Source organism: Photobacterium sp. 1_MG-2023 (genome assembly GCF_030547945.1).
Taxonomy (GTDB): Bacteria; Pseudomonadota; Gammaproteobacteria; order Enterobacterales; family Vibrionaceae; genus Photobacterium.
Window position 1 is genome coordinate 230,686 of record NZ_JAUORR010000003.1, and the last position, 57,035, is coordinate 287,720.

A 57,035-nucleotide genomic window follows, 5' to 3' on the forward strand; every position below is an offset into this window, starting at 1 on the left:
GGTTCTGGCAGACACACCTGTCATCCTGAACGCGACACTGTGCCAGAAAAAAATGCCGCTGGACGATGTGCTCAAACTCCGTCCGGATGATGTACTGAACATTGATCTGCTGACCAATGTGCCTGTTCGCATCGGACAGGAACACCTATTTAACGGATGCGTGGCCGACAAAGATGGCCAGCTCGTTCTGATTCTAAATGACAAATAAACAATTACAGGACCCAACAATGACTGATGTGAATGAGATGACTGACGTAAACGCATTCAGCGAGGACGATCTGAACTTTGATGATCTGGATCTGGACCAACTGGACAGCGATGCAGAGCTTCAGCAGGAATCTGACGCTTCTCCTTTCATTCCTTACGATGAAGTGCCTTCACGCGACATTAACTTCTTCAAGAAAATTCCGGTCACGGTCACGCTGGAAGTTTCCAGTACAGAAGTCTCGCTCGGCGAACTGATGAAAGCCGGTGAAGGCAGTGTGATTGAGCTGGACAAACTGAATGGCGAACCATTAGATGTGAAAGTGAACGGTTCTCTGATGGGTCATGCCGAAGTGGTCGTGGTGAATGATAAATACGGCCTGCGTTTAATCGATATTGTGGACTCACCGCTGAACTCCGTGGAATCCTGATGATGCTCCGCAATTTTTGTCGTGTTCTAGCCCGCGCCGGCGGGCTATGCTTGGCCGGCTTTCTGTTATTTACATTTTCCTCTCAGACCGTCTGGGCTGCTGATACCGTTGGTTTAACGCTGATGACCGTCTCCGACGGTGCGGCCAATCAGGAATACAGCGTGAAGCTTCAGGTACTGCTGTTGATGACAGCGCTCAGCTTTCTTCCCGCTTTGTTGCTGATGGCCACCAGCTTTACCCGAATTATCATTGTACTGGCGATTCTGCGTCAGGCGCTGGGTTTGCAACAAAGCCCGCCGAACCGTGTTCTGGTCGGGATTGCGTTGTCATTAACGCTGCTGATCATGCGTCCGGTGTGGACAGATATTTATGAGCATGCGTTCAAACCCTATGACGGCGGCGAAATCACGCTGATGGAAGCGTTTTCCATTGCAGAAAAGCCTGTCAAAGATTTCATGCTGAAGCAGACACAGCAGAGTTCTCTGGAACAAATGCTGCACATTGCCAATGAACCGCTGGATCAGAAAGCGGAAGACATGTCTTTTGCGGTTGTGTTACCGGCCTTTGTGATCAGTGAACTGAAAACAGCCTTCCAGATTGGCTTCATGCTCTTCATTCCTTTCCTGATCATCGATCTGGTTGTTGCCAGTGTGCTGATGGCAATGGGCATGATGATGCTGTCGCCGCTGATTATTTCGTTGCCGTTCAAACTGGTTGTGTTTGTTCTGGCAGATGGCTGGACCATGACGGTCGGCACACTATCGGCCAGTTTCGGTTAGGAGGTTTCAGGATGACACCGGAACTCGCGGTCACACTGTTTTCCAACGCCGTCTGGATGATCATTACCATTGTCATGGTGCTGGTGATTCCGGGCTTGCTGGTTGGTTTACTGATTGCTGTCTTTCAGGCGGCAACCCAGATCAATGAACAGACCCTCAGTTTCCTGCCCCGTTTGCTGGTCACCCTGTTGATGGTGATTTTTGCCGGGCACTGGATGCTGAGGAAACTGATTGATCTGTTTACCTATTTATTCCATAACATTCCGGGAATGATTGGCTGATGGATCTGACCTTCGCGCAAATCACAGCCTGGCTGGGGCAAGTCTGGTGGCCCTTCTTCCGCTTAGGTGCGGCGCTGCTTGCCATGCCATTTTTTGGTGATGGTGCTATTCCGGTTTGGGTTCGTATTTTATTCGCGCTCTCAATCAGTATTCTGATTGCACCGCTGATGCCCGCCATGCCTGCGGTGGACCCATTGTCGGTCAAAGCCATCATGCTGGCTTTTGAGCAAGCCATCTGGGGCGTATTTTTTGGCTTCCTACTCCATTTGCTGTTCACCACCATGACCATGCTGGGCCAGATCGTTTCGATGCAGATGGGCCTGAGCATGGCCATCATGAATGACCCGGTCAACGGCATGTCTGTTGCGTTACTGGGCAGAATGTTCCTGATGTTCAGCACCCTGCTGTTTCTGGCCCTTGAGGGGCACCTACTGGTGATCGATATTCTGGTTCAGAGTTTTTATATCTGGCCGGTCGGCTCCGGAATCAGTGAAGCCACGCTTCATCAGGTACTGTCGATGGTGAGCTGGATGTTTGCCTCAGCACTGGCGCTGGCCATGCCAGCCATTATCTCGATGCTGCTGGCAAACATTAGCTTCGGTGTGATGAACCGCGCAGCCCCCAGCCTGAACGTTTATGCGCTGGGTTTCCCCATGACCATGTTACTCGGCCTCTTCAGCATGCTGATTGCGATCAGTGGCGTGCCGAGTCGTTATACCCAGTTTGTCCATACCACTTTGCAAGCACTGACAAGTTACGTCGCAGGAACCGGCATATGAGTGATCAGAGTACAACGCAGGACAAAACAGAAAAGGCCACGCCCCAGAAAATCCGGAAGGCGCGTGAGCAGGGACAGATTCCCCGGGCGAAAGATCTGACCGGTGCGGTCATCTTTCTGGTGGTCGTGTATTTCTTTTCAGTGCAGTTAGATGCCATCTGGAATGCGATCAGCGGGATCTTCCGGTTCAATATGCAACTGACGCGTGCGGATCTGGAATCTCCCTGGCAAGGCATAGAGCACGTCGGCCAAAGCCTGGCCATTGTCATTGAACTGTTGCTGCCTTTATTTGGCGTGATTTTTCTGGCTGCCATGGGTGGCAGTCTGTTACTGGGTGGCTGGCTGTTTTACCCGGCGGGCGTTCTGCCGAAGCTATCTAAAATCAGTCCGATTTCCGGTATCAAGCGGATGTTTTCAACCCGCTCGCTGGTCGAACTGCTGAAATCGACGCTCAAAGTGACAGTCATTTTTTCGCTGCTTTATTTCTATCTGGACGCACACCTTGCCGAATTGCTCGCCATGCAAAACCAGCCGCTGCGTCAGGGCATTGTCGCGATCATGAGTATTCTGTTCCACGGCGTATTGCTGATGGGGGTGGCGCTGCTGATTTTCGGCTTGCTGGATGTGCCTTATCAGCGCTGGGAGCACATGAAGCAGCTCAAAATGACCAAGCAGGAAATTAAAGAAGAATTCAAAAACAGCGAGGGTCGCCCGGAAGTCAAACAACGCATCCGGCAAATCCAGCAGCAGTTCGCGCGACGGAAAGTGGAGAAAATGGTGCCTCAGGCAGATGTCGTCATTACCAACCCGACTCACTATGCCGTGGCGATTAAATATGATCCAACCATGTACGACGCCCCTTTTGTTGTCGCTAAAGGTGTCGATGAAATGGCGCAGCATATCCAGCGGATTGCCCGCGAGAATCAGGTGGAAGTGCTCAACTCTCCCCCATTAACCCGAGCGATTTATCACACGACTCAGCTGGAACAGGCCGTGCCCAACCAGCTGTACATTGCCGTGGCACATATTCTGACTTATGTGATGCAGCTGAAAGCCTTCCGTTCTGGAAAAGGCGGCCAGCCTCAGGCTCTACCGACTTTTGTTATCCCACGCCATTTACAGTATTAAGGCAGGAGAGAGATCAAACCCATGCTAAACCGGCTACCCCAACTCAACCATTTAAAGCGCAGTACGATCAGTATTCCTGCTGCGTTGCTCATGATACTGGCTATGGTGATGTTGCCTTTGCCGCCCATGCTGCTCGATGCGATGTTTACCTTCAACATCGTCCTGGCGATCATGGTGCTGCTGGTCAGTACAACCGCAAAACGGCCGCTGGATTTCTCGATTTTCCCGACCATTCTTCTGGTTGCTACGTTGCTCCGACTGACGCTGAACGTGGCTTCAACCCGGGTGGTTCTGCTTGAAGGCCATAACGGTGGTGACGCTGCAGGTAAAGTGATTCAGGCCTTCGGTGAAGTCGTCATCGGCGGTAACTATGTCGTGGGTATGGTGGTCTTCGTGATTCTGATGATCATCAACTTCGTCGTCATTACCAAAGGTGGTGAACGAATTTCCGAAGTTGCAGCCCGATTCACGCTGGATGCCCTGCCCGGCAAACAAATGGCGATTGATGCCGACCTGAACGCAGGTCTGATCGATCAGGAACGCGCAAAGCAACGCCGAAAAGAAGTCGCCAATGAGGCCGATTTCTATGGTTCGATGGACGGTGCGTCCAAATTTGTTCGTGGTGATGCGATCGCCGGTCTGCTGATTCTGTTTATCAACATTATCGGCGGTATCAGCATTGGCGTCTTCGAATATGGCATGACAGGTGCCGAAGCGTTCAAAACCTTCGCACTGCTGACCATTGGTGATGGTCTGGTTGCGCAAATCCCATCTCTATTGCTGGCGACCTCGGCGGCCATTATTGTCACGCGTATTAACGACAGCGATGACGACATGGCTGAATCGATGCGCAATCAGCTGCTGGCGACACCGTCGACCCTGTTTACCGCCGCCGCCATTATGGCGATTGTCGGCAGTGTTCCGGGTATGCCACATCTGGCATTCTATGCCTTTGCCGGGGTGCTTGCTTACGCGGGCTGGCGACAGTCGAAGTCTCCCACGCAGGATCATCAGTTGGATCAGGTTGAACAACTGGGTCATGCCATGCGCCGTGAAAGTGAGCAGACACTTGCCTGGGAAGACATTCCGCACATTCACAGCCTGTCGCTGCAGCTGGGTTTCCGTCTGGTCCATCTGGTCAATAAAGATCAAGGCGCCCCACTCTCTCAGCGCATCCGCGGGATCCGCAAAACATTGTCTGAGCAGGTGGGCTACTTGTTGCCTGAAGTCAGTATTCAGGACAACCTGAGCCTTCGTCCGAACCAATACACCATTGCCGTCCATGGCGAGATCGTCGAACAGGGTGAAATTGAACCGGATCGCCTGATGGCCATTGCGGTCGGCGAAACTTACGGGGATATTGATGGCATTCTGGGGACAGACCCGGCCTATCAGCTGCCTGCCGTATGGATCGAACCCCGGGATAAAGCGAAAGCCCTGAACATGGGTTATCAGGTGATTGATGATGCAACCGTGATTGCAACGCACCTGAGCAAGATCATGAAAAACAATCTGGCCGAGCTGTTCACACACGATGACGTGGAAAACATGATGCAGCGTCTGTCAGCACAGGCACCGAAACTGGCAGAAGCGCTGGGGAACGTGATGGCACCGGCGCAACAACTGAAAGTATTCCGTCAGTTGCTGCAGGATCAGGTGCCGCTGAAAGATATCCGCACCATCGCCAATACGATGCTCGACAGCACGGAGAACACCAAAGACCCGATTCTGCTGGCAGCCGATGTGCGTTGCAGCCTGCGCCGGACGCTGGTGAATCTGATCAATGGCGATCGCAAGGATTTGAATGTCTATACGCTGGCCGATGATCTGGAGCAGATTCTGCTGCAATCACTCCAGCAAGCACAGTCGAATGGTCAGGTGATGCTCGACAGTTTCCCGGTGGAGCCGAACATCCTGCAGCAGTTCCAGCAAAACCTGCCGCTGGTGAAACAGCAGCTGAAGCAACAGAACATGCCACCCGTTCTGCTGGTGATGCCGCAACTTCGTCCACTGCTGTCACGTTATGCACGTACATTTGCGCAGGGTCTGGCGGTCTTGTCATATAATGAGATTCCAGAGCATAAGCAAATTAACGTGGTAGGAAACCTTGGCTAAGCTGTTTACCGATGCCGCCCTGGGCGAGCATGCAAAAGGGCTGCTGATTCAGGCAGCCCAGACTCCGGATGACTTCATCCTCCTTGAAGCTATGCGGTACAATGACATTCGACATGCCTGTCAGCCCATCCGGCATACGGAAACCAATGCCGTTTCCTTTCAACACCTGACGTTACGATTCGGCAGCAACAGTGAGCAAAGTGTTTACCGCTTCAATTTATCAGATGAAATGCGCTATGCACTGGATCTGTTTGGTTTACTGCTGGCCATCCGGCATATTCAATTCCAGCAGGAAACCATTCACGCCAGTCTGATTAACCCTTTGGTGGTTCCTTTGCAGGCCGAAACCCTGCTGAACTGGGAGCCGGGGCATACGTTTTTATCGGCACTTTATGAACACCACGGCAAGGCGATGCGGGAAATTGTTCCCTGTATTCAACTGTTCCAGCCCGATTTAGATCAGCCGAAGCTGAAACAATTACTCAGCTGGCTCAGTGATGTCTGTCCGATGTTCTGGTTAGATATCCGGCTGCCAACGCCTTATCTGCCTTTGCTCGAAGTTTATCCGCCCATGGCGATCAAAATCGCTCAGGTCAACGAAGACACCACCTTCAAGCAAGGCTTGTTGCCTGTAATTCGCTTTCTCAAACAGCATGAAGTGGATTTTGTGGCGGGGCGCATCGCAACGCAACACGATTTAATCCGATTTCGCCGCCTGGGTGCAGGCTATTATTTTGGCTACATCAGCGACATCCCCACCTCCTTTGCTGCCCCGCGTAAGCTGAAAGTCGTCAAGTAAGCGTGCTACTTTTTATCCTCCCTCTTCCAGACATGTGTTCGGGAGGGGGGATGAGAAACCTGATTTATCCTCACATTCAATCTCTCTGGGTGACTTGCTTTATATACCCATTCATAGACAAAGTTTCATCCATTGCAGCACCCATCACTTTTTTTGCCTCATCATTATTTCATTCCCTCATTGCTTAAATAAAAAACGAAATAAACATGAAAAATCAAAAAAACAGACCTCTGACCAGTCGACATAATTGAAAGGTTTTTTATTTATTTTTCCATACGCTTGATCCAACCATCGCCTGAACTCTCCCATAAAGTGGAGATTCCCGATTTTTTTAGGAATTATTTTAGCATTCAATATAAACCTTAAATTGATGTTTTTAAAAGAAAAAACAAGACACTTTTAATTTCCCCCTCAAAAAACCTACGCAAAAAGGCATTTTTTTTCGCATCACCGATTAATGATTTGAAAAGCTCTTCCGCCTCATATTAGCGAGTAGGAATGACAGCCACACGGAACAACATACAAGCTTGTGTGGCAGTTTTAACGATATAAAAGATGTAAAACAAAGGAGAACTTTCATGGCTCTATCAATGCACACCAACTACGCATCTCTGGTTACCCAAAACACCCTGAACGGTACAGGTAACATGCTGAACACAGCCATGGAGCGTCTGGCGACTGGCTACCGCATCAACTCTGCTGCTGACGATGCAGCAGGTCTGCAAATCTCTAGCCGCCTGGAAGCACAAACGCGTGGCATGTCAGTTGCAATGCGCAACTCACAAGACGGCATCTCCATGATGCAAACTGTTGAAGGTGCACTGGACGAAACTGCAAACATCCTGTACCGCATGAACGACCTGGCAACTCAGGCTGCGAACGGTACGAACTCTGTAAACGACCAGGAAGCACTGTACGCAGAATTCACTGAGCTGACCAGCGAGTTGGGCAGCGTGATGGCGAACACCAAATACGCTGGCGAAACTGTGTTTGACGCAGCTGGTGTGAAGGGCGGCGGTATCGTTCTGCAAATCGGTGGTTCTTCTGCTGAGCAGCTGGACTTCGCAACTTCTATCGACGGTAAAGTTGGCGCAGCAGTGACTGCTCTGGAAGCTGGCGGTACTATCGCTTCTCTGGCAACTTTCGGTGACACTGGTGCAACTGTTGCAGCGAACCAAACCAATGCTCGTGCAGCAATGGATGCAATCACAGCTTCTCTGGACACGATTGGTGGCGCTCGTGCAGCACTGGGTGCGAACATCAACCGTCTGGAACACACCATCACTAACCTGGGTAACATGGTTGAGAACACCACTGCTGCGAAAGGCCGTATCACTGATACCGACTTCGCTGTAGAAACTTCAAACATGACGAAGAACCAGATGCTGATGCAAGCCGGTACAAACGTACTGTCTCAAACGAACCAGCTGTCTGGCATGGCAATGTCACTGCTGCGCTAATCCACGGATTAGTACAGATAGACACTCCATTGGAAAGCCCCGTTTACGGGGCTTTTTTTCATTCTCCAGATGACAAACAACACGACAATATCAGATCCCCGTGATCGCTCACGAAAATGAATCAGTCATCACGAAAGCATCCTCTTTGATTCACCCCTTCGTCACTCAAAAATACCCCCGATTAATTCGCAGTCACTCGCAAAAATGAAACTCAGGATCATTTTCTTCATCCCATTTTTTACACTAACCTGTCGCAACTTATCTTTATATCAATCTGAATTTTCGCACTGATTAAGCATTTCATCATTATGATTGAGGTATTTCTTCGGCCCCTGCTGACTATTGATAGATTTATGACAACATTACGTTACACATTGATGTCAAAGGAAAAATTCGCTTTTTCTCTGTTCTGACTTAAGTTTTGTTGATTTAACAAAAACACAACAGGGAGAAACAAATGAAAAACACAACAACGGCATTGGCACTGATCATCTCGGCAGTCTGTTCACAGGCTTATGCCAATGAAGAGCAGAAAGTGTGGATCTCTATCGGTTCTGATGCGACGCATACGCTGAAATCTGTGATGCAATCCAATGCCCGTTCCGTGCTGCCGGAATCACTTGCCAGCGCCGGGCAAGCCTGGGTGGGTCAGGTCAATTACAAGCAACTGGCAGAATTATCTCACCATATGCATGAAGATCATCACCGTTGTGGCGGCTATATGGTGCACAACTCGGCTGAAAGCGCGATCGCAGCCAGCACCATGCCACAATCGCTGGCCGCCTTTCCGATTCCGGATATTTCGCAACAGGATACCGTGAACGCCTGGCTGCCACAGATTAGTTCATCTGCCATTACCGGCACCATCACCTCGCTGACCAGTTTCATCAACCGTTTTTATACAACCACTTCTGGTGCACAGGCATCTGACTGGCTCGCAAACGAATGGCGCTCACTCACAGCCTCCCTGCCCAATGCCAGCGTTCAGCAGGTTTCTCATTACGGTTACAATCAGAAATCTGTCGTACTGACGATCACAGGCTCAGAAAAACCCGACGAATGGATTGTCCTTGGCGGGCATCTGGATTCCACCATTGGCTCTCACACCGGCGAAAATAGTGTTGCACCCGGGGCAGATGATGATGCGTCCGGGATTGCCAGCGTCACGGAAATTATCCGGGTATTATCAGAAAACAACTTCCAGCCGAAACGCAGTATTGCCTTTATGGCGTATGCAGCTGAGGAAGTCGGCCTGCGCGGCTCGCAGGATCTGGCAAATCAATACAAGTCTGAAGGGAAAAATGTGGTTTCCGCACTGCAACTGGATATGACGAACTATCAGGGTTCTGCGGAAGATATCGTCTTTATTACGGATTATACCGACAGTAACCTGACGACTTTCCTGACACGACTTGTCGATGAATACCTGCCAAGCCTGACGTATGGTTTCGATCGCTGCGGTTATGCCTGTTCTGACCATGCTTCCTGGCATAAAGCCGGTTTCTCTGCCGCCATGCCTTTTGAGGCGAAGTTCAATGATTACAATCCGATGATCCATACCCCGCATGACACACTGGCCAATTCCGATCCAACCGGAGCTCATGCCACAAAATTCACCAAACTTGGCCTGGCCTATGCCATTGAAATGGCCAATGCAACCGGCGGAACGCCACCACCTCCGGGTGGAAATGTGCTGAAAGATGGCGTGCCTGTCAGCGGATTATCCGGGGCAGCAGGCAGCGAAGTACGCTACAGCTTCGAGCTGCCAGCGCAGAAAACCCTGCAAATCAGCACCAGTGGCGGAACCGGCGATGTTGATCTTTATGTATCTTTTGGCTCAGAGGCCACCCAACAAAACTGGGACTGTCGGCCTTACCGATACGGGAACAATGAAGTCTGTACCTTCTCAGGGGCAACACCTGGAACTTATTCCATCCTGCTCAACGGCTATTCTCAATTCAATGGTGTAACACTAAAAGCTTCCACACAGTAACGGGTGAATGCCAGACAATAGCCCCATGGCTTGAACAACAGAAAGACCAACCGGAGACCTCAGGGTTTCCGGTTTTTTTATTTCACCCCCCCCGACAATACAGCCTGCATACCTTTTACCAATCAAAGTAAGTCAATGATCAGAAATAGCGCAGGAAAAATGTTTGAGAACAAGGCGGATTTTTTAGATAAGTAGTTATTCTGCAATCAAAAAATCTAACGTAGTGATCGAACATTTTAGCAAGCTAGGATGACCAGTTATTTACTGCGATTGGTATTAATGCCCTTTCCCAATATGCCGCCCTAACACTATGGAAGTTGCATCACTGCTATCGCGATGACGAACAACCTCCAGGGATATCTATCAACGCGACCGGTGCAGAGACTTTCCCCCAAGGAAGTCTTTGCCGATAACCGGAAGAATAAGCGGAAACCTGATCGGAAACCCCGTTTCCGCCAGTCGGAGTTAATACAGATAAATTCCCATAATTTCAGTAATTTAAACCAATGGCACGCTACTTGCTTTAGTAGCAATAAATAAAGGAGTTTTCCATGAGTTCCATTGATCCGATCAGTATGGCGCAAAATCTGGCGACCTATGAGGTTCAGCCATTCCAGAAACGTTATCAGGCACAAACAGATAAGTTTCAGGGCCAGATTTCTGCTTACGGCAAGATTGAGTCCGCACTGCGTACATTCCGTACCGCAGTCGAAGATATGAATGGCCTGAATGATAGTGTTGTCAAAAATGGCGCAACCTTTTCGCAGGAAGGCAATATTTCAGCCAATGTAAACGCCAAAGCGTTGGCTGGCGAATATCAGGTGTTTGTTGAGCAAGTGGCCACTTCGCATCAGATGGGGATTGACCTGGGCGCTGGCACCACAGCAGATACAGCGATTCCGGCTGTCGGTACCATGATGATCACCATGGACGGCAAAACGCTGAATCTGGATCTGGCCACCATCGACACCGACAGTGATGGCACCACCACACTGCAGGAGCTGACCAATGCCATCAACAATGATGAAAACAACCCTGGCGTGAATGCAACACTGGTTCGCGCTAACGGTGAAACGCATTTTATGTTGGCTGGTAAAGAAACCGGCGTTGCCAATACCGTTTCGGTGAACGTCTCCGGGACTGGTGATGCCGCTTTTGAGACGGCCTTTGCCAGTGGTACTGACATCAGCACCCCAAAAGATGCGGTGATCTGGCTGGGTGCGGAAGGGACTGGCATGAAGTTGACCAACGCTTCCAACACCTTTGAAGGTGTGATTGATGGCGTTGATCTGACCGTCACTAAAGCTCAGACAAGTGGTGACCAGCCTATCGGTATCTCGGTCGGTGCGGATAAAGAAGCCACCAAAGAACAGCTGAATAAGCTGGTGGAATCTTACAATGCCCTGATGTCTGAAATCGACAAGTACACCAAAGTCGGTTCTGAAGATGAGAAACGTGGCGTGCTTGCCGGTGACGGAACCATCCGCTCGCTGGAAAACCAAATCAGCACCCTGTTCCGCAAAACCTACGGCGACAAGAGCCTTTACTCTGTTGGTGTCAGCATTGACCGCACCGGTAAGTTATCCATTGATAACAAAAAGTTTGAGGAAGCACAGGCAGCCGATCCAGCCGCGCTAAACGAGATGTTTAACGGTGCAGATCAGTTATTTGACTCGCTGGAAGCGACGGTAAAACCGTATCTGTCTTTCTCTGACGGTGTCTTCAAAAGCCGTAAAGACAGCCTGCAGCAAAACATTAGCCGTGTTGACGACAAACTGGCTTCGCTGGACCGTAAATACCAAATGTCTTATGACCGCTATCTGGCTCAGTTCACTCAAATGAATCAGTTAATGACCCAAATGAACCAGACAAACGGTCTGTTCTCAATTTAAGGAGTTCCCCATGCTAATGCAAAACTCGGGCTTTGATTCTTATCAAAGCGTTGATCTGGATGCTCAGGCTGCTTCTGCAAACCCCCATCAGCTGGTGCTGATGTTGATTGATGGCCTGCTGGATGAACTCGTCCGGGTCAAAGGTCACATTGAAGCCAAGCGTCTCGAAGCCAAAGGAAAAAGCATCAGTAAATGCATGAACATTCTGATTGGTCTCGACAGTGCACTGGATATCGAAGCAGGTGGTGAGCTGGCTGCCAATCTGCACGACCTGTACGAGTTTTGCATTGGCGAACTCTTTAAAGCGAGTTCGCAAAATAAAACAGAGCATCTCGAAACGGTCGAAAACGTGATGATCAACATCCGCGAAGGTTGGGAAGGGTTTGGTCAGCATGGCTGAGATCACGGTGACGCAATTGCAGAACCTAATGCAAAACATTGATCGCGCTGTTGCGGGTCAGGACTGGGAACGCCTGCAGCAGCTTGATCAAACCTTGCAGAAGGTCTTGCGGAATCTTCAGCAACTCACGCTGAGTGAAGCGCAGATTCAGGCGCTCACTCACCTGAAACGCAGCCACCTTGCTGCGGTCAGTGCCGTGAAAGCACAAAGAGATAAATTACAACAAGATATGAATGCCGTCAGTGAAGGCAAAGAAGGACTTCTGGCCTATCAGATGGCCATGAACATGGAGCTTTAATGAATACTATCGTCTCGCACTCCAAACTCACTCAAAGCAGCAGTGAACAAAGCGACATGAAGAGTGGTGCAGTGAAGCCGGCAAATGGTGACAAAGCTTCCAGCTTCACAGACACCTTGCAATCAAACACCACTGCCTCTGAGCAAGGTCAGGCGCTGACGAAACACGCCACCGAAAAAGAAGCCACAACTGAGGCCTCTTTCAGCGGAGAAAGTACGGAACAGGCCACGACTGCAGAATCTCTGACTCCTGCCGTCGCCGCCGACATTATCGCGAATCTGCTTGCTCAGGCTGAAAGGCAGCTCGGGACCGTGTCGGCTCAGGCAGCCAGCACGCAGACTCAGTCCGTCAGTGGTATGGCTGCAGGCGCATCATCTGTTGCAGCCATGGGGAATCTTGGTGCTCAGCAAAGCCAAACGGGCACTCAGGCATCGGCCTCTGACAATCTAGCAACAACGGCTGCAGCGAATGAGCGTCTTTCATCCATCGCTCAGCGCAGCCAGTCAGCTTCAGTGCAGGACAGTGCTTTCCCGGGTATGCAGGAAAACCGGGCTGCCAACAGCTCGCCCGCTCTGCAGACCCTGATGAACAATCTGGCCGCTGATATCCCAGCAAGCGCATCGCATTCACAGGCAGCCCCTGCACAGGCAGCTTCAGCAGCAAACCCAGTTGAATGGGCCAGTGTCAAACTGCCACAGGGCCAGCAGAGCAAATGGGGCGAGCAAATGATGCAGGTGCTTCAGGACAGAGTACAACTTCAGGCCAGCCAGAATCTGCAGGAAGCACGTATTCGTCTGGATCCGCCTGAACTGGGCAAACTGGATCTTACCGTTCGTTTGGATGGTGATCGCCTCAGCGTTCAGATTCATGCCAACCAGACGGCTGTCCGTGATGCACTGGTGCAGGTCTCAGAGCGCCTTCGCGCTGAATTGCAGGATCAAAATTTTGTTCATGTGGATGTCAACGTCGGCGACGGTCGTCAGGGGCAGCAACAGGAACATGCAGATCAAGACTCACAACCCGTCATCTTTGCGAATCAAACATCCGATGACAACCAGATAACAACAACAGATTCAGGCCATTGGCTGTCAACCAGAGCCTGATGAGGAGCTATTTTCATGACTCAGCAAAAAACCCATCGTAACCTCGTCTTGATCATTATCATCATGCTCATCACCAGCATTCTGGTGGCTGCGGCCAGCGTTGGCGGCACACTTTGGTACGTCAAAAGTTACCATGGCGAAGGCGGTGGGAATTTAAGACTTCCCTTTTCTCAGCCACAAAACATCGATCCTATTTTCCATCCGCTGGAGAAACTGGTGCTCTCTGTGAAAGGTGAACGTCAAACGCACTTCATCATGATGGAGCTGGCCCTGGAAACCCGTCGTCCGGAAGCAATTGAAGGGATTGATAATTACATGCCGGTTGTCCGCAATTCTCTGCTGAAGCTGTTCAGCAACAAAACTTACGAACAGCTGCAAAACGATCGCACGATTGATGAGCTTCAGGATGAAGTCAAAAGCACGCTGTTAGAAGCTTTTGACAAAACCCGTTACGCCCACGCTATCGACAACGTATTGCTGACCAAATATGTGATTCAGTGAGGCGACTATGCTTGATATCAACCCGACTGAACAATACGAGAAAGAGCAGGATACCGGGCGTAACAGCCCGGTCATCAACGAAGATAAGCTCATTCGTGACCACCTGATCCTTGTGAAGCGTGTCGTGAACCAGCTCCGCAGCCATGTCAGTACCCATTGCAGTCTGGAAGATATGCAGCAAATCGGGCTGATGGGTCTGCTGGAAGCCGGTCGTCGTTATGGCAATGTTGAAGATCCAAACTTCCCTTCTTTCGCAGTCTGCCGGATTCGTGGCTCGATTCTCGATGAATTGCGCCGCCTTGACTGGCGCTCACGTCAGACACGCCAGCAGGCGCACGAGCTCAATGACGTCACCCGGGATTTAATGAAAAAACTCGGCCGACAACCCAGCGAAGCGGAAATCATCGAAGCGCTTGGCACGGATCAGGCCGACTATCTGCAACGCCTGAATGCCTCAATGGCCAGCGAAATGCAGAGCCTGGATCAACTGCTTGAGAGCGGTAACGACTTCTCCATGACCAACGATGGCGGTGAATCTGTCCGTCATGAACATATTCGTCGCACGCTCACCGTCGCGCTGGCAAAGCTCAAGCCACGGGAGCAACTCTTACTGACGCTGTTCTATCAACATGATATGAACCTGCACGAAATTGCACTGGTGCTCAACCTGACACCGCCACGCGTGTGCCAGCTTCACAAGCAGGCCCTGAAACAACTGAACCAATATCTTTGCTGACAGGAGCAAATTCAAATGCAAAAATTTACCGGCGCAATCGTCATTCTTCTCTGCGTATTCGGCGGTTATCTCTGGGCCGGTGGTACGCTGATGGCCATCTGGCAGCCTGCTGAGATTCTCATTATTACCGGTGCAGCACTGGGCTCAATCATCATCGGTAACCCACCCCACGTGATTCGTGAGATGCGGATTCAGTTACGCCAGATTATGAAGCCCCGAAAAAATGAGCAGGAATATTACATGCAGCTAATGGGGCTGATGCAACTGCTGCTGGAAACGATCCGCAACGGTGGTTTCAAATCACTCGATAGCCATATCGAAGATCCGCAGAACAGTGAACTCTTCGAGCGTTATCCGCTAATCAAAGAAGACCATCATCTGATTGCTTTTATTACCGATAACCTGCGCCTGATGGCCATGGGCCAGATGTCTCCCCATGAACTGGAAGCCCTGCTGGAGCAGGAAATTATGGCGATTGAAGACGATCTGCTGCTGCCTTCCCGTTCGCTGCACCGCACCGCAGAAGCCCTGCCCGGTTTCGGGATTCTGGCTGCCGTGATGGGCATCATCATCACCATGCAGTTCATTGATGGCTCAATCGCTGAAATTGGATACAAAGTTGCCGCCGCACTGGTGGGTACTTTCCTGGGTATTTTTGGTTGTTACTGTGTGCTGGACCCGGCCAGTAATGCAATTTCTCAGCGTGTAAAACGTGATATGACAGCATTCGAGTGTGTTCGTGCAACTTTGGTTGCTTACATCGCGAAAAAACCAACTTTGCTGGCGATTGACGCAGGCCGTAAACATATTCAGCTGGACATCAAACCAAGTTTTAATGACATGGAAAAATGGCTGTCTGAGCAGGAGGTATAATGCAACGGCACGATCAGATCATCATTAAACGCGCACGGCGCAATGAGCATGATGTCGGCCATGGGGGTGCGTGGAAAGTGGCTTTTGCCGACTTTATGATCGCCCTGATGGCTCTGTTTCTGGTGCTCTGGATTCTAGCCATTGTCGATCAGTCAGAGCGTAAGGCGATTGTGGCTTACATGAACAGTGCAAGCCTGTTTGACCAAGGCGTCGGCAACCCGTTTGACAGTTCCAGCAGCATGTCCCCGATTGATTTCGGGGGTGAGGCGTCTGATTTAAGCTCACACGACGCAGCCATGACCGTCACCTCTTTCTATGATGGCAACGGCGACGGCCAGTACACTGAATCACTGGTTCAGGGGACGTATGACACACAGGAACAGCTGAAAGTGTTAGCGAAAGTGGTTGAAGAGCTGGCAAAACAGGCGTCTGCCGAAGGCAATGTGCATGTGGATGTCACGCCACAGGGTCTGCGAATTGTCCTGCAAGATGATTATCGGCAGAACATGTTTCATCGTGGCAGCAGCGAACTGACGCCCTTCTTTGAGGACTTGCTGCTTGAACTGGCACCGATTTTTCACAAAATCCAAAACCCGCTGATCATCAGCGGACATACGGATGCGGTTCGCTTTAACCGCAATCGCAGTGAAAAATCCAACTGGGAATTGTCTGCGTCACGAGCCAATGTTGCCCGCCAGACCCTGATTGCCGGGGGAGCCCCTGAAAATCATGTGTTGCAGGTTGCCGGCATGGCGGATCGGGCCCCACTGAATCCGAATGAACCGGATGCCAGTGAGAACCGTCGGATTGAACTCTTTGTTCTGACCACCTCTGCCGCCCGTATGGTGGAAACCCTGTTCAAAGGACCATCAAAAGCAGAGGATGGCCCAGCCGTCCAGCAAGCCCGTGAGCATGCGGAATTTAACCAGCCTGTGATTCGACAGGATTTCGTCAAAAACTCTTAAGCCTGATGCCGGCAAAGACTTTCTTTGCCGGCTGTTCACGATGAGCGAAGTTTACCGATGAAAAAAGCTGCATCTTCTTCTGCCGCGATTCCGCGCGAACGCCGACCAGATGGACTGCAAAAGTTATTCCTGTGGCTGATTGTTCTGGATTATTTCCTGCTCAGTCATTTTCTGCTGCGCATGGACAGTATGACGTTAAATGCAGGGACCACCATCAGTTTTCTGTTGTTTGGATACAACGGGCTGTTGGCTTACCTGTGCTTTAAACGGGCAAGACGCAGCGGGGATTTCTACATCATTTATCCGACGCTGGCCGCCATTCTTCTGGCTTTTATTCTGTTTCTGTATTTTTTCTTTTTGATCGCTTAAAGGGGCAAAGATTGCATGATGCATGGCAGGGAGCACAAATTTACATCACCCTTTCCTGATATAGGTTAATCCTGCCACCAGCTTGTCGCCTAAGCATTAGAGAAAGCGAATGAGCTTAGCGAAATGAAAGATCAACTCACAATCTCGATATCAACGATAAATGGTTCTTACCATTTTCAGTTAGGAAAATATTTAAGACGAAACCTGCTGGCAACGTTTCTGGTGTTCATGGTTTCTGTGGTCGTGATGGCGTTTTCCATCAAATACCTGTGGAGTGCTGTTGATCAGTCACAGCAGGAAAAGACTCAGATTAGCCGTCACGCCAATGAGCTCAAGGAGGAAATCCAGAGTCTGGAGAGCGACCGACAGTCTCTCGAGCAGAATCTGGCAGACCGGCGCTACGAACTGGAACAAATTTCTGGTCGGGTGAATGAGCTGGAAAACGTACTGGGCATTGAAAGTGAAGGTGAACAGCCGCTGGATACACGGCTGGATACTGCTGCACTCAACTCTGCCGTACGTGTCGCCATGCTCAAAGTGATACCCAATGGTGCGCCGATAGATTATCGCCGGATTTCCTCCAGCTATGGCTCAAGGAACCACCCGGTATATGGCAATAAGCGACGCCACTTAGGCATCGATCTGAGCAGCCGATCCGGCACACCCGTTTATGCACCGGCAGATGGTGTGATTGAACTGGTTCGTCCAAGTAAAAAAGGCTATGGCAACTTGCTGAAAGTTGACCACGGCTATGGCTTCATGACTTTGTACGCGCATTTGCAAAAGTTCAAGGTCAAAACCGGGGATTTCGTCCGGAAGGGCGATTTAATTGCGCTGTCCGGCAACAGTGGTACCTCAACTGGCCCCCATCTCCACTATGAGGTTCGTTTTCTGGGTCGGGCGTTAAATCCTCAATACTTTATGAAATGGGGGCCCGATAACTTTGACTATCTGTTTAACCATGAGAGGAGCATCCAATGGGACTCTTTAGTAAAAGTGCTGGAAGCACAGGCAAGCACTCAACTGCAACTATCATTGCACAAGGCTGTTCCTTCAAAGGGGATATCGAATTAAGCGGCAACATCCAGGTGGATGGTTATGTTGAAGGTCGTATCCGGACTGAAATGACGTTGTCCATCAGTGCAACCGGACGTGTTTCTGGCGAGATCTATGCCAACAAAGTAGTCATCAACGGTCTGCACGAAGGTGCCTGTCATGCCGACAGCATCGAAATTCTGGAGAAAGGTAAAGCCAAAGGTGTCATTTACACCAACGACATCTGTATTGAGCGTGGTGGCTGCTTCCTGGGTCAAACCCACCCGGCAGATGAAGAAAAAGTCGTGACCATTGACAAAGAAGCTGCAGCGAAAGGCGAATCTGCACCCACAGAAAACCAGAAGTCTGCCGCGCCTGCACCAACGCCTTTGAAAGCCGCCGAAGCTGCTAATACGGATAAAGCAACACCGAGCGGTACTGTCAGCGCTGCAGGTCATAAATCAGGCACTGCGTCAGCCACAACCCCGGTGACAGATGCAAAAAAACAAGCAAATGCCCGGAAATAAATCCTGCGCCTGATCTTCTGCTCCTCACATTCTCAACCGGAACCTCAGGTTCCGGTTTTCTTTGGTCCCCCCCCCTTTCCTGTACGCCTTACATGAAAATTGTTAACTGCTTCCCAAAAGTCAGGTTTGCAATAGACGCCATGTCAAAAGGCCACATTCCGATACGATAATAGATTCATAAGGAAATCAGACCCTCACAAGGAGCAGCGATGAAAGCAAACCTCTCGTTCACCACAGTTATCTTTGCCACACTGAGTTTAACGGCCTGTACATCGACGATGGAAAGCACCAACACTCAAGCAAGTGCTGCACAGGCAACACAAACCATTCTGAATACCAGCCAGTGCATCGGGACCACACAGCCCCCTGCTGCATGGGCCAGCAAATTAGTTGCCGTTGATGATCCAGCGCTACTGACCAACGCTATCGGCGAGCCAAACAAAGGAAAATTGTGTCAGGGGCAAGTGTATGAAGTGAAAGCCGGCGAAGCGCTGACCATTTACCGTGCCTGGAACAGCACCAACCCAAACAGTCAGTTTGGTGCCTGGTGGGCAACCAGCCAGCCAAACGGTAAAGTTGCTCAATATCGGGAAGGCTACGAAATCTGCTATCAATGGTCACCGCTGGACAAAATGACCCGCTGTGAATTAAGTCCTGGCAGTAAACTGGTGATTGGCAATGGTCAGAGCGCGCAGTGTTCTGAATGGCTGACTTATCCTGTCTCTGCCGAACAGCAACTCTATCTTGAAGGTACGGAAACGCTGGTCAGTAACTGTCAGACCTTCGATGCCGTGTTTGGCTGGGAATAATCATTCTGCCTGAGCCATCTGGCAAGTGATGCCAACGGCACGGATGGCCTCAGCGATAGAACGGAAACCAACTTTTGCAGCGCAAAATGCCCCCTGACTGGACTGGTGAGACTGAATCATCTCACACAGTTCCGCCAGAGGAACCTCAACAACTGCTTTCACCAACGCAACAGGCTGGCCCTTTTTCCAGTGCAACGTAAAGATCTGCCCGGCCGAATCAATCAATCGGTCTTCCGGCTGAAACCCCAGTAAGTGTAAATCTTCATCTTCCTGCCAGCTTTGCAGATCCGGCAGATAAAACAATTCCGGGTCACCGTCGTATTTTAAGATTGCAGGCCAAACGACCATTGGGGGTTGCTCCAACACTGAAAAGAAGCATCATGCCTGCACCGACCCGCGCTTTCAAGCGAGTCGAAAACCGTGCTCGCTCTCTGCTAGCCGTCTGACTGAGAAACCAAGTGAATGATGTTGGCTGGATTAGCAATCCAGAAGGCTGCAAATCCTTCAGGCAAGGCTTCGATTTCATCTCGCCGGATAACTTGATTGTTTTGCAGATAATCTGCGGCGGCATGCAGATCCTGTGTCACGATTTCAAGCCAGATTTCAGCCTGACTGATGCCCGGAACATTATCCAGCCAGAGCACTTTATCCCCGAACTGAAACCGTGGTGTATCGCCTTCCTGCGCCCTTTCAATTTCGGGCAAAGCCAGAACATCCCGGTAAAACGATACGGTTTGGGCGTATTCGTGAGCTGGAATTTTCATGGCAATATTATGCCCGGCACGAAAAAGAGAGTTCATCGCAACACTCCTAAACAAGATTCAATGACAGTTTTCACATTCAAAAACCACCTGACTGACTTCAGTAAAGTCGCTTTCTCAATCCTTGCCAGTGTACCGGGCAGTCACAATGTCAATTTACTGCATAGCGCACACAATCATTACCAAGGGTGCTCTTTCCCTTCCCAGGTGTAAAACTGACCGCTCATGTCCAGCGTGAGTTTATCCACCAGCGCAATGATGCCAGCCACACTGGCTTGGGGCGTGATTTCCGCATTGGCACCGCCCATGTCTGTTTGCACCCAACCGGGATGAATCGGGCACACCGTAATCCCGTCCTCGCGTAATTCCAGTGACAGCACCTGCATCACTTTGTTGACCGCAGCTTTTGAACTCCGGTAAGCATACATGCCTGTCCCTTCGTCGCTGAGCGATCCCATCATGCTGGAAATGGTCACAATCCGCGGGCGTTCAGAACGTTTCAGATGCGGTAAGAATGCGCGGCTGATGCTGAGCGGTGCAATGGTATTCACCGCAAAAGTTTCCAGCCAGTCTTTCTCTGTCACTTGAGTCATGCTCTGGTCTTCCGGACCAATCACACCCGCATTGTTGATCAGCACATCGATATGATCCGCAATGGAAGCCGCGAATGACTGCACTGCCTTCTCGTCGGTTACTTCCAGCGGGTGCAGATATAAATTTGCTGAATTGGATAAATCTTCCAACGCAGGACTGGGCTGACCGCGATAAGTTGCTATCACTTTATCCCCCCTTGACAGAAACGCTTGGGTCAGCGCCAGACCAATGCCCCGCGACGCGCCAGTGATGAAAATCGTTTCCATGATTGTGCTCCCCATTCTCAGGTTTTCAGATTGTCCTGAGTCCTTGTTCAAGAACTCAGATGAGCGCTGCTGGCGTCTTTAAAATTGCTCGCTCAGCTTCTTTAAGTAATCTTTCGCCAGAGCTGTATTGCCACGGCTCAGCCATTTGATGCAGTCAAACAGTTCCCAAATCAAGCCATCATCTCCTTGAGTATAAACCGGAAAATTTTCATGGCTTGGTGCTGGCTTATCTGACATTTTCGTCAGAACAATACCTGTCTTATCAAAGAGGATTTTACAGGGTTGTGAGAGTTCGAAAGGCTCAGTGAGATCAACAAAATGGATTTCTGCGCTGGTTAAATCGACGAGATCATTTCCTGTTGCCAAACCCTTTCCTCCTCAATTATCTCTCATCAATACTGTGCTCTGAGTATTGTTTCAACCGGCCGCCAGCGGGCCTCCCAGGGTTCGAAATCCTGCAACGGGATGAACTTCGCCGCAGCAGGATTCTGATGAAGATAAACGGCTTCCAGAGGCCAGAGATGGTGGTCAGCAAAAATGCCCCAACAATTGGCACCGTCCAGCAGTTCATCATCAGTGAGTGGGTTCTCTTTCAAATAGGCCTGAATCAAACAGAGACTTTCCTTCACACGCATCTGAAACAAATAGGTACAGGCACGCGCCACCTCGTAACCGGGTGGCATTTGCATCAATAAATCCCAATCAATGACGCCAGTGACCTGACTGTCCGAACCGAAAAACACATTGTACTGATGGTAATCCCCATGGATCAGTTGAAAACGTGAATGCGGCTGATACGTCGAAACCGGTCCTGTACACTGAAGAAATTGCTTTTGCTGGGTTGCACGGCGAAGCGCCCAGTGATCGACTTGTTGCAACACAGGTTGTGCCTGAATCAAGGCAATGACCCGCTCCAACCGCTGACACCATTGCTGGTTGTCCCATTCTAATGGGATGGTCGGGAACCCTTCAGCCGGATAGTCCCGCAAACAGTGATGCAGTCGACCCAGCATCTTCCCCGCTGCGCTGGCATGCCGACAGGTCAGCTGCGAAGTTGGAATCAGTTGACCCGTTGCCTGGGGAAATAATGCATACAGATCCCCCTGAACCTGAACGAAACCCTCCCCGGCCCCAATTTGTGTCGGCATGGGTGCAATCACTTCAGGCAGAATTTGCGATAAGTGTGAGATCAGCTGATGCTCCCGTTGCACCTTAGCCACATCTTGCGTTTGATACTGTTTCAGAAAATAGTTTTCTGTACCCGCTACATGATAAATCCGATTGGTTGCCCCCAAAGTAACCGGATGCACTGATTGCACACCCGATATTTTCGGCCAGAACCGGAGAATATCCGTGATAGTTTCATCTTGCATGTCGTGGTCTTCCCTGACGCACCCGTCCCTGCGGATTGGATGAGTTCGATCAAAACTTCGCGTGATAATACTCGGTCAATGTCGAATCTGAATTGGAAGGTTTCTTAAAAATAAAAGATTGCTCGTTGAGCCAGGTCAATTCGGTTGCCCACCACAACGTCATAGTTTCATTTTCATGATGCCCGTAAACATCCACCCATTCCTGATCAACCTTTTTCTGGAGAAAGTGCTCACTATCTTGCCCATTGTAATCATCAATGTATCTGTATTGATGATTCGGAGAATAAACAGCTCGCTCCGGATTTCCGCTTAAATCCTCGCCAGTCCGAAGGGAAATCAACGTATCAGCTTCATGGCCGCAGGTGAAAAAGATGATCTCTTCAACCGGATAATAAGCATTAAACCGACATTCATCCTCAAAATAGGATTCTTCTCGCACCACTTCCCCAAGAGAGTCCTGAATCACCAGCGTTTCATTCAGGCTGAACCGATTCCCGAGTTCTTTTTGCGTTGCCTGAAAATCGGTCACTTTTTTCAGTTCAGGTTGCTTATAGGAAGGCGCCTGCCCCTGATATTGCTGAAATTCCTGAGCAGAGATTTCAGTCACTTTTAAATGAAAAGCGTCATTTTGCGCAGAAACGCCCGCGGAAATGAATACGCCAGACAACCACGCGGCTGAACGTATCAGACACCCTTTTCGATGAATCATCATCCTTTCTTTTTCCTTGTCAGCCTCTCGGCCCAGGTTTGTCATCAGATCAGAAGCACACTAGGCTTATAATTACTTTGGTGCCCTCTTTATGCGACAGTCGGGACGCAATATGAAATTCATTACCCTTGCATTAGTGCTCATGATGAGCTTTCCTCTTGCTGCAATCGCTCAGGAGAATGGCTTGATTCGGCTAAAAAGCGCGCATTCGGTGGCATCCACTGTTGAGCGGCTGGAAACAGCCTTAAAGTCGAAAGGCATGACTGTATTTGCTCGCATCGACCACGCTGCCGGGGCCAGAAAAGCGGGCATTCACCTGCGACCAACCATCCTGCTCATCTTTGGAAATCCAAGAGTCGGGTCGCCACTCATGGTCTGCGCCCAAAGCGTTGCACTCGATCTCCCCCAGAAAATGCTGGTCAGTCAGGATGAGTTTGGCATGGTCTGGCTCATGTATAACGACCCGCAATATCTGGTTGCCCGCCACCAGATTGAAGGCTGTGAAGATGTGATCCAGAACATTGAGCGTGCATTAGCCGCCTTTGCGAAAACCGCGACTCAGCCCTGATGAACAAACTGGTTCTGTCTGAGCGTGATCACAATCACTGCAGTGGCAATAACGGCATAAATCAACACGATGACCCAGTCTTCCAGCGTGCCTAAATGTGTAAGTTGTGCATGAAGGTTTGCAATTTCAGGGTGGGACGCTGACATCGCTTTCAAATCCGCGATAGAGGCATTAATCAAATCATTGAAACGCAACTGGGCCAGACAATTAATGCAAGCGATCAGTCCATAGGCAACCGATGTAGCCACCCGCTGGATGAAAACCCACTTCTTGTTGCTGCCAAACACCCAGCCCAGTAAAGCAATCGTCACGGTGGCGATCACGCCCCAGAAAGTGTTGGTAAATCTGACGAATTCTAAAGCAATTCTTGTCAGTTCAAGTGCTGAGATGGCTTCCGGTGTCATTCCCTGCTCCTTAGCCTTTCAATCACGTTTCAGAGAGCATCAATCCGTGCATTCGATCCAGTAACGAGCGATTGGCTCTGGAAAAACTTTCCCGCGAATGACTTTTTCAAATTTGCCGCCATTTTTCTCAATGACGCTTCTGGAAGCCAGGTTGTCTTCATCTGCGGTCACCAAGGCTTTCTCAATTCCCAGTGCTTTCGCGACCGGCAATGCCAGTGTCAACATCCGTTTGCCATGCCCCTGATTGCGCGCTGAAGGTGCAATATCGTATCCAATATGGCCGCCTTCCAGAGACAGAAACTCATTCTCAATATGATGTCGAATCCGAATCGCTCCCAATAACACACCGTCATCTATCAACCATAAATGAGTACAGGGAACATAGTCTTCCCGAAGATTGATCCCTTGCGCTTCATCCGATAATTGTTTCACGTACTCAGCGAAGTTCTCTGTTCCCTGAGCATAATAACCTGCATTCTCCGGATCGAATTTTTCAAAATCCTGGTAAAAGTGTAAAAAAGACAATTCGTGCTCAGGTGCTAACGTGATGAGTTCCATTGTGATGTGATTCCTTATTGTTTTTTAGTCTTCACCCAACAAAGCCGGTAATTTTGTTCTATCCGTTTAACGTTGTTTCAAGAATGCGACCGCCAAACCGTAACCAAAGTGTTATTCACCAACATCCTTTGGAGCGCCTGCATCACATTTTTTACACGCCAGTTCGAAACCCAGCATTGCGGCGCGTCCCTGTTTCGTGACCACCCAGTGACGACAAAAAAACGGGGGCTGATGCCTGACATGCTGAAAGTGTCCGCAACTGAGTTCTGCAACCCAATCGCCAGCCTCATCCAGATGATAACCCGTGATCGGTTGTTTCATACGTCACCCATCCCCAATCGAATCACGTCATACTGTCTTACGCATCTGATCCAGCAATTGAAGGCAGGCCTGCATCAGCAGTTTTTCCATCTCTTCCTGTCCATAGAGCGTTCCAATTCCCAGCAGCCCTTTGAAGCTGATCGATTTGCGGACAAATTCCGACCAGCGAACCGACTGTGAAACCCGGAATGTATTTCGGGTGCTTCCGGTTCTGGCATGGTGGATTCTTGAAATCAGCTGAATTTTGGGCCGATACCCCATCGGGTACAAGCCACCGTCAGCCCGGAGTAAACCAAAATCTCCCCGTCTGAGATCAACCATGAAAACGTCCAGAATCAAATCGTCTTTTTCAAATTCAGACACCGAACTTGCTTCCGCTAAACTGAAAATCGATGCCATCAGCGTTCTTAAATGATCATCCAGCGTGTCATCACCCCAGTTTTGCCAGTTCTCAAATCGATTCAATTTGCTATTGGGCACAACAGCCAATGTCCCCAAATATATATTGGGTTTCTTTTTCTGAAACAAAGTTGAAAGCAACGCCTCACCCTCGATACTTGAAGCTCACGCCGAAAGAAAACTTATCAATCAAGAAACAGATAAAAAGCAACTGATGCGGCAGGCTGGAAGCCAAATTTGAGAAACAATCGTATCGAACGTCCATTCTGCCGGTCAACCTTTGCCCATAAAGTTTTGAGTTTTTGACCCCTAGCATATTGTATCAATTGCTGAAGTGCATCAGACATATAGCGCATCGTTTTCACATCAGAATAAATCGCCAGCAGCGCTTCTGCGTCGGATGCTTTGAACGCAGGTAATGTTACTTTCTGCCCGACAAGTACAGGCAGCCCTTAAGCACCTGAAGCTTGATGAATACGACATCTGTTTTCGCCGCAATTCACAGAGACGACAATTTCTTCATACCCGGAAATACAGGCTGCAGCCTTATTTGCCTTTAAAACCCCGGCATCAAATTGCGTTTGGACGCCAATCACGCAAGCACCGGCATTCACCCCGGATGTCACGCCTGCGGGGGCATCTTCAAACACCAGACATTGATTAATTTCAACACCTAATTTTTCTGCGCCCAGCAAATAAGGTTCGGGATGAGGTTTTCCCTGCGACACCGCTTCAGGGGTAATCAAGACCGCCGGAACAGGAATCCCTGCAGCCGCGATTCTGGCGGTGGCAATCGGAATACTGCCCGAGGTTACGATGGCCCAGGGAATCGCCTGCGCATTCAGTTGCTCCAGTAATGCGATTGCACCCGGCAGCGCAACCACCCCATCGGTGTCATTCGCTTCCAAATCTTCCAACCATTGTGCATCCTGTTCTATTTCCTCAGCAGATGCCAAAGGCCGCAACCGGGCAATCGCCTCACTTCCCGGCATCCCCTGCACCGAGGACAGAATCTGTGCTGCATCCATGTCGTACTTCGCTGCAAAGGCAAACCAGGCCCGGCTGACCGCTTCCGCTGAATCGACTAAAGTGCCATCCAGATCAAACAAAATCGCAGCAAACTTCTTTTCCATCGAACGGCATCCCCATCACTCCAAATCAATTGCACACCATTGCATAAATAAAAAAGCCACGCAACTGCATGGCTTTTTCCCGGTTTAGAAACGGATGATCCGCTCGAAATTACTGGCGATCCTGGTCAAAGTCACCGTGGAAGTGACCGTGGTCAGAATGGCTGTCTGCGGCTTTCAGCTTCTCACCAATGCGCAGTTTTTGTGTAGGTTGTTCAACACTGTGCATGCGGGTCATTGGTTTCGCGTCTGGCACTTCTTTCGGCGGGAACAGCGGCTTACTGAATGCGTAGTAAGTCGTCACATAAGCCAGCGCCTGCGTATTCACATACAGTGCTTCCTGACTGACGTTATTGAGGTCATCACAAGCCTGGTGATAGCACTTGTCGTATGCGACATCAATTTCACCACCAAACTGCTCGACTTCTTCCGCCGTTTTCACCTTCTCGGCACCCGTGAACAGGCCGCCGAATGCGATGCCCCAGTCAGCAAAACCGGCATAATCTGAACGCTTCGACAGTGCCTGAGGAACCGTTGCAGAAGATTTCGCAGTGAAGAACTCGTTGAACGTCGCTTCAATATCGGAAGTCCCATAAGGTGGTTTGAAATCACCGGTGTAGGCATTGTCCGGACTATCTTTCGTATCAGACAGGTCACCGTCCATCACACCGAAGATATAGTTCGGCGAACCAATCATGTCGAAGTTCAGGTACAGTTTCACTTTATTCAGCTTAGAATAACGGGCATCAACCAGTTCAATCTGCTCTTCAGTCAGCTGACTTGGATCTTCAATCCCCAGTTCATCCATGATTTCTTGCTGCGCCTGATCATAAATCGGAGCAAACAGTTCCTTGGTGTAATACTCAGAACCCACCAGCCCGGCTTCTTCAGCAGCCCACCAGGCAAAACGAACTTTGTTTTTCACTGGCGCTCTGGTATCCGCCAGCGTAATGGCGTACTCAAGTAAACCGGCAGTCCCGGAGCCATTGTCATTGATGCCCGGACCTTCTGGGACAGAGTCCAGGTGTGCACCAAGCATCACTACCTGATTCGGGTTACCGCGCTTGGTTTCAGCAATCACGTTCTGGGTCACGACCATTTCGTCTTTCACATCAACGTTCAGGGCAACCGGTACAGACTGCGTTTCGCTCAGATCAAACCAGCTTTTACCCAGCGCATAACGCGCACCGAATGCTGGAATGACCGCAGCGGTATCACTACCCAGCGTTCCGTTCACGACATCCGTCCGGCCCGGATCATTGCCCTGATTAAAGACGATCACGGCTTTCGCACCCGCATTTTGTGCATTCACGACTTTATCGCTGAATGGACAACCACCACGCTGAATCACGGCAACTTTACCGGTGACAGCTTTACCGTCGAAGTCCGTTGCTTCACAGCCATCGGTATCATCATAATTCGGACTGGAGAAATTAAAATCAGGTGTGATAAAGACAACTTCGCCGTTTAACGGACCATTTGAGTCGCCTGAATAAGACATCACCGCGTAGTCCGGCTCAACGCCTTCACCCGCTTCACGCGTGCTGATTAAGTCTACGCCATTCACGTTCAGCGTCGTGCCCGCCAGTTCTTCCCAGGCACGGAAATCAAAGGCTTGCGTGGTTACTTTATAGCCGTGCTCTTTCATCACATCAATGATGTAATCCACGGAATACTGATAACCGTCTGTGCCGGCAGCACGGGTTGTTGAATGACCATCTGTCGTTTTAGAAGCACGGGCTTCTAATTCCACTAAATGTTCGACCACATCTTCACGTTCAATCTCGCTACTGACATAAGCCGCGGCCAGTTTGGGGTCTTTCCAGTAACAACCACTCAGCATGGTTGTACTGATCGCTGCTGCGAGAAGTGTCCTTTTCGTTGTCATGCACATTTGCATTTGTGACTCCTTGTTTTTCGTCAACGATGAGCGATGTAACGCAATCATTGTTGTCGAAAGACGAGGTTAAAAATATGTTAAGTTCAAATGGATGTTTGAAAAAGGAACCGATATCAAACCAGACGCAATGCAACTTGAACTCAATTGCAAAGTGTATTCCATTTCATCACAACTTCAACAAACTGAGTAAACACACATTAATACTTATACTGATAAAAATATCCGATGGCTCTGCTGAACATGCGCAATAAGTAAGCTTGTTCCCCTGAGAATTGCCAGAAAAGAAAACATTCCTGCCCGGTTCACTGGCAGGGAATTGCGAAATCCACGTGGTAGTGATCATCATGTCTGACCCAGGAGCGGCGCTTGGAAAACTGGATATTTTGTTTCAGGTATCCACCAAAGCGAGTCTGAAATAATTTTGGTTGCAGTTGGGGGTCAAAAATCACCCGCCATAAATTGTGCCCACGTTTGACGGATTCCCGGTGCAGTTCGACGATGTGGGCAGCCATCGCGTCATAATCTATCGACATTCCGTGGTATTGATCCGCTGCATCGAATTCAATGCGATACCCAAATTTGTTCAGCGGATGGGTGGGTAAATGCACCGATACCCCCTCCTCATTCACAACAGGCGTCATAAAATCAACAGACAGGCCATTTCGGTGCGTTTTGTGCGGCTTAAATTGACCACCAGTTTCAAAGCCCGTTTCTGCATATTTGTACACTTTCTGTGGCATTGACGTTTCAAGGTTTTGATAAGCCGACAGCAGAATGTCCGCCACTTCAGAGTGAACATAGGTACGCCCTGCCCACCGGGCAATGGTGCTGTACCCCGTAAAGTTATTTCCGCTTGCAGGTAGCTGTACGCCATATTCAAGGGATCCGTTGGAGGTTGTACCGTGACAGATACTTTCCTGAGCCGTTGCAGCAGCGATCGAGAAACTCAACATCCAAAGAATTGATTTCAATAAAATTTTCACCATAAAACAGAACCTGCAATCGCTGACAAAATACCGGAGATGGTCACGGTTCATGACTCAAACAAGTTGATGGGGCGACCAGTAAAAGACAATGATAAATGCTGGCGTTCCAACTGAGTTGTCATCAGCGGCTGAGCATATGCAATGAACCTGCAGGCTTTTTACTCATCGTCAGACTTAAAAAATTCACCACAAGACTGACATTGATAACCATGCTGATAATAAAACAGTGGGAATCCGAGCAGCAGAAACACGACAAACGCTGGCCGTTTGCCTTTGGTGAACGGTTTGTAATGATGATCGCCACAATGCGGGCAACGTATCTCATCACTCAAGGCTGTGCCTTGCTCGACCGCCGTTGAAAAGTCGGTTGCTAAAATTGCGATGGCTTCCTGTTGATCCGGCTCTGTCACCATTAAACGAACACCACCAATGGCATCAGAATAGAGCCACTGCGCATTGATGGTATGCTCATCGGCAATCACACTTTCAATTCCCGCCGCTTCAAGGCTCGCTTTCGCAATATGCGCTTCATGCGGGAATGAAAACCTTGCGACAACTTTCATCTGAAACCTCCCATTTTGGTGAGGAATAGAAAGGGGTTGCCCCCTTTACGGTAAGCAACCAATCGATGTTTGACTTGGGTTAAAAATAGACTGTTTACGCGATTCGGTGTGAATCGGCCACCTTGCATGCAACCAGGTAAACCGCTTTCACGTGATGGCCAATCAACCGACACGTTTCAACCTGAAATCCAGCGGCACTCACCCTGTCTGATGCCAGAACAGGTGTCAGCTTTATCGCCGTTGAAGATTTTTTGCCGTACATTTTCGTGTACCGATATCGCATCAGCATCTGGTGGATCAGGCTCATCCCATGCAAAGTAAAACTGGCGACAATCAAACGACCACCGGCTTTTAACACCCGAAAACCTTCCGCCAGCGCTATTTCCGGGTTCGGAATAATGTGTAAGACGTTCGCCATCAACACGGTATCAAATGCGCTATCCTGATACGGCAACTGAAAGCAATCAGCCTGTTCAACACGCACATTCAGTGCGGATTGAAAGCGTTCCTGAGTGATGCGGACCATCTCTTCAGAAATATCTGTAGCCATGATTTCAGACGCCGAATCAAGGAAACACTGGGTATAAGTGCCATTCCCGCACCCCAATTCCAGCAGCCGACCAGGATCCGAAAAAGCCCTTAGCTCACCTTTGAGGAGGTCAATATTCGTCATCCCAACAACATAGTTATTCCGTGCTTCAAAGTTTTGTGCGAATTGTTCCCATTGGTTTTCTTGTGACATAAAAAACTCCATATAAAAAGCCGGACCCGATTGAATCAAATCCGAATCAAGAATATGGACATTGCTCTTGCTTCAACGCTGTTTCGCGTTTTGAAAGTGTATTCCTGTAGTCAGCTTCTGAAGATAAACAAGACCCTTCCATAATCCAAGCACAAACCCAACCTTCGGATAATGTGCAAAGATCAGGATAACCCGCTCCGCAGTCAGGTCGTGCGTGTCAGCAATGAAGGTAGCAGGCTAAAGAGATAAAATCTTCATCACTTTCGACAATCTCGTAATTAAGCGATTGATAAAAATGAAGTGCCCTTTCATTACATTGAAAACAAGATAAAGTGATACATTCTCTTTTTTGATCACAGGCTGTTCGGTGAATGAGATGCATGATTGATTTTCCGAGCCCTTGATTTTGATATCCGGGCTCCAGAATCAGGAAATGTACATGCAAGGACTGCTCAACAGATTTGTAACACAGTAATCCTGCGCGTTTTCCTTTTATCTCAATCCAATGAAACCAATGCCATTGGTATTGAGTTTTTAATCTGTCGCGTTGAAACGCGTCATCCCACCCAAAAACTGACTCGATGTCCCGATAAATCCCTCTTTTTACAACGTGAAATAATGGCTCAAATTCATTCTCTGCCACGGGTCGTAATTTGATATCCATATTAAAAACAATCCTGAAGATGATCATCCCCATCTTTTACAGCTGATATGAATCATTCGCAAGAGTGTGAATCTGATTTCGCTCTCAGCGGCGTGCCACACACCACAGCACCCGGTAGCTGCCAATCCGATGCAGAACAGACAAAAGCGTCCTCAATACGAAATATCGCAGAGGACGCCTTTCGTCTTTCAACACCTTTTGATAGCCTGTTCAATGACAGGCTATGGCAGTTTTTACTTTTCCGGTTTGGTGCTCCCTACCCCTTGGGCGCCCTGAGCATATCGAAAATCACACGGGTTAATTGGCGTGTTTTATCTGCGCGCCACAGCGGTAGTGACGCCAATATACTAATGTCTGAATCAGGACAGGTTAGTGAACAAAGTAGCGCTTTTTGTTGAGCCTGATATGGATCTGCTCAAATCTAACCTCATGCTGCTTACATAGCGCTTCCACTTGGATGCCATCAATAACATCTACTGACAACTGCTTCGCAATGTTCCGGGTGGATTTAGCTAGTTTAGTGGCATTGGTAATAAAAATCTTATGCGTTACTTCTCGTTTAAGAGAGCGTGAATAAAGCTCACTGGCATTGGCTACTTCTTGAACTGCCGAGTGCCCTTTATAGCTGCCTTTTTTATGCTTAGCTTGCAACAATATCGCGCTGTCGGAGAGTACTAATACACCATCAGCTCCGAAGTCCGCACCATCTTTGGTTAACCAAGCACTATCAGCACCATACTCCCTCGCCAATAGCTCGACACAAAGGGCTTCAAACTGTTTCCAACTTAGTCGCTGCACATCATCAAACTCAACAATTTTATTGTAATCGCCTCCACTACCATCGGAGCCTGTCGGGTTCGGCAATACCTCACCAGGCGTCACTACCGCATCTTTCAACATCGATTTTTGTGACAGCAAACGATGTAAGTTCACATCAAAAGACTCGTAACTGGGGTGATGTAATAGAGGGATGTAAATGTTCACATTCTTTTCTTGGCCAATACGATAAACACGGTCTGTCGCTTGCGCCTCTTTGGCGGGGTTCCAGTGACGCTCAAAGTGAATTACATTGTTGGCTCCTACCACGGTAAGTCCGACTCCGGCAGCTACCGGGGACATGACGATAATATTAAAGCCATCGTGCTGTTCGAAGTCTGCGATCATCGTTTTACGGCTGACGCTGCCCTCCCGCTTGGATACTGCTTTTGCATCACCGTTAATAACGAAAAGAGGGCCAAGGTCAAAATAGCTACCCAAAGCAACACTTAGAAAACGTTGCAGCCGCTTATTCACTGCAAAGATGATGCATTTCTCACCTCTGTTTTGAATCGCTTCAAGTATCTTAATCACACTTGAGAGTTTGGCGGACTCTTCAAAAAGAGCATGAAGATCTCGCTTACGTTTAGGCATATCCAGCCGACCACCATCGGCCAATCGAGGATGCAATGAACTATCTCTCAAACGCGCTAACGTTGTCAGTGCATGGGCGTCTTCTTCTTGATTCTGAGCTTCAATTGCACCGTCATAAACCTTTAACTGATAGTCCGCCATCGTTGACTCAATCATCGGCTCATATTGCCAACCATCTCCCTGCAGCCCGACATAAATGGTTTTGCTAGGCAGACCTTCAAGGTTATCCTCTTTCACACGACGGAGCATTAGTGCGCCAACCTTTTCCCTAAGCTGTCGCCCCAACTGAGCCCTAATCTGAGCGGCTTCATCACCTGCGGCTTGTAGTATTGGTGCGATGTAGGCTCTACGGAAGTTTTGATAACTATCCAAAAAACCTGGGCAAGCGGTATCCATCAAGCACCAGAAGTCAGCCAGGCTGTTCTCGACAGGTGTTCCCGTCGCCAACAGCTTGAATTTAGCTTTGAGTGCTTTAGCCGCCCGGGTTTGGAGTGCGTTCGGGTTTTTGATGTTTTGGGCTTCATCAAATACCACGATCCCCCAATCGATTTGAGACAATGAAAACTGGTAATCTCGGAGTGTTTGGTAAGTCGTGATCACCAACCTCTTTGGTATATCCAAGCGTTCTAGTGGATAATCAGAGCCAAACTTTAAAGAGTACCTAAGCTCTGGCTCGCCTTCTTCATTCACTCTCCCCTTTGTCTCTGCACCTCCAACTCTGAAGCGATTAAGGTCACCATCGGACTGCAAAATAACAATGTCATTGAATGGCGATGTATAGAAGGTTTTACCGACTTCATCTTTCCAGTTCTCCAAAAGGCTGAGCGGAGCAACAATAAGTGTTGGGCGACCAGTGCTATCGCACTGACGGTAATAATGGTCAATACCTGAGAGTGCCATAAAGGTTTTACCTAATCCCATATCGTCAGCCAGTAGAGCGCCATTCAGAAGCTCCTTTTCTCTAGCCAAGTATTCCAGTCCAAGAAACCAATTAACGCCAACGTCCTGGTGAGGATAAGGGGATCTTTTATGGTTACTCCAATCCAATTTCCCCTCATAAAGCACACTGTGGAGCGCTTCCTCCACGAGTTTTGAAGGGCTATCCAAGGTGTCATCATTTAGAGCAATATCGACGACCCACGGACCTTTATCTTCCTCCAACTCCGGAGCAGAATCATCCTGAGGCTCGTCGACGTCAGTATATTCCTGCTCAGTCTCTGCCACGCGAGTCCTAAGCTTGTTAATCGTCTCTTCAACATTTTCTGGGCAACTGATGTCAAATGACACATCGTTAACAGCAACCTCTGTTGCACCAGTCGCCTGCGCGTCGGCCACCAACCTCTCTACATCCAGCAAATCTTCTGAAGTTTTGACTACTCTTGTTATGGCACTAAACGGCCGGATTTCAGCGCTATTACTTGCAAACCAATCAATTCCCGACTCATCTGTTTCACCAAAATAAGCATGCTTAAAACGACTAACCCCTTTTACACGAAGGGAAAAGCCAACATCTAAGTTAACGAGAGAGGCGTTTAAGAAGGCGCTCGGTGTTTTTAAAAACTGTTGAACGCTTTGTTTTGGTATTTTGCGGTTAGAGATTATTTCTCTGGCTGCTGCCGCAGTCTGTTCATTGAATAAGATAATTTCATCACCAACTTTCAAAGTATTACCATCAGTCTGTAACTGCCCTAAAACTCGCTGCATTTGTTCATAGCTAGCATCTTGGCCCATACTTGGCGTTAGAATGAGGTTGCCTTGGCTATCCAGTTCAGCCTCAACCGCAACAGTGTCAGGGATATGTATTTTCAGCTTATCGAAGTGGCCTAGCTTGAGATTTGCCCCTTTTTCTTGGGCTTGTTGCAATTCGTAAAGAAACCTTAAGTTATTGGCTTCACCTTTCACACTTTGCTGATGCACATTGTACGCATCAAATACCTCAAAAGCAGTGCCTTTCAGTGCAAATTCAGATTCTCCGAATGTGATCATGGGTCCATTGATTCGGTAAGAAGATGTTATTCGGCCTGATGGCGACTCAACGGTTAACTCGACCGAGAACCTGCTACTTTTTGTCGTTCCTTGAATATTGGCGACAATAGCACCATTCCAAATCGGCGGTAGCTCAAGCAACTGATGTACATCTTCTTCCAGCGCAGCAATGAACCGCGGCGCAACGATAAAACCATTGGGTATCGACTCGGCTTTACCTTCTTCTTCAAGCATTTTCAGCGCAACATACTGAGCCGTTAAAAAGTCATTCGATTCACCTCTTTTGATAGACTGAAACTGCTCAGTAGAACAATAAAAGTTAACCCCCTCATCATCTGTGAAGTGTTCGACCCCTTTGTCACAGCTACCTTTTGTAAATAATGATGATATCCAACGCTTCACGCTACTCTACTCCGTAAAATCGTTTGTATTGTTTATAGTTTTCAGAGCTAAGCACATCAGAAGCCGAAATATCGACTCCCATTTTCTGCAACACCTGGACGGAACGTCGTTGCCAACCAAAAAGTGAGGGATTGTGTTGAAAATGGTCAACTGCGCTACAGTCATAAATCGACATTTCTTCATCCATCCCTTTGGTTAAACTACGGTAGCTTTGTCGCTCCGAGCCAAGACTCAGTACAGGAGCACTACTGTGTAGGCGCTCATAGAACCATATCTGGCAATTATGGCTCCCCTCCACCATATGGCCATGTGTTAACTCTGCATAGATAACTGATATATCGCCATTATTTACAATTGAGTAGTCCGGGACATGCTCTGGCCTGTAGGATTTTTTGATGAAGTAATCAGCTTTTCTTGAGAGATAAAGCTTGGTATGGACAATGGCTCCTTTGTCATGTAGTCCTTCAAGAAACTGCTTTCTAGTAGGAAACATACGTTGCATATCGGCATCGCCGAAGGTATTGGAGTAATCTTCAAGCGCATCAAGAAAGAGTTTTAAGTCGAGCTTGGAAAGCCAAGTATGAACTTTTTTAATGAGGTCTTGAGGAATCTGAGCCCACCACTTCACAAATCGAGGATGCCCTCGCGGCACTCGTGGATCACCACCTACAGCGAGAACACACTCTTGCCAGCTTTTATCAATATCCTGAGCCGGTGCACGACGAATCAAGATTTCAAGCACTTTATGCCCAAGCAAAGCGCTTTCATCATACCGAGACTCGTAGACATCAGGCCGACTAACTTCTTCAAGTAACCGATGAGGTTGATTGAGTGGTATCGACTTGAGTTGTTCGACATAATAAATGTGCTTAGCGCGTCTTATAAAGTCGCCATGAGCGTAATTCTGTAATCCAAAACGCTCAACCTCACTATCAAACTCAGCACTTCGTTTAATCGCCTCTATCGCCAGTGTATTAGGACCATTATCTCCAAGAATATGCTCGTCAAGGGCATTAGCCGTGCCAAGCAACGCTCTTTTGTTGCGTAACCATTGGCCAACCTCCTTTGGTGAATCGAGACAATCTAAGTCACGCAAATAGTATTGATACAAAGCATCAACAAAGAGAGAGCTGGGTTTTAGCGTGATTTCATCAACTGCTTCAAGCAAATCAGGCGTAACCCTAATATTTTCTCGGAGACTACGCCTTTCACCCAGAGCAACCGAGAGTGCTCTCAAATCGAAACGATCTCTCACGCGGTATTCATAGAATTTATCTCTTGCCAATACTTGGTGAAGACGTTGCCATGCGGCCTCAAATCTTGGATTACCTGTGCCTGCTTTTTGAGCAATTAACGTTAGCGTTTGAGAGAGTTCAGTCATTCTCGCCATAAACGGTCGATAAATACTGTCGTCTAATCGGAATTTCATTATTCAAGCTCTTGGATGCCGGGTTTGATTGCCTCGACTTCTGCGATCGAAGGTTTCTTTACTGTAAATCGAATGTCGATACGTCGATTTTCAGCTTTTTGTTGATCGTTATCTTCCTGTTCATTGACTCTACGAGTAGCCGCATACCCACTCACCGAAAACAAACGTTGACCATATGCGTTCTCCAGATCACCTAACTTGGGAGTAAGCTGCAACTTACTCTGCCATACGCGCCAGATTGAAACAGCTCTATCGGTAGACAGTCCCCAGTTTCCCTTACCTCGATAGTAAATGCTGTCGCTATCAGTATGACCCTCGACAAAAACCGTATCTAGGTAAGCGAATCTTTCCTTTTTCATAATGGCAGAGTGAAGCGCAAAGCCAATATCTCTTACCGCCAGTTGCATTTCTTCATCTTGGGGCAATGTATCTTCGCCAGATTTGAAACCAAGAGTGCTATCACGAATGCGAAGCACCGTGTCATTGTCCGCGATCTCTACACGAATGTTTTTCTTAGCTAGCTCATCTTGTACCTCTGTAATGATGTCTCTTCTTACTTGCTCTGCTTTTTTTAGCTCATCAATACTCTGGTCAATTTCCTCTGTTTTCTGGGTTAGCTCAATAATTAGTGCAATCGCTGCCAATATGAATATCACCAAAAAACCAGACATCAAGTCGGAGAATGACATCCAGTAAGGGTTTTCCTCATCAACCTTCGAAGAACTGCGGTGAAATATACGATCCATATACGATTACCCCACTTTCTCTTCAATAGAGTCCACAATGCTGTTGATTGACCTAACCGCGCCCGTCATTTGCTCTGAATACTGCGTAACCGACTCAGACCAGACTTTTAAATGCTCTCGAGTCTGGCCATTGGCTTGTTGAGCATAGTCCTCCAGCATTTTAGCCATCTTATTAGATAAGGTATCCACATGACCTTTTAATTCATCCAAGTACTGACTTTGAGAGGCTCGCAACTCAGTAAACGTGGACCCTGCAGTATCTAACATACTTGATAATTTTTGCGCCAGTTGATCGAACTGAGCCACGTCATGTGTCAACTGATCACGCATCGCCTCCATACGTTCTGACGAAACCTGGTTTTGTGAGGCTAGATCTTGCGTGCTATCCACAGCCTCTTTTATTGCGCCGCTAAGTTTGTTGCCAGCTTCCTTGATATTTGAGCCAAGTACTCGCATTTGGTCGGCAGAGATTCTTAGTTCTGACGCACTCTCTCGCATCGCCTCGGTAGCTTTAGCGTTAGCCTCAACAGAGGTATCAATGCTGCTTTGTAGTGACTGGCCTTGGCTTATCAAGGACTCGGACGTAGCAACTTGCCGTGTTATTGAATGCTCAACAGAGCTAAGCATTTGCTCGACCGCTTTTGAGACAGTATTTGTCTGATCTTCTATTTTTTGGTTTCGCAGGTGTTCAATTTCATTTGCTCGTTGCTCTCGCTGCTCCATGACATTTGTAAGGCCCGAAAGCTGGCTTTCAACAAATTGTGTTAACACTTTACCTTGCTCTCGACTATTAGTAACCAGCTCGTCAACCTGCTGTTGGATGGTAGCAACTAGTTCTTTTTCTCTTCGTGCTGCCAACTCTGCGCGTTGATCCAATTGCTCTGAAAGACCGCTGACTTGCTCTTCAACAAAGCTTGACAACTTCTGGTGAATATCCTCAGTTTGATGAACAAGCTTTGATACCTGTAATGAGATATCTGAAATCATAGATTTTTCTCTTTCCCATGACTCCGCTTGTGACTTCTGCAACTGAGATACAAAGTCATTCATGGTCGTCTGCATCGACGCTACCGATTCATTAACCTGACCTGACACTTGGCTCAATGCTGCCCGTTGTTCGCTCCCCTCCTTCCCAAATCCATCCATAAAGCTTTCCAGCAAGCCTTCCAGCGCTTTTTGATTACCTTCAGCCGTCTCATCAACCAACTTATTGATTGCAGGAGCCATTATGTCCGACAGGCTCTTTTCTAAACTGGTTTGAATACCCTCGGTCGCCGAGAGCATGGCTTCTTGCATTTTTTCACCGATCTTCTCAGCTAGGACCTGCAATGCTTCTTTCGATTCCTCTCCATGTTCAGCAATGGTTTTGAGCTGCTCTTCAGGCCGGATACGTGGAAAAATATGATCAATACGACTTTCTAAAGTTCTAATAGAGTTTCGAATACGCTGCTCAAGCCATTTCTCTCCAAAGTTGAAAAAGACACTTAGCCCTATTCCCCAGACAGAGGTCAAAAAAGCGACTTTCGCACCATTGACGACACCACCAACGCCGTCTTTCATTTGTTCAATGGAAACACCTTGGCCGAGCTCTAACCCAGATAGACCAATTTGAAGACCCACAAAAGTCCCAATAACGCCTACTGCGGTTAAGAAACCAGGAACAGCTGCAATCAATCGATTTTCCGTTACTCTCTTAGCTAAAGTGTGTGTGTTAAAAAAGTGCCCTGCATCGAGAGTATTCCTGAGGCAATCGTTACCCGCCTGATCACGAGTCTCGACTAACGTCTCATCAAACTCCAACCACAAGTGGCCTATACTCCCACTTTTTTCACTCGCAGATTGGTAGAGATACTCCCTTTGCTTTAGAACGTTGTCTCTATTAATGCCTTTAAGCAGATCTCTAAGCCAGTGAATACGCTTGTAAGCCTCTACATAGCGGTATCCGTAGGAAATAGCAAAGCTCAGCGAAATAAAAATAAGTAGTGACACAACTAAAGCGCTAAGCTCCTCGCCACTAGTAGGGATAAAGTTAAGTGATGTAATAGCATCAAAGTTCGGAAATAGCCAACTGAGATCAAAGCTGCGCGAATCTTCCATTGTTGTTGCACCTTAATGAATACCGAAGAACTTGTTTGTATTTGCAGCGTCTACCCTTAACGCCTTTAAGGGCCAGCCTGATATATGAGAGTATGCAGAGCAATCTGGAATATATCTCAGATTATTCACTGAATTATGAGAGATTGCTCGCATCTAATGGTAACGCGCGAGCTGTAATGAAACTAGTAAATCCTTGGATTTGATATGTAGCTTAGGTGTGTAGCTTTCTGACACCCGCCTCAATCAACAGCTCGAAGTCTGATTTCAGAATCATTCGCAAGAGTGTGAATCTGATTTCGCTCTCAGCGGCGTGCCACACACCACAGCACCCGGTAGCTGCCAATCCGATGCAGAACAGACAAAAGCGTCCTCAATACGAAATATCGCAGAGGACGCGTTTCGTCTTTCAACACCTTTCGATAGCCTGAAGCATGTACCTAACAATCCACAATCGCTTCGAACCCGCCATAGATCAGTCGCTTGCCGTCAAATGGCATGGGATTGACCGTCATATCGCAGATTGGATCTTTCATGAACAACGCCATGCCTTCGTCCCGCGCTGCTTTTGAAGGCCACATAACCCATGAAAAAACGACCGTTTCATTCTCTTGGCATTTTACTGCCATCGGGAAGGACGTGAGCTGGCCATCCGGGACATCATCTCCCCAGGCTTCAACAACACGCTGTGCACCATACTTTTTAAACACTTCAGCCGCTTCGGCGGCATGCTGACGATACACTTCCCGTTTCTCTGTGGGTACCGCACAAACAAACCCATCAACATAACTCATGATGATTCTCCTCTGCTGGTTAGCTCAACGTCTATCTAGGTCCTGATAACTCACATTGTTTTCTGCCTGAAGTTCACGCACCGGCCGGATTTCAACACAACCATAGCGCGCAGGCGGGATCTTACTGGCAACCTGAATGGCTTCATTCAGATCCCGGACATCCAGCAAATAAAAGCCCGCCAGCTGCTCTTTGGTTTCAGCAAAAGGGCCATCCGTGATATCCACCTGACCATTGCGCACCCGTAACGTGGTTGCCGATTGAACAGACAGCAGCGCTTCACCGCCGATCAGATAGTCTCTTGAACGAAGCGACTCACCGCAATCCATACACTCACGATTCAGTGCATCCCATTCGGCTTGCGACAGCGTTTTCATGGTCGCTTCGTCGTAATACACCAAAGCCACATATTTCATATCTGGTCATCCTCTCCGAAGAATCAAAGTGATTACTGCTGCCCGTCTTCGCCCGGCAACATCACCATCCAACCCATGCCGAACTTATCGGTCACCTGACCATACAAGGGTGACCAGAATGTTTTATCCAGTGGCATCCGCACAGAACCGCCATCGGCCAGTGCATCAAAAACACGTCGCGCTTCTGCTTCAGAATCTATCGTCAGGGTCAGATTAAACCCGGTAAAAGGCCCCTCATCCCCACAGCCATCCGAGGCGAAGATTCTCATCTTCCCGATTGTAAATTCGCAGTGCATGACTTTATTTTCAAAACCCGGCGGCAGCATCCCTTCAGGAACAGGATCCGGACTTTCATTGAACCGGAATTTCAAATGAATGCGGGCACCTAAATGTTCCTGATAATACGCAAGCGCTTCATCACAACGACCATTGAAAAACAGATAACAATTCGACTGCGCTTGCTGCAAGGCGATGGTTTGCCGCAGCTGGTCTTCCTGCTCACGGACCGAACCATCACGATCGATATCTGCAAAATCTTCCATTTCGTAAAATGGACGAATTTCAATATCCGATGCTTCTGTCATCGGGTTCGGACATTTCTTGACCCACTCAATGGCTTCTTCCATCGAGTTCACCTGCCACACCCAATAGCCCGCAACCAGCTCATTGGTTTCTGCAAACGGACCTTTGGTCACCGTCCGCTCACTGCCGTTGAATCGGACGCGTACACCTTCACGGCTGGGTTTCAGGCCATCTCCAGACGTCATAATTCCGGCTTGGACCAGCGATTCATTGAACTCGCCCATTGCGGTTAATAATGCCTGATCAGGCATTTGACCGGCTTCTGAGCTGTCGCTTGCTTTGACGATTACCATGACTTTCATTGTGCATCTCCATAAGATTCAGATGAATTCAAGAGCGGCTCTTTTCAGCTCTCTACACAATAGTCGAGTGAGATCCGGTGCGATCGACAAGCGTCGGAAAAAAAATTATTTTTTGGGATTGTGTGAAAGGTCAGATAAATGGGCTAGCTTGCTCCTCAGGATCCGCTGCTCTGGGACTTGCTGAGTCAGAGTTAATGCATGCTCAAATTGCGTGATCGCCTCGTCTACCCGGCCAGTGCGGCTGAGAAGCTCACCATAGGTCGCATACGTCAGGTGATATTGCTGCAGCACTTTTTGCTGAAGCAGCGCTTCAACGATAGCTAAACCAGCCTGCGGACCGTCCCGCATTGCAATCGCCACCGCCTGATTCAATTCAATCACCGGCGAAGGCGCGACCTGTAAGAGCAAAGCATACAGAGACACAATTTGGTGCCAGTCTGTGTGGGCACTGTCTGCCGCCCGGGCATGGACCGACGCAATGCCAGCCTGCAGGGTGTAATATCCGAAATCTCTGCTCTCCAGCGCGCTCTGAACCAAAGCGGAACCTTCCTGTATCAGTGCTTGATCCCACAAACGCCGGTTCTGGTCTTCAAGTAACACAATATCGCCCTGTGAATCCGTTCTGGCTGCCCGGCGGGATTCAGTCAGCAGCATCAGCGCAAGCAATCCCGTCACTTCCGCATCTGGCAGTAAAGACAAGACCAAGCGCGCTAGTCGAATCGCTTCTGCGGTCAGTTCAGCACGCGTCACCTGCGCTCCCGCGGATGCTGAATAGCCTTCGTTATAAACCAGATAAATCACCGACAGAACGGATTCAATTCTGTCGGGTAACTCTGCCTCGCCAGGAATCTGAAATGGAATATTAGCTTCCCGGATCTTCGCTTTCCCGCGAACAATGCGCTGCGCCATGGTGGAAGGTGACACCAGAAAAGCGCTGGCGATTTCTTCTGTCGTCAGACCGCAGACTTCCCTGAGCGTCAGTGCGACCTGCACTTTGGCATCCATCGCCGGGTGGCAACAGGTAAAAATCAGGCGAAGCTGATCGTCTTCGATCACTTCATCACTGAACTCAAAAGCCGCTGCACGATTGTGCTGAAACAGGGGCGTTTCAACGGGAGAATCCAGCAATTGGGAAAGAATCTCGCTCTGACGTTTATGTCTGCGCAATTGATCAATGACTTTGAAACGCCCAACCGAAATGAGCCAGGCACTTGGATTTTCAGGTATCCCTTCCTGCGGCCACTGAGCAAGTGCGTTACTGAACGCATCATGAAGCGCTTCTTCAGCCAGATCAAAATCCCCCAGCAAGCGAATCAGGCTGGCATAGATTTTCCGGGCCTCCTGCCGGTACACCTCATCAATTCTGGCTTGTACAACATGCTTTGCCACAGGTGCTGTCATATCGTTCCCTATGTTGTCATCGATCAGTTGACCAGCCCGGCCATCTAAGCAACCTTATCTCGAACGATGAGAACGATGTTGCCATTTCAACTCGGGGATGTGAATCCTCTGCTCAGCCGACCCATTCCAGTCCACCACAAACCCAGCCCGCTCAAGCGCTTGCTGTATCATTTGTCCAACGTTGAGCATTTCAGGGCCGGTCCAATTTAAATGCGCATAGGCAAGGAACAAACCGCGACCATTCAAAGCACTTTCTACATCCTGACCGTGATAAAAACAATAGCCAAAGAATGTACCTTTCGGATACGCATTGATTGCATCTTGCGCATCTTCATGACCATCCGACTGGGTATATCCTGCGTTGTGCAAACACAGAACACCTCTCTTCTTTAAATCCTGAAAGACACTTTTGAGTCGGTCAACATCAGTTACCTCTGGCCAGGACGGCTCAGCAGCTAACTTTTTGCTGAACTCAGTCCCGACGGAATCACGCAGCATATTCTCATCTGCGCCTTCTTCCAATAAATCAGAAATAATACTTTGAACATCATCTGGGGTATCAAATCCTCCCCAGACATGCACCTGAATTGCTTCTAAAATAGATTGGTTCGTCTCATTCTTATTTATGTCCATCGCAACAGTCAGGCAACTCGTTAAAGATAAAATTAGGAACAAACACCACTTCATGCTGAATCAATTATCCTTTTATATTGAGTACTGCATCTTCAACCAGAGTGAGGTAATCCTTCTCATCAGATAGTTTCAGCAGCACAGAGAGGGTTGCCGTTTCAATGGATTCCGGTATCGGTTCGAAATCGGCATCAACAGAAAATTCAAACCGGTGCGGGTTTTGCCTCTGCAAAGCAGCCTGCACTTCCCCGAAACTGAGCCTTGCTTCCTCAGCCATCTTGAATGTGTATGCGGTCTGCGCTGGTGCCTTCAAAAAAAGACCATTCTGCGGAGCAATCGTCTGTTCTGAGATCAAAACCAGAGGAAAACGATATTGCCTGATGCCGTGATTCGTTTCAGCGTCCAAGGTGAGCCGGATACTTTGCACATCAATTTTCACGGGCTCATGAATCAGAACTTTCGTCTTCAACTGTGCGGGTTGAAGGTTCAGAAAGTCCGCTTGATCAAAAGAACGCAACGCCAGCATTGTGCTGAACGGGATACTTGAGCATCCGAATGATACGAGACAAAGTACGCTGATAAAGAAGTATCTCACTGTTGTTTCCCTCTCCCGCTCACACTGGCATTTGAATGCGAAGTTTCACGCAGGATTCTGATTTCAATTTCATGCCAATGTTTTCGGAGATAAGATCGATGAAACCATTGCAACCTGAGATTCAGAATTCGGCAGACCGAAGCATAAGGTGCCGACTTGATTTGGACAATTCTTGCCACAAGCCAGTTTTCATCAAATCCGGCCCACTCGCCCGCGACGCTCAATACGTTTTGATACAGCGCCGGGGAAACCTCATCAAATAAAATCGCTTTCAGGGTTGCGACAGAATAAGGAGACGCAACACAGGTCCGAACAATCCATGGGTAATTCTCTGCGGCATCCGCATCTAAAAACAAATGAGAAAATGCAACCCACACAGCACTTCTGTGTTTCAGCTCAGCTGGCGACAACTTCATTGCCCCATCTCACTCACCGAATGAATGGCATACGCGAACATGGCCGATCATCTCCAGTCTCCTGATCAAGCACCCAGCAAAGGCAGGTGCTTCACCTTCTGATAAGTCATGCCCAGGGTAAGACAATGCAAAATAACCGGCTCCGGTATGGCTTCACCGCGATTCAATACAATCGCGCGGTTGCCCTGAAAAGTGAGCACATCACCGTAAATCTCCCGGAACGTATCCACGAGCTTGGTATTGCAGTTAAAAAACAGGTAAAAATAATCTGGAGATTTGCGCTTCCAGTCCATGCGAATCGGACTCCCGGACTGAACGTGATAACTGGGCTCACCCCACTTCAGCGATTCAGTGATATCCCCCAGTTGTAAGTCATCCGCAATCTTAAAAATCAGCGTTCTGATTTCAACCAGTTTTAACCGGACATCCTGCGGATAATCATCAAAACGCTGAGAAACAATGCTATCCATCGAGCACTCCTTTGTCTGTCAGTGTGGCAGCGCACATGAGCACAAGCCCTCTAAAAAGTAACTTTTCCTCAGATTGTTTCAACGCTATCCAGCGTATTGAAAGAATCAAAACCGGTAACTGAACTCAATCATGTGAAAATCTGCCCCTGTTGTATCAGACCCATTCAGGCCAGCATCTGAATAATGAAGAAAACGGTAGCCGACGCCAAGCGATTCATACACAGGGACAGACACACCGAAAGTCAGCGCAAACTGAAAAGGTCCCCCGAAATCCTGCACACCAAACCGATGTCGGCTGAATAAGGCGCCGCCGGCACCTAAATCCAGTAAGAACCGACTGTCTTCAGTCCCCAGTGTGACTTCGGGTATGGCAGAAATCACCAGTGCACTTTCCCCCGCCCCTCGCAATAGGCCGCCACTGACCATCAAACGAGTCCGCACGGCCCACCTTGTCGAAACATAAGGCTGCCAGGGAAACCCATAGTTCGCCGCCACTGAATATTCCTCAAAATTCTCGGGCGCATCCTCGCCGAGCAGCGTCTGTTCAGAAATTCGGGCACGAATGCTGAGGCTCTCTAAGTTCAGTATTTCTGCTGCACTCAGAGGCGACAGGCAAAAACCGCAGAAAATGAGCAGCAAACGCCCCCACACAGCAGCAACACTGAGTTCAGAGTCCCGCGTCCGCCAATGCATGAGATTTAATGCTGCTGTCACGATCAACTTTCCCCCTGCCTCAACAATTGGGTGAAGCGAAACCGCAGGCAAAACCTGCTGCGCTTCATACAGGATAGTCGGCGGCTCACTAACATTATGACGCTTGTTTCTTGCCATCCTAATGGCAGATTGCGGAAATATTCGATGATTTTTTACAATACGATGTCAATACACATTCATCTTAATTTCAGGATGATCCTTGATGCCATACATCTCTTCCAAAAGTTTAAAATAATCCTCCAAAGGCGGCATGCCCATTTCTGCTCTTCTCTCATTCACTGTTGCTGGATTTTCAATAGGTTCAATCACGATGATGCCTTCATCAAAGCGAGCCTGAGTGCCATAGATTTGTTTGTTGTCTTTCGCGAGAAGCACTCGATCGGTGATCAATGCAAGTTGCTGTCCGGTGATCCCTTCACCATTCAGATAAGATTGCCTGAGCTTCGGGAGCATTTTTACTTGAAACTCTAAATCCGGCGAATGTTGGATGATCAAAAAAGCGGAACGAATGCCTTCCGTACCCACCTCTGGGGCAGTAAACCAGGAACGACCTTCAAGCATTTTTTTCAGTTTCGATGTATTCACTTCATCTATCTTCGATACTTGCGCGCGTAATTCTTCAGGCGCTTGATGCCGGCCTGACTGACCAAGCACCCGGCGGATTTCCTGATCAACTGCAGCCATCTCTGATAATTGAGACTGTAATTGTAGGTTGACTTCAGCAACGGTTGAAAAGGAGGCCAGAATAAGGAAGTAAAGACTTTTCATTGTCAGAAGACCTTTTGCATTTCATGCGTCATTAGGATTCAACAGGCAGGCTACCGCCCATGGCAGTCAAGCCACGCAGGGAATCATCGAAACGGTATGATAAGCGGCTGCGGATCAAGTTTCACGAAACAATGAGAATCCATTTGCATATGTGTGGTTTGGCGCAAAGTCCAATATGAGAAGGAAGCTGCCCCGTATCGAAAGGCCAGGTGACAGTTGAAATACTGTGAGTGGTTGATCTTAGCTGACCAAATCTGATGAAGAAGGACACCTCCGTCTCGGATGCCCTTCTGAAGTTTCGAATTTCAGTCGCTCCGCCAGTCACACGGATATCTGGGGGATATTCTTCATTCTCCCGTCTTCAACACTTCAACGCTGGGCACAACTGAATCAGAGGCACTCCCTTTTGACTTGGCATGAAGAAAATGCAACACAGTCAGACCAATCCATGAGAAAAAAACAAAAAACAGATCCGTTAATTCAAATAAAATATAACAAATGACTATATTTTTTATGAAATTGGACTCTATCCAATACAGGAAGTACATATCTTTCAGGTACGCTTGGTTATCTATGTAGTTAAAAACCAGATATAAGATGCTACAAACGACAATTGATTTAAAAATAATCACATAATTATTTTCAGGAATCTTGGCTTGCCAAACTGCATAGCAAAACAATGGAAGCGCAATCATTAAAAAGAGAGTCGTCAGGGTATACTTCACAAGCGCATCAAGGATAACCCATATAATCCAATCATCATAACGGCCAGAGATCCGATCAAAAAATGATGATTCTTTGATTGCATCGGTGACAGTTGACATTGGAACATCCCAAAAATATACAACCTCTCTAAATACAAAAAACAACAAAGAGAAACCAACACCAAATAATATGGATTTCAATCTAATATTCATTCATTATCCTTCGGGCGTCCTTCATTGATCATGCCATGACAAACTTCCTGTACACCCTAAGTCTGATTCAATCAAATAAAAAAGTGAGCATGAATCACTCACTTTTTTTGGCTATTTTACGACCGTTATTTTTCCGCTGAATACGGATCTTCGGCCAGCAGGTATGCACGCAAATCGGCTTTTTGCGGCTGAGATTGCAGCCACTCTCGGAAAGCTTTCACTTTAGCGTAATTCTCCGCTCCGAATTTGTCCTGATAGATATCACGAAAGTTATGCTGCGTGCTTTGCTCGCGGATCTGATGCTGCCAATGTTTGGTGACAACGGCATTCAGGGTGCCTGCCAGACCTTCACTTTTCAACAGTTCCCATTCGCCACGGTCAAGCCAGAGGCCGCCGACGGCAGCACTGTAATCAACGCGATGGTCGTTTTGTGCCGAAATACGGAATTTGTTCATGATGGTGCCAGTAACCGGACATAGCAACGCTTTCTTCGTATCCTGAGATTCCTGCTCGAAATCGATTTGTTCCGAAAACTGATAGTCCGGATTTCTGTCTTTCCAGGCCACGAAGTCTTCAATCAGAATCCAGTTCCCCTCGCATGAAGAACAGGTATGGGCTCTGAACTGCCCTTCAATAAAGCTTGGGGTTAAATGACCTTGCTTACAGCTTGTACATTTCATTACATTTCCTTCACGATGCGATCAAACAAAACTGCTGCCAGTCTGAATGCAATGCAGCAGTTTTATCTCAAAGTAACTGGATTAGGCGGTAATACCTTTCGGATTCGGACCGAAATCATTGTCTCCCGGTGTACTGTCTACAACCATGAAATAGATGCCAGCAATCAAACCAACCACGGGGATAAATGCAATCAGGACCCACCAGCCACTACGGTTACTGTCATGTAAACGGCGAACGGTCACGGCTAACGAAGGCAAGAAAATAAAGAGAGAATAAAGCATAAACAATGCCTGACCTGTACCAACCGAGGCATCAATTGTCATCAGAATCACTTGAATCACAAAATTGGCCAGCCAGAATAACCAATATTCTTCGCGACGCGCTCTGCCAGTGAAATTTACATAATTTTCAATTGCTTTCATATAGTTTTTCATGCCAACTTGCCTTTTCTTTTATTGTGTCATTACAATTGTGAGTGATGTATAAGATTTGATTTACGATTCAGAGCACAGGGCTGTGCAATCAAACACCATACATACTGTCTTATAGGCGACAGGCAGCAGGCTTTATTAACAATTTCTTAAGGAGATAAAATCCACTGATTGTCAGCATGATGCCGACACTCAAAAGCATCAATTGAGTCTGACCCAAGGAGATTCCATCAGCGACACTACTCGGATCATATTCATAGAGTTGCCACATCCACAAGGCGAGTGCGTTATATCCAGCATGCATCAGGAGACACGGCCAGAGTGAGCGACTTTTCACGAACACCCAGCCCATGAATGTCCCTAGAATATAAGCCACAGGGATTTGAAATATATTCAGATGGACTGCTGCAAAATCATCGCGGACAGCATAATCGATACACCTTCAGAGTAATGTTTTAAAAAACCTTCAGGATGATCCCCCTGAAAATAATTTCTTCCAAGGGTGCAACGAGACACACCGCCACCACAGAACCAAACCGTCACGCATCTGTTTTGCGTTAAACGCCAGATCAGGTTCTCCTGGCACCAGGTCATAGAACAGGAATTGACTCAGAAATTGGATCCAAACTATAGTGCCCGCAACAACCAACATCACCGGCACGGACAGTAAAGCCATTGTTGCTTTCACTGAATTAGGGCTGTCATGAAACAGTTTTGACCATGACAATTTGTTGAGCAAAACAATCCCCGTGATCACCAGAAATCCTGAAATCAATGTATTCATGGCGATAAAAAAATCTGTGTCATTGTCAATATCCATCCCGATAGCCATCAAGATCACAGATAAAATCATGTTGACAGAAATCAGGCTTATTGAAATAAACAGGGCCCCAAAAAAACTGGTCAGGTCATATTTTTTCTTCATATACAGGCCCCAGGCTCATTCATTCTCACAGAAAGACAACTCTTTCGTTCAAATCTCATCAAGAATGAACGGCCAGATGAATCAATCTTATTAAAAAACAGAAAAAAACGGCCTGCATATGCAGACCGTTCATTGTTGAAATCAGAGAAATGTAAGCCGACAGATTTATGATTTCAGCAGTGCCACCGCTGTATGGCGGTGGACATTCGCCTGCGCCGTCACGACCTGAAAAGTCGCTGCAAAAGACTGATGATTCCGCATGCTCTGAAGCTTCTCATCAATCTGTTCTGAGGATTGTGCCGACATGGCTTTTCCGATTTGGCTATCCAGATTGCTCTGGAAAGCACGAAGCTGATCCAACCCTTTCGAAACCTGTTGCAGCCCCTGATTCACCTGACGCATGGTATGACGGATTTGTTCGCCATCCGCCAGCTTCAGGGTCATCTGCTCAATCCCCTGCGGCTCAGGCTGCAGTTTAATCCGGTTGGGCTGGCCTGCCGGATAGCGGTGCCCTTGCCCGCTGATGGTGACATGCTGACCCATGGCCTGAAAATCAGCATGACCCGCAGAGAAAACCATGTCGCCGTTTTCATTTGACGCGGCGCGCAGACCCAGCGGGATCACAGCACGATCGATGTGCTGCGTCAGTTGACGGTCTGTTTTGGTCGCATCCAGTGACAACAGCACGGTACCGCGATCCTGAATCGTCAATTGCAGTTGCTCGCTTTGCTGGCGCTGACGAACCAGATTCAGCCCATTGACCGTGAAGTCCTGTTTTGGCTCCCCTTTCGACTGAAACTCCAGCTGGCTGTTCAGCACCCGATCACCGTCGAAACGGCCTGCGTTCAAGGCTTGATTCACATGGTTGTGATGCCGTTGCAGCTGATCAATTCTGCCCTGAGTAATCGCGGTCGAACTGCCCAGCATCTGAGTCAGAATTTTCTTCATGCCCTGCAGGTCACGTCCCACCGACACCAGGCTCTGATACGCAATCTGACCCCGAGTGACTTGCTCCTGACCCTGTGAAAACAGTTCACTGGCAGCTGTGTAACCCCCCTGCACCACTGCAGGACGACTGACCGTTTGCGTTTCCTTCAGTGCGGAAACAGAGCCACCGGCTTGCGCCGGTGGAGTAATTGTTGCCTTGTCATTTTTCAGCAGAGATACCGACTGTTGCCGGATCTCTGCAGTCGAGTTCACCATAGTGTTCTCTCTTCCTTATAAGCGATCGAACAATGACAGATCGTTAATCTTGGTAAAACTGGCCTGAGAGGCCTGAAGTGCTGCAAGATAGTTGCTCAATCGAACCGAAGCTTCTGCATAATCCAGGTTCTTCAGGTCCCCTTCAACTTTGTCGACAAACAGCTTGTTGTCCACATGACCTTCAGCCATCAGTTCCAGGTTATTATGACGACCACCCATGTCTGTCAGTGCGCCCAAAACGTTGCCGTAGGTATCATCAATGGCATCCAGCGTGTCAGCCACTTCAGTTCTGAAGTTTGCTGTCGGCGCCTGAAACTCAGCGATCAGGTCATCAATTTTCTGGAAAACCGTGGCGCCGCCACCCAGGTTCAGCAGATCCTGCGCCGTCACGTTGGACTCCATGGTGACCCCTTTGGCCACGGTCACCAGACGTTTGTCCGCATTGCCGTTCAGGGTATACCCGGCACCTGTATCCGTCAGCGATTGTGTCCCGGTCATGGTACCGGAAAACAGATAAATGCCTTCTTCGTCCTGAGCGTTGAAGACTGCCATCATGCCGTCTTTCAGGCTCTCCATCTCCGAGATGATGCCCTGACGATCTTCCGTTGTCATGGTGCCGTTCGAACCCCATAGCACAAGATCACGTAAACTACGTAAACTCTCGCTGGCCGTATTTAAATAGGCTTCCTGACTTGACAACGTTGTTCTCACGTTCGCAATGTTGTCCTGATACTGAAGCAATGCGCTACCTTCACGATTCAGGTTGAGCATTTTGATTGAGTCGATCGGATCATCCGACAACTTGGTCAAACGGTCGCCCGTCGACATCTGCTGCATCACCTGACCCAGACCCACATTATTGTTTTGCAGGCTGGCAAGCATCATCTGGCTGAATTGAGTGTCACTGATACGCATTTGTCACCCCTTAAAACATTGCAAGCACGGTATCGAACAGATTGTTCGCAGTGCTAATCACTTTCATGTTTGCCTGATAGGCGTTCGCAAACACCATCAGATTGGCCGCTTCCTCATCACTGTTGACTGAGCTCAGGTTTTCTTTCACCGCAATGGCTTCAGAATTCAGTTTATCGGCCGCATTCGAGTCCGAGGTCACCTGACGCGCTTTAATTGCGGTATCGCCAACCATCGATGTGAATGCATCGCTGACCGACACATTGCCGTAACCCGTAATGGCAAAAGTCTGGTTACTCAAGCCAATCAAGCTCGTCAGCACATCACTGTTACCAGGCGTGCCATCGGATGAAAATGCCAGATCATCGGCTTTCAGCGGGTTAATTTTCAGGCTGGAAGACGGACTGGCCGGATCATAAGCAAACAGCGGCTGACCCGGATTTCCGTTCAGATCCTGACCTGTTGCCAAGGTATTGTTGAAAGCATCTGCCATGGCAACTGCCATTTCATCCAACGTCTGGCGGAAAGGCAGTAATGTATCGACCTGATAGTCAGAAATTGCGCCCAGTTCACCACCAATATCCCCTTTAATCGGGAAACGCTGGCCAACGAAATCAATCTCCATGTCTGCCAGATACGGATCCGCCGGATCCGGCACTGCTTTCAGCTGCGCCGCCTGATCGCCCAGCACCAGTGGCTGACCGGATGCCAGTGTCACCTGTAAACTGCCATCCGGCTGCTTGTTGCTTTTAATCGACATCAGTTCCGACAACTGGCCTACCAACGCATCACGTTCATCCAGAAGATGAGACGGGTTGCCGCTGGTCGCACTCATTTCGACGATGCGGTCATTCACATCTGCGATGTTCTGCAACAGGCTGTTGCTCAGTGCGACTGCAGCCGAACGCTGATCACTCAGGTCTTTATGCTGAGAGTAATATGACTCCGACAAGGTGTTGAAACGTCGGGTCAGGGCATCGGCTTCACTGATAATCTGCTGACGCAGCGGGGCCGATTCTGGCTTGACCGAGGCATCGTTCAGTGCCGCGTACAAGTTATCCAGCCCCATGGAAATATTGAAGCTGTCCGCACCCATCACGCTTTCCAGCTGAGACATATTGCTGAGATAACGGGATGAATAAGACGCCTGGCTTTGGGTCGCCCAGGTTTGTTTCACAACATATTCATCAGACACACGACGGATACTGGTGACTTCAACACCATTACCCGCGGAGTTGCCCAATTTAGCGCTTGGACCAAGCGCGGCATACATCGCCTGCTGGCGGCTGTATCCCGGTGTATTGACGTTAGCAACGTTTTGCGCGGTAACGTCAAGACCTGCACGGTTTGCATTCAAACCGGTTAATGCAATATTGATAATACTCATTCAGATCCGCGCTCCATTTTCGCATCAATCTTAGAAATTAACGGCTGCTGAAATGCCATACTGCTGATGGCAGAAGTTGAATTGCCAGTCTTGGTCTGCTCATGATTTAAGGCGGCCTGGCCAGACTGGGCGTTAAATTTACCAATCGGCTCATACGCCGCATGATTTGCAGCAATGTGATCGCTGTTCCTCTCTGCGCCCGGCGTAGCCGGGCTCAGTTGCTTGATCAGCATGTCGGCAATCCCGGCGCTCTGGCTTTTTGCCATATTCATTGCCAGCTGACCGTCGTAAAAATCACGGAACACGCCCTGCTCTTTACTGGAAAACGGGCTGTCCTCCGAGGCCAGCACATCGCTGCTGCTCCGCATCTGGCGCAGCACCATTTGCAGGAACATGGCTTCAAACTGCCCAGCGACTTCCTGCAGTGCCTGCTTTTTATCCGCCTGATATTTCAGGTTATTCACGGCACTATTGTCGTGATAGAGCATGACATTGGCCTGACCATCAATTTTCATGGTGACTCCTTCCCCGCCAGATTAAATAACCACCAGCTCCGCATTCAGCGCACCCGCTTCATGCAATGCCTGCAGAATAGACATCAGATCATCCGGTGTTGCACCCAGACTGTTGACTGCATCCACAATGGTGCTCAGCTCTGTGCCTTCCGGCCAGATATACATCGGTGCTTCGTCCTGATTGATATCAACCAGCGAGTTATTCACCACTTTGGTCTCCCCATCAGCAAAAGCATTCGGCTGACTCACCGCCTGCATTTCTCGGATAGTCACGGTCAGACTGCCATGACTGACGGCCGCTGCACTCACAGTCACATTCTGACCCACCACCACGGTGCCGGTGCGGGAATTAAAGACCACACGTGCCGGACGACGGCCTTCTTCAACTACCAGTTCTTCCAGCATCGACATAAAGGTCACGCGCTGCTGAGTATCTAACGGCGCCTGCACTTCAATCTTGGCTTGGTTGATCGCCGTTGCGACACCCGGGCCAAAGGTATTGTTGACTGCACGGGAAATGTTCTTCGCCGTCGTAAAACTCGGGGTACGCAGGTTCAGCGTAATGTGCGGCTTTTGGTTGAAGTCCGTCGGTATTTCACGCTCGAGCGTTGCGCCGTTCGGAATCCGGCCCGTGGTTGGGGTGTTAATGGTGACTTTCGAACCACTCAGACCCTCTGCACTGGCCCCCCCAACAATCACGTTGCCCTGTGCGACTGCGTAAACCTCACCATCCACACCGCGCAGCGGTGTCAGCAGCAAAGTACCGCCGCGAAGGCTTTTCGCATCCCCCAGAGAAGAAACCACAATGTTCAGTTCCTGGCCTTTCCCGGCCATCGGATCCACATAAGCGGTTACACTGACGGACGCAACGTTTTTCAGTTTCGGGTCTGTCCCTTCACTGATCTGGACACCAAACTGGCGCAGCATATTGGTGACTGACTGGCTGGTGAATTTCACCTGGTTCCGGTCACCTGTTCCGTCCAGACCCACAACCAGACCGTAACCAACCAACTGATTACCACGAATCCCCTGCACATCAACCAGATCCATAATTGGCATAGACCCAGAGGCTTGAGCGGTCAGGGAGTGCGCCCCCCAGAGTGCGACTGCTGTGAACAGTAAAATAGTTTTCAGCGATTTCATCAGAATGGCATCCATGGGCTGTTGAAGAATTGCGTCAGCCACCCGGCTGAGTTGCTGTCGGCCAGTGCGCCACGACCGGAGTAAGTAATGCGGGCGTCACCAATGCGCTGAGAAGACACCTGGTTATTCCGGTTGATATCATCCACACGCACGATGCCGGACAAACGGATGAACTCATCCCCCTGATTCAGACGCAGCCATTTTTCACCGCGAATGCGCAGCACACCATTTGGCAGCACTTCGTTCACGGTCACCGTGATCGCGCCCTTCAGCTTGTTGCCCTGAGAGCTTTGCGCTGAACCATCAAAACCACGGCTGGCATCAATGCTGGCCGAGAGATTATTGGCGGTGTAATTCCCAATGACAGGTGCGGTGATCCCCACCTCTGAATCTTTCGAAAATGTTGTGTCTGCCTTTTTCGACGACTGGGTTTCTTCATCCAGAACAATCGTCAGAATGTCACCGACCCGATATGCACGACGGTCCTGAAACAACGTCATCATATAGTTGTTTCGGTAGAGGCTGCCGTCGGTTGCATCCGGCAATGAGTAATCCAGTACCGGTGGCGCAAAGGCTTCATCATCTGGTTGCGGTGTTGTGAATTCAGGGCGCAATGTGCACCCTGTCAGTAACACCATGAGAAATGGAATCAGCCACTTCATAGGATTTCCTTTCGGTGTAAGCATTAGACGGACTGTGCGACGAACTTCAGCATGTCATCGGCAGCAGAAACGACTTTGGCGTTCATTTCATAAGCGCGCTGTGTAGTGATCATGTCGACCATCTCTTCCACAACCTGAACGTTGGAACCTTCCAGTGCGCCCTGCTTGATTGAGCCCGCACCATCCAGGCCCGGCACCAGTTCATCCGGCTGACCACTGGCTTCAGTCTGGCGATACAGGTTGCCGCCCAATGCTTCCAGACCCGCCGGGTTCACAAACTGCGCCAGAGTGATCTGACCCAGTTCTTGTGGCTGCGGGTCGCCTGCAACCTGCGCCGACACAATACCGTCGACTGAAATGCTGATGCGGGTTGCGTTGTTCGGGATCTCAATTTGAGGCACCAGAGGCAGGCCCTGAGTGTTCACCATCAGGCCTTCAGAGTTCACGTGGAACTGGCCGTTTCGGCTGTACATCAGCTCGCCGTCAGAGTTTTCGATCTGGAAGAAACCGCCCCCCATGATGGCCATGTCCAGTTCCTGATTGGTGTTCGAGTTGTTGCCCTGTGTGAACACCTTCTGGGTGCCGACAACGCGCACACCACTACCCAGCTGAACACCCGTCGGCAGTTCGTTCACCTGATCCACCGGTGCACCCGGCTGGCGCTGAATGGTGTAGAACAAATCTTCGAAGACAACGCGATCGCGTTTGAAGCCAACTGTGTTTACGTTTGCCAGGTTGTTCGAAATGGCGGTCATCTTGGTGTCTTGCGCCGCCATACCTGTTTTACTGACCCATAATGCAGAGTGCATGCGAGTTCTCCTTATTCTTAACCGTTGCGTAGCAGGCGGTTACCAGCCTGAGCGAGTTTTTCTGCGGTTTTCATCATCCGCACCTGCATTTCAAAATTACGTGTCAGAGACATCACACTGACCAGCTCATCAATGGCGGAAACGTTACTTCCTTCCAGATGTTCCGGGGCCAGTTTCACGGTCGCATCGGCAGCAAAATCATTACCGTCACGCGCCTGAAGCAAACCGTTATTGATTTTCTGAACCGTATTGTTTTCCGGTTTCACCAGTTTGATCTGGCCGACTTCAAGTTCTGCGCCGCCACCCGGTGGGATCACAGAAACCATCCCGGTTTCACTCACATCAATGCTCTGATAAGCCGGAATGACGATTGGATTGCCTTCTGCCATCACCGGGAAGCCGTTGATGGTCAGGTTGCCTTCCTGATCGATTTTCATGTTACCGGCACGGGTATATGCTTCGGTCCCGTCAGGTAGCTGTACGGTCAGGAAACCATCGCCGTTCACCGCGATATCCAGTTTCCGGCCAGTCTTCACCATGTCGCCTGAATCAAAACGCGTGGAAGCCGAGTTGGTCACGACCATGGTGCTGCCATCAAAACCACGGCCTTCAATGGCGTAGCTGCGGGCGCGTTCCATGTCGGCACGGAAACCTGTGGTGTCTGCGTTTGACAGGTTGTTAGAGCGCACTTGCTGTGCGCTCAGTACCCGGCTGGCCCCACTGGTTGCTGTATAAAGCAAACTATCCATTTACGAACCCTTAAATCGCGTTGAACAGCGCCTGAGTCAGCTGCTCTGTGGTCGAGATAGTTTTAGCGTTCGCCTGATAGTTGCGCTGTGCTGTCATCAGGTTCACCAGCTCACTGGTCAGATCCACGTTCGAA

67 protein-coding genes and 1 pseudogene (2 of these 68 only partly in view) are annotated in these 57,035 nt (G+C 48.9%); 23 read left to right on the plus strand and 45 right to left on the minus strand.

The annotated features are described in order from the left end of the window. The 22 genes from Q4579_RS04585 to Q4579_RS04690 all read left to right on the plus strand — a co-directional run. Positions 1-208, plus strand: the 3' portion of a protein-coding gene (locus tag Q4579_RS04585; protein WP_303561987.1) for a FliM/FliN family flagellar motor switch protein. The gene continues 608 nt to the left of window position 1, outside the view; only the last 208 of its 816 coding nucleotides appear in the window; its start codon lies off the left edge, out of view; the stop codon is at positions 206-208. 19 nt (positions 209-227) lie between these two features. Beyond that, positions 228-635 carry a flagellar motor switch protein FliN gene (gene fliN, locus Q4579_RS04590; protein WP_211648231.1) on the plus strand — a complete coding sequence of 136 codons (408 nt, stop codon included), beginning with the start codon at positions 228-230 and terminating at the stop codon, positions 633-635. Positions 636-637: 2 nt separating this feature from the next. After that, on the plus strand, positions 638-1,414 hold the full coding sequence (gene fliP / locus Q4579_RS04595) for a flagellar type III secretion system pore protein FliP (RefSeq protein ID WP_303562188.1): 777 nt from the start codon (positions 638-640) through the stop codon (positions 1,412-1,414). Positions 1,415-1,425: 11 nt separating this feature from the next. Further along, a complete protein-coding gene (gene fliQ, locus Q4579_RS04600; RefSeq protein ID WP_211648229.1) occupies positions 1,426-1,695 on the plus strand; it encodes a flagellar biosynthesis protein FliQ in 270 nt (89 codons plus the stop codon). Continuing rightward, complete coding sequence (gene fliR, locus Q4579_RS04605; protein WP_303561990.1) at positions 1,695-2,474, plus strand: flagellar biosynthetic protein FliR; 780 nt, start codon at positions 1,695-1,697, stop codon at positions 2,472-2,474. Before fliQ ends, fliR begins: the two co-directional genes overlap by 1 nt. Continuing rightward, complete coding sequence (flhB, locus tag Q4579_RS04610) at positions 2,471-3,601, plus strand: flagellar biosynthesis protein FlhB (RefSeq protein WP_303561991.1); 1,131 nt, start codon at positions 2,471-2,473, stop codon at positions 3,599-3,601. Before fliR ends, flhB begins: the two co-directional genes overlap by 4 nt. Positions 3,602-3,622: 21 nt before the next feature. Further along, positions 3,623-5,716: a flagellar biosynthesis protein FlhA gene (gene flhA / locus Q4579_RS04615; RefSeq protein ID WP_303561993.1), complete on the plus strand. Its 2,094-nt coding sequence runs from the start codon at positions 3,623-3,625 to the stop codon at positions 5,714-5,716. Then, complete coding sequence (locus Q4579_RS04620) at positions 5,709-6,515, plus strand: hypothetical protein (protein ID WP_303561995.1); 807 nt, start codon at positions 5,709-5,711, stop codon at positions 6,513-6,515. The genes flhA and Q4579_RS04620 overlap by 8 nt, the downstream gene beginning before the upstream one ends. A gap of 578 nt (positions 6,516-7,093) precedes the next feature. After that, positions 7,094-7,975 (plus strand): lateral flagellin LafA, encoded by an 882-nt coding sequence (lafA, locus tag Q4579_RS04625; RefSeq protein ID WP_303561996.1) that lies wholly within the window; start codon positions 7,094-7,096, stop codon positions 7,973-7,975. Positions 7,976-8,432: 457 nt separating this feature from the next. Next, positions 8,433-9,968, plus strand: coding sequence for a M28 family metallopeptidase (locus tag Q4579_RS04630; protein ID WP_303561998.1), 1,536 nt, complete (start codon positions 8,433-8,435; stop codon positions 9,966-9,968). Between the two features lie 551 nt (positions 9,969-10,519). After that, a complete protein-coding gene (fliD, locus tag Q4579_RS04635) occupies positions 10,520-11,860 on the plus strand; it encodes a flagellar filament capping protein FliD (RefSeq protein ID WP_303561999.1) in 1,341 nt (446 codons plus the stop codon). Between the two features lie 10 nt (positions 11,861-11,870). Then, positions 11,871-12,260, plus strand: coding sequence for a flagellar export chaperone FliS (gene fliS, locus Q4579_RS04640; RefSeq protein WP_303562002.1), 390 nt, complete (start codon positions 11,871-11,873; stop codon positions 12,258-12,260). Then, entirely contained in the window at positions 12,253-12,558 is a 306-nt protein-coding gene (locus Q4579_RS04645; RefSeq protein WP_303562004.1) for a hypothetical protein, read from the plus strand. Before fliS ends, Q4579_RS04645 begins: the two co-directional genes overlap by 8 nt. Further along, positions 12,558-13,661: a flagellar hook-length control protein FliK gene (locus Q4579_RS04650; protein ID WP_303562006.1), complete on the plus strand. Its 1,104-nt coding sequence runs from the start codon at positions 12,558-12,560 to the stop codon at positions 13,659-13,661. The genes Q4579_RS04645 and Q4579_RS04650 overlap by 1 nt, the downstream gene beginning before the upstream one ends. A gap of 15 nt (positions 13,662-13,676) precedes the next feature. Beyond that, on the plus strand, positions 13,677-14,162 hold the full coding sequence (fliL, locus tag Q4579_RS04655) for a flagellar basal body-associated protein FliL (protein WP_303562008.1): 486 nt from the start codon (positions 13,677-13,679) through the stop codon (positions 14,160-14,162). A 7-nt stretch (positions 14,163-14,169) separates the two neighbouring features. Next, positions 14,170-14,898 (plus strand): FliA/WhiG family RNA polymerase sigma factor, encoded by a 729-nt coding sequence (locus Q4579_RS04660; protein ID WP_303562010.1) that lies wholly within the window; start codon positions 14,170-14,172, stop codon positions 14,896-14,898. Between the two features lie 15 nt (positions 14,899-14,913). Then, on the plus strand, positions 14,914-15,771 hold the full coding sequence (gene motA / locus Q4579_RS04665) for a flagellar motor stator protein MotA (RefSeq protein WP_303562011.1): 858 nt from the start codon (positions 14,914-14,916) through the stop codon (positions 15,769-15,771). Next, the gene (locus Q4579_RS04670) at positions 15,771-16,736 is read left to right on the plus strand and encodes a flagellar motor protein MotB (protein ID WP_303562013.1); all 966 of its coding nucleotides are present in this window, start codon (positions 15,771-15,773) and stop codon (positions 16,734-16,736) included. The genes motA and Q4579_RS04670 overlap by 1 nt, the downstream gene beginning before the upstream one ends. A gap of 57 nt (positions 16,737-16,793) precedes the next feature. Next, positions 16,794-17,105, plus strand: a complete 312-nt coding sequence (locus tag Q4579_RS04675) for a hypothetical protein (RefSeq protein ID WP_303562015.1) — start codon at positions 16,794-16,796, stop codon at positions 17,103-17,105. Between the two features lie 123 nt (positions 17,106-17,228). Continuing rightward, positions 17,229-18,179 carry a peptidoglycan DD-metalloendopeptidase family protein gene (locus Q4579_RS04680; RefSeq protein WP_303562016.1) on the plus strand — a complete coding sequence of 317 codons (951 nt, stop codon included), beginning with the start codon at positions 17,229-17,231 and terminating at the stop codon, positions 18,177-18,179. Between the two features lie 14 nt (positions 18,180-18,193). Then, complete coding sequence (locus tag Q4579_RS04685; RefSeq protein WP_303562018.1) at positions 18,194-18,667, plus strand: polymer-forming cytoskeletal protein; 474 nt, start codon at positions 18,194-18,196, stop codon at positions 18,665-18,667. A 209-nt stretch (positions 18,668-18,876) separates the two neighbouring features. Then, the gene (locus Q4579_RS04690) at positions 18,877-19,476 is read left to right on the plus strand and encodes a hypothetical protein (RefSeq protein ID WP_303562019.1); all 600 of its coding nucleotides are present in this window, start codon (positions 18,877-18,879) and stop codon (positions 19,474-19,476) included. Here Q4579_RS04690 and Q4579_RS04695 read toward each other — a convergent pair whose 3' ends face one another. The 6 genes and pseudogenes from Q4579_RS04695 to Q4579_RS04720 form a co-directional block, all read right to left on the minus strand. Beyond that, positions 19,477-19,824, minus strand: coding sequence for a DUF4144 family protein (locus Q4579_RS04695; protein ID WP_303562021.1), 348 nt, complete (start codon positions 19,822-19,824; stop codon positions 19,477-19,479). It abuts the gene before it with no gap. Positions 19,825-19,910: 86 nt separating this feature from the next. After that, a complete protein-coding gene (locus Q4579_RS04700) occupies positions 19,911-20,276 on the minus strand; it encodes a VOC family protein (protein WP_303562023.1) in 366 nt (121 codons plus the stop codon). Positions 20,277-20,416: 140 nt separating this feature from the next. Beyond that, positions 20,417-21,097, minus strand: a complete 681-nt coding sequence (locus Q4579_RS04705) for an SDR family oxidoreductase (protein ID WP_303562024.1) — start codon at positions 21,095-21,097, stop codon at positions 20,417-20,419. A gap of 78 nt (positions 21,098-21,175) precedes the next feature. Next, a pseudogene (locus tag Q4579_RS04710) lies at positions 21,176-21,439 on the minus strand (hypothetical protein); the annotation flags it as partial. A gap of 50 nt (positions 21,440-21,489) precedes the next feature. Then, the gene (locus Q4579_RS04715) at positions 21,490-22,470 is read right to left on the minus strand and encodes a phosphotransferase enzyme family protein (protein WP_303562026.1); all 981 of its coding nucleotides are present in this window, start codon (positions 22,468-22,470) and stop codon (positions 21,490-21,492) included. A gap of 49 nt (positions 22,471-22,519) precedes the next feature. Then, positions 22,520-23,182: a hypothetical protein gene (locus Q4579_RS04720; RefSeq protein ID WP_303562027.1), complete on the minus strand. Its 663-nt coding sequence runs from the start codon at positions 23,180-23,182 to the stop codon at positions 22,520-22,522. A 109-nt stretch (positions 23,183-23,291) separates the two neighbouring features. On the opposite strand from Q4579_RS04720, the gene Q4579_RS04725 reads away from it, so the two are divergent. Further along, on the plus strand, positions 23,292-23,747 hold the full coding sequence (locus tag Q4579_RS04725; protein WP_303562029.1) for a DUF302 domain-containing protein: 456 nt from the start codon (positions 23,292-23,294) through the stop codon (positions 23,745-23,747). Here Q4579_RS04725 and Q4579_RS04730 read toward each other — a convergent pair. The 39 genes from Q4579_RS04730 to flgE form a co-directional block, all read right to left on the minus strand. Continuing rightward, the gene (locus Q4579_RS04730) at positions 23,738-24,151 is read right to left on the minus strand and encodes a hypothetical protein (RefSeq protein WP_303562030.1); all 414 of its coding nucleotides are present in this window, start codon (positions 24,149-24,151) and stop codon (positions 23,738-23,740) included. The genes Q4579_RS04725 and Q4579_RS04730 overlap by 10 nt on opposite strands. A 39-nt stretch (positions 24,152-24,190) precedes the next feature. Beyond that, a complete protein-coding gene (locus Q4579_RS04735; RefSeq protein WP_303562032.1) occupies positions 24,191-24,709 on the minus strand; it encodes a GNAT family N-acetyltransferase in 519 nt (172 codons plus the stop codon). A gap of 111 nt (positions 24,710-24,820) precedes the next feature. Further along, positions 24,821-25,030 carry a DUF3565 domain-containing protein gene (locus Q4579_RS04740; RefSeq protein ID WP_303562035.1) on the minus strand — a complete coding sequence of 70 codons (210 nt, stop codon included), beginning with the start codon at positions 25,028-25,030 and terminating at the stop codon, positions 24,821-24,823. Positions 25,031-25,057: 27 nt separating this feature from the next. Beyond that, the gene (locus Q4579_RS04745; RefSeq protein ID WP_303562038.1) at positions 25,058-25,510 is read right to left on the minus strand and encodes a hypothetical protein; all 453 of its coding nucleotides are present in this window, start codon (positions 25,508-25,510) and stop codon (positions 25,058-25,060) included. Between the two features lie 104 nt (positions 25,511-25,614). Beyond that, complete coding sequence (locus Q4579_RS23040; RefSeq protein WP_368501956.1) at positions 25,615-25,878, minus strand: GNAT family N-acetyltransferase; 264 nt, start codon at positions 25,876-25,878, stop codon at positions 25,615-25,617. 3 nt (positions 25,879-25,881) lie between these two features. After that, positions 25,882-26,562, minus strand: a complete 681-nt coding sequence (locus tag Q4579_RS04750) for an HAD-IA family hydrolase (RefSeq protein WP_303562041.1) — start codon at positions 26,560-26,562, stop codon at positions 25,882-25,884. Positions 26,563-26,671: 109 nt separating this feature from the next. Next, positions 26,672-28,459 carry a M28 family metallopeptidase gene (locus Q4579_RS04755; protein ID WP_303562043.1) on the minus strand — a complete coding sequence of 596 codons (1,788 nt, stop codon included), beginning with the start codon at positions 28,457-28,459 and terminating at the stop codon, positions 26,672-26,674. A gap of 302 nt (positions 28,460-28,761) precedes the next feature. Beyond that, positions 28,762-29,445, minus strand: a complete 684-nt coding sequence (locus Q4579_RS04760; protein WP_303562045.1) for a penicillin-insensitive murein endopeptidase — start codon at positions 29,443-29,445, stop codon at positions 28,762-28,764. Between the two features lie 158 nt (positions 29,446-29,603). After that, positions 29,604-30,008, minus strand: a complete 405-nt coding sequence (locus tag Q4579_RS04765) for a DUF2007 domain-containing protein (RefSeq protein WP_303562047.1) — start codon at positions 30,006-30,008, stop codon at positions 29,604-29,606. A gap of 94 nt (positions 30,009-30,102) precedes the next feature. Next, entirely contained in the window at positions 30,103-30,750 is a 648-nt protein-coding gene (locus Q4579_RS04770; RefSeq protein WP_303562049.1) for a class I SAM-dependent methyltransferase, read from the minus strand. Between the two features lie 217 nt (positions 30,751-30,967). After that, on the minus strand, positions 30,968-31,414 hold the full coding sequence (locus Q4579_RS04775) for an N-acetyltransferase (RefSeq protein WP_303562050.1): 447 nt from the start codon (positions 31,412-31,414) through the stop codon (positions 30,968-30,970). Between the two features lie 369 nt (positions 31,415-31,783). Then, positions 31,784-35,212 carry an SNF2-related protein gene (locus Q4579_RS04780; RefSeq protein ID WP_303562052.1) on the minus strand — a complete coding sequence of 1,143 codons (3,429 nt, stop codon included), beginning with the start codon at positions 35,210-35,212 and terminating at the stop codon, positions 31,784-31,786. Between the two features lies 1 nt (position 35,213). Beyond that, positions 35,214-36,641: an EH signature domain-containing protein gene (locus tag Q4579_RS04785; protein ID WP_303562055.1), complete on the minus strand. Its 1,428-nt coding sequence runs from the start codon at positions 36,639-36,641 to the stop codon at positions 35,214-35,216. Next, positions 36,641-37,387, minus strand: coding sequence for an OmpA family protein (locus tag Q4579_RS04790; RefSeq protein WP_303562058.1), 747 nt, complete (start codon positions 37,385-37,387; stop codon positions 36,641-36,643). The genes Q4579_RS04785 and Q4579_RS04790 overlap by 1 nt, the downstream gene beginning before the upstream one ends. A gap of 6 nt (positions 37,388-37,393) precedes the next feature. Then, positions 37,394-39,484, minus strand: a complete 2,091-nt coding sequence (zorA, locus tag Q4579_RS04795) for an anti-phage ZorAB system protein ZorA (protein WP_303562060.1) — start codon at positions 39,482-39,484, stop codon at positions 37,394-37,396. A gap of 437 nt (positions 39,485-39,921) precedes the next feature. Then, positions 39,922-40,275, minus strand: a complete 354-nt coding sequence (locus tag Q4579_RS04800; RefSeq protein WP_211648101.1) for a DUF1428 domain-containing protein — start codon at positions 40,273-40,275, stop codon at positions 39,922-39,924. Between the two features lie 24 nt (positions 40,276-40,299). After that, positions 40,300-40,689 carry a YciI family protein gene (locus Q4579_RS04805; protein WP_303562061.1) on the minus strand — a complete coding sequence of 130 codons (390 nt, stop codon included), beginning with the start codon at positions 40,687-40,689 and terminating at the stop codon, positions 40,300-40,302. A 32-nt stretch (positions 40,690-40,721) separates the two neighbouring features. Then, complete coding sequence (locus tag Q4579_RS04810) at positions 40,722-41,573, minus strand: YciI family protein (RefSeq protein ID WP_303562063.1); 852 nt, start codon at positions 41,571-41,573, stop codon at positions 40,722-40,724. A 105-nt stretch (positions 41,574-41,678) separates the two neighbouring features. Continuing rightward, a complete protein-coding gene (locus Q4579_RS04815; protein WP_303562065.1) occupies positions 41,679-42,974 on the minus strand; it encodes an RNA polymerase sigma factor in 1,296 nt (431 codons plus the stop codon). Between the two features lie 54 nt (positions 42,975-43,028). Continuing rightward, positions 43,029-43,661 (minus strand): hypothetical protein, encoded by a 633-nt coding sequence (locus Q4579_RS04820; protein ID WP_303562068.1) that lies wholly within the window; start codon positions 43,659-43,661, stop codon positions 43,029-43,031. Between the two features lie 10 nt (positions 43,662-43,671). Further along, positions 43,672-44,121 (minus strand): hypothetical protein, encoded by a 450-nt coding sequence (locus Q4579_RS04825; protein ID WP_303562071.1) that lies wholly within the window; start codon positions 44,119-44,121, stop codon positions 43,672-43,674. Between the two features lie 74 nt (positions 44,122-44,195). Next, positions 44,196-44,615, minus strand: a complete 420-nt coding sequence (locus Q4579_RS04830; protein WP_303562073.1) for a hypothetical protein — start codon at positions 44,613-44,615, stop codon at positions 44,196-44,198. Positions 44,616-44,680: 65 nt separating this feature from the next. Next, positions 44,681-45,085 carry a DUF1801 domain-containing protein gene (locus Q4579_RS04835; protein WP_303562076.1) on the minus strand — a complete coding sequence of 135 codons (405 nt, stop codon included), beginning with the start codon at positions 45,083-45,085 and terminating at the stop codon, positions 44,681-44,683. A gap of 105 nt (positions 45,086-45,190) precedes the next feature. Next, positions 45,191-45,799: an acyloxyacyl hydrolase gene (locus Q4579_RS04840; protein WP_303562079.1), complete on the minus strand. Its 609-nt coding sequence runs from the start codon at positions 45,797-45,799 to the stop codon at positions 45,191-45,193. A gap of 165 nt (positions 45,800-45,964) precedes the next feature. Beyond that, entirely contained in the window at positions 45,965-46,567 is a 603-nt protein-coding gene (locus Q4579_RS04845) for a DUF6624 domain-containing protein (RefSeq protein ID WP_303562081.1), read from the minus strand. A 347-nt stretch (positions 46,568-46,914) separates the two neighbouring features. Beyond that, complete coding sequence (locus Q4579_RS04850) at positions 46,915-47,484, minus strand: hypothetical protein (protein WP_303562084.1); 570 nt, start codon at positions 47,482-47,484, stop codon at positions 46,915-46,917. 125 nt (positions 47,485-47,609) lie between these two features. Then, positions 47,610-48,164: a zf-TFIIB domain-containing protein gene (locus Q4579_RS04855; RefSeq protein ID WP_303562087.1), complete on the minus strand. Its 555-nt coding sequence runs from the start codon at positions 48,162-48,164 to the stop codon at positions 47,610-47,612. A gap of 81 nt (positions 48,165-48,245) precedes the next feature. Then, complete coding sequence (locus Q4579_RS04860; RefSeq protein ID WP_303562090.1) at positions 48,246-48,599, minus strand: DUF805 domain-containing protein; 354 nt, start codon at positions 48,597-48,599, stop codon at positions 48,246-48,248. 109 nt (positions 48,600-48,708) lie between these two features. Continuing rightward, on the minus strand, positions 48,709-49,032 hold the full coding sequence (locus Q4579_RS23045) for a lysostaphin resistance A-like protein (protein ID WP_368501957.1): 324 nt from the start codon (positions 49,030-49,032) through the stop codon (positions 48,709-48,711). Positions 49,033-49,062: 30 nt separating this feature from the next. Then, positions 49,063-49,521, minus strand: a complete 459-nt coding sequence (locus tag Q4579_RS04865) for a hypothetical protein (RefSeq protein ID WP_303562092.1) — start codon at positions 49,519-49,521, stop codon at positions 49,063-49,065. Between the two features lie 165 nt (positions 49,522-49,686). Then, complete coding sequence (locus Q4579_RS04870) at positions 49,687-50,724, minus strand: flagellin (protein WP_303562094.1); 1,038 nt, start codon at positions 50,722-50,724, stop codon at positions 49,687-49,689. Between the two features lie 15 nt (positions 50,725-50,739). After that, positions 50,740-51,639: a flagellar hook-associated protein FlgL gene (gene flgL, locus Q4579_RS04875; RefSeq protein ID WP_303562097.1), complete on the minus strand. Its 900-nt coding sequence runs from the start codon at positions 51,637-51,639 to the stop codon at positions 50,740-50,742. A 10-nt stretch (positions 51,640-51,649) separates the two neighbouring features. Further along, a complete protein-coding gene (gene flgK, locus Q4579_RS04880; protein ID WP_303562126.1) occupies positions 51,650-53,023 on the minus strand; it encodes a flagellar hook-associated protein FlgK in 1,374 nt (457 codons plus the stop codon). Further along, positions 53,020-53,538, minus strand: coding sequence for a rod-binding protein (locus Q4579_RS04885; RefSeq protein ID WP_303562127.1), 519 nt, complete (start codon positions 53,536-53,538; stop codon positions 53,020-53,022). The genes flgK and Q4579_RS04885 overlap by 4 nt, the downstream gene beginning before the upstream one ends. Before the next feature lie 21 nt (positions 53,539-53,559). Next, positions 53,560-54,681: a flagellar basal body P-ring protein FlgI gene (locus Q4579_RS04890; RefSeq protein ID WP_303562190.1), complete on the minus strand. Its 1,122-nt coding sequence runs from the start codon at positions 54,679-54,681 to the stop codon at positions 53,560-53,562. Continuing rightward, a complete protein-coding gene (gene flgH / locus Q4579_RS04895) occupies positions 54,681-55,343 on the minus strand; it encodes a flagellar basal body L-ring protein FlgH (protein ID WP_303562128.1) in 663 nt (220 codons plus the stop codon). Before flgH ends, Q4579_RS04890 begins: the two co-directional genes overlap by 1 nt. A 23-nt stretch (positions 55,344-55,366) precedes the next feature. Then, a complete protein-coding gene (gene flgG, locus Q4579_RS04900; RefSeq protein ID WP_211648060.1) occupies positions 55,367-56,152 on the minus strand; it encodes a flagellar basal-body rod protein FlgG in 786 nt (261 codons plus the stop codon). A 17-nt stretch (positions 56,153-56,169) separates the two neighbouring features. Next, positions 56,170-56,901, minus strand: a complete 732-nt coding sequence (locus Q4579_RS04905) for a flagellar basal body rod protein FlgF (protein ID WP_303562131.1) — start codon at positions 56,899-56,901, stop codon at positions 56,170-56,172. A 10-nt stretch (positions 56,902-56,911) separates the two neighbouring features. Beyond that, on the minus strand, positions 56,912-57,035 hold the 3' end of the coding sequence (gene flgE, locus Q4579_RS04910) for a flagellar hook protein FlgE (RefSeq protein WP_303562132.1). It continues 1,064 nt past the right edge of the window; 124 of the gene's 1,188 nt are visible here — the last part of the coding sequence; its start codon lies off the right edge, out of view — the gene reads right to left on this strand; it ends in the stop codon at positions 56,912-56,914.

Bases quoted from the DNA above. Each gene is read 5' to 3' on its own strand.
- fliN (WP_211648231.1), top strand. From the start codon at position 228: ATGACTGATGTGAATGAGATGACTGACGTAAACGCATTCAGCGAGGAC.
- fliP (WP_303562188.1), top strand. From the start codon at position 638: ATGCTCCGCAATTTTTGTCGTGTTCTAGCCCGCGCCGGCGGGCTATGC.
- fliQ (WP_211648229.1), top strand. From the start codon at position 1,426: ATGACACCGGAACTCGCGGTCACACTGTTTTCCAACGCCGTCTGGATG.
- fliR (WP_303561990.1), top strand. From the start codon at position 1,695: ATGGATCTGACCTTCGCGCAAATCACAGCCTGGCTGGGGCAAGTCTGG.
- flhB (WP_303561991.1), top strand. From the start codon at position 2,471: ATGAGTGATCAGAGTACAACGCAGGACAAAACAGAAAAGGCCACGCCC.
- flhA (WP_303561993.1), top strand. From the start codon at position 3,623: ATGCTAAACCGGCTACCCCAACTCAACCATTTAAAGCGCAGTACGATC.
- lafA (WP_303561996.1), top strand. From the start codon at position 7,094: ATGGCTCTATCAATGCACACCAACTACGCATCTCTGGTTACCCAAAAC.
- Q4579_RS04630 (WP_303561998.1), top strand. From the start codon at position 8,433: ATGAAAAACACAACAACGGCATTGGCACTGATCATCTCGGCAGTCTGT.
- fliD (WP_303561999.1), top strand. From the start codon at position 10,520: ATGAGTTCCATTGATCCGATCAGTATGGCGCAAAATCTGGCGACCTAT.
- fliS (WP_303562002.1), top strand. From the start codon at position 11,871: ATGCTAATGCAAAACTCGGGCTTTGATTCTTATCAAAGCGTTGATCTG.
- Q4579_RS04645 (WP_303562004.1), top strand. From the start codon at position 12,253: ATGGCTGAGATCACGGTGACGCAATTGCAGAACCTAATGCAAAACATT.
- Q4579_RS04650 (WP_303562006.1), top strand. From the start codon at position 12,558: ATGAATACTATCGTCTCGCACTCCAAACTCACTCAAAGCAGCAGTGAA.
- fliL (WP_303562008.1), top strand. From the start codon at position 13,677: ATGACTCAGCAAAAAACCCATCGTAACCTCGTCTTGATCATTATCATC.
- Q4579_RS04660 (WP_303562010.1), top strand. From the start codon at position 14,170: ATGCTTGATATCAACCCGACTGAACAATACGAGAAAGAGCAGGATACC.
- motA (WP_303562011.1), top strand. From the start codon at position 14,914: ATGCAAAAATTTACCGGCGCAATCGTCATTCTTCTCTGCGTATTCGGC.
- Q4579_RS04670 (WP_303562013.1), top strand. From the start codon at position 15,771: ATGCAACGGCACGATCAGATCATCATTAAACGCGCACGGCGCAATGAG.
- Q4579_RS04675 (WP_303562015.1), top strand. From the start codon at position 16,794: ATGAAAAAAGCTGCATCTTCTTCTGCCGCGATTCCGCGCGAACGCCGA.
- Q4579_RS04680 (WP_303562016.1), top strand. From the start codon at position 17,229: ATGAAAGATCAACTCACAATCTCGATATCAACGATAAATGGTTCTTAC.
- Q4579_RS04690 (WP_303562019.1), top strand. From the start codon at position 18,877: ATGAAAGCAAACCTCTCGTTCACCACAGTTATCTTTGCCACACTGAGT.
- Q4579_RS04695 (WP_303562021.1), bottom strand. From the start codon at position 19,824: ATGGTCGTTTGGCCTGCAATCTTAAAATACGACGGTGACCCGGAATTG.
- Q4579_RS04700 (WP_303562023.1), bottom strand. From the start codon at position 20,276: ATGAACTCTCTTTTTCGTGCCGGGCATAATATTGCCATGAAAATTCCA.
- Q4579_RS04705 (WP_303562024.1), bottom strand. From the start codon at position 21,097: ATGGAAACGATTTTCATCACTGGCGCGTCGCGGGGCATTGGTCTGGCG.
- Q4579_RS04715 (WP_303562026.1), bottom strand. From the start codon at position 22,470: ATGCAAGATGAAACTATCACGGATATTCTCCGGTTCTGGCCGAAAATA.
- Q4579_RS04720 (WP_303562027.1), bottom strand. From the start codon at position 23,182: ATGATGATTCATCGAAAAGGGTGTCTGATACGTTCAGCCGCGTGGTTG.
- Q4579_RS04725 (WP_303562029.1), top strand. From the start codon at position 23,292: ATGAAATTCATTACCCTTGCATTAGTGCTCATGATGAGCTTTCCTCTT.
- Q4579_RS04730 (WP_303562030.1), bottom strand. From the start codon at position 24,151: ATGACACCGGAAGCCATCTCAGCACTTGAACTGACAAGAATTGCTTTA.
- Q4579_RS04735 (WP_303562032.1), bottom strand. From the start codon at position 24,709: ATGGAACTCATCACGTTAGCACCTGAGCACGAATTGTCTTTTTTACAC.
- Q4579_RS04740 (WP_303562035.1), bottom strand. From the start codon at position 25,030: ATGAAACAACCGATCACGGGTTATCATCTGGATGAGGCTGGCGATTGG.
- Q4579_RS04750 (WP_303562041.1), bottom strand. From the start codon at position 26,562: ATGGAAAAGAAGTTTGCTGCGATTTTGTTTGATCTGGATGGCACTTTA.
- Q4579_RS04755 (WP_303562043.1), bottom strand. From the start codon at position 28,459: ATGCAAATGTGCATGACAACGAAAAGGACACTTCTCGCAGCAGCGATC.
- Q4579_RS04760 (WP_303562045.1), bottom strand. From the start codon at position 29,445: ATGGTGAAAATTTTATTGAAATCAATTCTTTGGATGTTGAGTTTCTCG.
- Q4579_RS04765 (WP_303562047.1), bottom strand. From the start codon at position 30,008: ATGAAAGTTGTCGCAAGGTTTTCATTCCCGCATGAAGCGCATATTGCG.
- Q4579_RS04770 (WP_303562049.1), bottom strand. From the start codon at position 30,750: ATGTCACAAGAAAACCAATGGGAACAATTCGCACAAAACTTTGAAGCA.
- Q4579_RS04775 (WP_303562050.1), bottom strand. From the start codon at position 31,414: ATGGATATCAAATTACGACCCGTGGCAGAGAATGAATTTGAGCCATTA.
- Q4579_RS04785 (WP_303562055.1), bottom strand. From the start codon at position 36,641: ATGAAATTCCGATTAGACGACAGTATTTATCGACCGTTTATGGCGAGA.
- Q4579_RS04790 (WP_303562058.1), bottom strand. From the start codon at position 37,387: ATGGATCGTATATTTCACCGCAGTTCTTCGAAGGTTGATGAGGAAAAC.
- zorA (WP_303562060.1), bottom strand. From the start codon at position 39,484: ATGGAAGATTCGCGCAGCTTTGATCTCAGTTGGCTATTTCCGAACTTT.
- Q4579_RS04800 (WP_211648101.1), bottom strand. From the start codon at position 40,275: ATGAGTTATGTTGATGGGTTTGTTTGTGCGGTACCCACAGAGAAACGG.
- Q4579_RS04805 (WP_303562061.1), bottom strand. From the start codon at position 40,689: ATGAAATATGTGGCTTTGGTGTATTACGACGAAGCGACCATGAAAACG.
- Q4579_RS04810 (WP_303562063.1), bottom strand. From the start codon at position 41,573: ATGAAAGTCATGGTAATCGTCAAAGCAAGCGACAGCTCAGAAGCCGGT.
- Q4579_RS04815 (WP_303562065.1), bottom strand. From the start codon at position 42,974: ATGACAGCACCTGTGGCAAAGCATGTTGTACAAGCCAGAATTGATGAG.
- Q4579_RS04820 (WP_303562068.1), bottom strand. From the start codon at position 43,661: ATGAAGTGGTGTTTGTTCCTAATTTTATCTTTAACGAGTTGCCTGACT.
- Q4579_RS04830 (WP_303562073.1), bottom strand. From the start codon at position 44,615: ATGAAGTTGTCGCCAGCTGAGCTGAAACACAGAAGTGCTGTGTGGGTT.
- Q4579_RS04835 (WP_303562076.1), bottom strand. From the start codon at position 45,085: ATGGATAGCATTGTTTCTCAGCGTTTTGATGATTATCCGCAGGATGTC.
- Q4579_RS04845 (WP_303562081.1), bottom strand. From the start codon at position 46,567: ATGAAAAGTCTTTACTTCCTTATTCTGGCCTCCTTTTCAACCGTTGCT.
- Q4579_RS04850 (WP_303562084.1), bottom strand. From the start codon at position 47,484: ATGAATATTAGATTGAAATCCATATTATTTGGTGTTGGTTTCTCTTTG.
- Q4579_RS04855 (WP_303562087.1), bottom strand. From the start codon at position 48,164: ATGAAATGTACAAGCTGTAAGCAAGGTCATTTAACCCCAAGCTTTATT.
- Q4579_RS04860 (WP_303562090.1), bottom strand. From the start codon at position 48,599: ATGAAAAACTATATGAAAGCAATTGAAAATTATGTAAATTTCACTGGC.
- Q4579_RS04865 (WP_303562092.1), bottom strand. From the start codon at position 49,521: ATGAAGAAAAAATATGACCTGACCAGTTTTTTTGGGGCCCTGTTTATT.
- Q4579_RS04870 (WP_303562094.1), bottom strand. From the start codon at position 50,724: ATGGTGAACTCGACTGCAGAGATCCGGCAACAGTCGGTATCTCTGCTG.
- flgL (WP_303562097.1), bottom strand. From the start codon at position 51,639: ATGCGTATCAGTGACACTCAATTCAGCCAGATGATGCTTGCCAGCCTG.
- flgK (WP_303562126.1), bottom strand. From the start codon at position 53,023: ATGAGTATTATCAATATTGCATTAACCGGTTTGAATGCAAACCGTGCA.
- Q4579_RS04885 (WP_303562127.1), bottom strand. From the start codon at position 53,538: ATGAAAATTGATGGTCAGGCCAATGTCATGCTCTATCACGACAATAGT.
- Q4579_RS04890 (WP_303562190.1), bottom strand. From the start codon at position 54,681: ATGAAATCGCTGAAAACTATTTTACTGTTCACAGCAGTCGCACTCTGG.
- flgH (WP_303562128.1), bottom strand. From the start codon at position 55,343: ATGAAGTGGCTGATTCCATTTCTCATGGTGTTACTGACAGGGTGCACA.
- flgG (WP_211648060.1), bottom strand. From the start codon at position 56,152: ATGCACTCTGCATTATGGGTCAGTAAAACAGGTATGGCGGCGCAAGAC.
- Q4579_RS04905 (WP_303562131.1), bottom strand. From the start codon at position 56,901: ATGGATAGTTTGCTTTATACAGCAACCAGTGGGGCCAGCCGGGTACTG.